The 55902-nt window shown below is 68.8% G+C and carries 54 protein-coding genes (1 of these 54 only partly in view); 24 read left to right on the top strand and 30 right to left on the bottom strand.

Features of this window, described 5'->3' with window-relative positions:
• From IMW82_RS17430 to IMW82_RS17420, 3 genes are all read right to left on the bottom strand, one after another.
• Window positions 1-368 carry the beginning of a sugar porter family MFS transporter gene (locus tag IMW82_RS17430; RefSeq protein WP_211005487.1) on the bottom strand. 1057 nt of this gene lie to the left of the window's left edge, so 368 of the gene's 1425 nt are visible here — the first part of the coding sequence; it begins with the start codon at window positions 366-368; its stop codon lies off the left edge, out of view.
• 114 nt (window positions 369-482) lie between these two features.
• A complete protein-coding gene (recQ, locus tag IMW82_RS17425; protein ID WP_211005486.1) occupies window positions 483-2303 on the bottom strand; it encodes a DNA helicase RecQ in 1821 nt (606 codons plus the stop codon).
• 340 nt (window positions 2304-2643) lie between these two features.
• On the bottom strand, window positions 2644-2985 hold the full coding sequence (locus tag IMW82_RS17420; RefSeq protein WP_211005485.1) for an MGMT family protein: 342 nt from the start codon (window positions 2983-2985) through the stop codon (window positions 2644-2646).
• A 68-nt stretch (window positions 2986-3053) separates the two neighbouring features.
• Between IMW82_RS17420 and IMW82_RS17415 the strand changes: the two genes are divergently transcribed.
• A complete protein-coding gene (locus IMW82_RS17415) occupies window positions 3054-3458 on the top strand; it encodes a hypothetical protein (protein WP_108470991.1) in 405 nt (134 codons plus the stop codon).
• A 15-nt stretch (window positions 3459-3473) separates the two neighbouring features.
• Here IMW82_RS17415 and IMW82_RS17410 read toward each other — a convergent pair whose 3' ends face one another.
• The gene (locus IMW82_RS17410; protein ID WP_108470990.1) at window positions 3474-4586 is read right to left on the bottom strand and encodes an inorganic phosphate transporter; all 1113 of its coding nucleotides are present in this window, start codon (window positions 4584-4586) and stop codon (window positions 3474-3476) included.
• Window positions 4587-4670: 84 nt separating this feature from the next.
• Window positions 4671-5300 (bottom strand): pit accessory protein, encoded by a 630-nt coding sequence (locus IMW82_RS17405; protein ID WP_108471173.1) that lies wholly within the window; start codon window positions 5298-5300, stop codon window positions 4671-4673.
• A 146-nt stretch (window positions 5301-5446) separates the two neighbouring features.
• Between IMW82_RS17405 and IMW82_RS17400 the strand changes: the two genes are divergently transcribed.
• Entirely contained in the window at window positions 5447-6769 is a 1323-nt protein-coding gene (locus IMW82_RS17400; protein ID WP_211005484.1) for a hemolysin family protein, read from the top strand.
• A 139-nt stretch (window positions 6770-6908) separates the two neighbouring features.
• Here the strand turns inward: IMW82_RS17400 and IMW82_RS17395 are convergent, their stop codons facing one another.
• On the bottom strand, window positions 6909-7667 hold the full coding sequence (locus IMW82_RS17395; protein ID WP_211005483.1) for an RNA methyltransferase: 759 nt from the start codon (window positions 7665-7667) through the stop codon (window positions 6909-6911).
• Between the two features lie 113 nt (window positions 7668-7780).
• Between IMW82_RS17395 and IMW82_RS17390 the strand changes: the two genes are divergently transcribed.
• Window positions 7781-8584: an inositol monophosphatase family protein gene (locus IMW82_RS17390; RefSeq protein WP_211005482.1), complete on the top strand. Its 804-nt coding sequence runs from the start codon at window positions 7781-7783 to the stop codon at window positions 8582-8584.
• 51 nt (window positions 8585-8635) lie between these two features.
• Here the strand turns inward: IMW82_RS17390 and hda are convergent, their stop codons facing one another.
• The 3 genes from hda to IMW82_RS17375 are packed head-to-tail and all read right to left on the bottom strand — an operon-like array spanning window position 8636 to window position 11491.
• Window positions 8636-9334 (bottom strand): DnaA regulatory inactivator Hda, encoded by a 699-nt coding sequence (gene hda / locus IMW82_RS17385; protein WP_108470985.1) that lies wholly within the window; start codon window positions 9332-9334, stop codon window positions 8636-8638.
• Window positions 9331-10506 carry an AI-2E family transporter gene (locus IMW82_RS17380; protein WP_211005481.1) on the bottom strand — a complete coding sequence of 392 codons (1176 nt, stop codon included), beginning with the start codon at window positions 10504-10506 and terminating at the stop codon, window positions 9331-9333. Before IMW82_RS17380 ends, hda begins: the two co-directional genes overlap by 4 nt.
• A 4-nt stretch (window positions 10507-10510) precedes the next feature.
• Window positions 10511-11491, bottom strand: coding sequence for a DUF2066 domain-containing protein (locus IMW82_RS17375; protein WP_211005480.1), 981 nt, complete (start codon window positions 11489-11491; stop codon window positions 10511-10513).
• Window positions 11492-11643: 152 nt separating this feature from the next.
• On the opposite strand from IMW82_RS17375, the gene purM reads away from it, so the two are divergent.
• Genes purM through IMW82_RS17360 form a run of 3 tightly spaced genes read left to right on the top strand, consistent with a single transcriptional unit; the run spans window position 11644 to window position 14091 of the window.
• Window positions 11644-12678 (top strand): phosphoribosylformylglycinamidine cyclo-ligase, encoded by a 1035-nt coding sequence (purM, locus tag IMW82_RS17370; protein ID WP_211005479.1) that lies wholly within the window; start codon window positions 11644-11646, stop codon window positions 12676-12678.
• Between the two features lie 8 nt (window positions 12679-12686).
• Complete coding sequence (gene purN / locus IMW82_RS17365) at window positions 12687-13349, top strand: phosphoribosylglycinamide formyltransferase (RefSeq protein ID WP_211005478.1); 663 nt, start codon at window positions 12687-12689, stop codon at window positions 13347-13349.
• A gap of 34 nt (window positions 13350-13383) precedes the next feature.
• A complete protein-coding gene (locus tag IMW82_RS17360; RefSeq protein WP_211005477.1) occupies window positions 13384-14091 on the top strand; it encodes a DUF3108 domain-containing protein in 708 nt (235 codons plus the stop codon).
• Between the two features lie 72 nt (window positions 14092-14163).
• On the opposite strand, the gene murA is transcribed toward IMW82_RS17360, so the two are convergent.
• Together murA and IMW82_RS17350 are read right to left on the bottom strand one after the other, a co-directional pair.
• Entirely contained in the window at window positions 14164-15423 is a 1260-nt protein-coding gene (murA, locus tag IMW82_RS17355) for a UDP-N-acetylglucosamine 1-carboxyvinyltransferase (protein ID WP_108472804.1), read from the bottom strand.
• 94 nt (window positions 15424-15517) lie between these two features.
• Window positions 15518-15757 (bottom strand): BolA/IbaG family iron-sulfur metabolism protein, encoded by a 240-nt coding sequence (locus tag IMW82_RS17350; protein WP_108472803.1) that lies wholly within the window; start codon window positions 15755-15757, stop codon window positions 15518-15520.
• A gap of 207 nt (window positions 15758-15964) precedes the next feature.
• Between IMW82_RS17350 and IMW82_RS17345 the strand changes: the two genes are divergently transcribed.
• From IMW82_RS17345 to ptsP, 12 genes are all read left to right on the top strand, one after another.
• Window positions 15965-16975 (top strand): KpsF/GutQ family sugar-phosphate isomerase, encoded by a 1011-nt coding sequence (locus IMW82_RS17345; protein ID WP_211005476.1) that lies wholly within the window; start codon window positions 15965-15967, stop codon window positions 16973-16975.
• A gap of 66 nt (window positions 16976-17041) precedes the next feature.
• The gene (locus IMW82_RS17340; protein WP_211005475.1) at window positions 17042-17590 is read left to right on the top strand and encodes an HAD-IIIA family hydrolase; all 549 of its coding nucleotides are present in this window, start codon (window positions 17042-17044) and stop codon (window positions 17588-17590) included.
• Entirely contained in the window at window positions 17587-18183 is a 597-nt protein-coding gene (gene lptC / locus IMW82_RS17335; RefSeq protein ID WP_211005474.1) for an LPS export ABC transporter periplasmic protein LptC, read from the top strand. Before IMW82_RS17340 ends, lptC begins: the two co-directional genes overlap by 4 nt.
• On the top strand, window positions 18146-18706 hold the full coding sequence (lptA, locus tag IMW82_RS17330; RefSeq protein ID WP_211005473.1) for a lipopolysaccharide transport periplasmic protein LptA: 561 nt from the start codon (window positions 18146-18148) through the stop codon (window positions 18704-18706). The genes lptC and lptA overlap by 38 nt, the downstream gene beginning before the upstream one ends.
• 3 nt (window positions 18707-18709) lie before the next feature.
• Window positions 18710-19429: an LPS export ABC transporter ATP-binding protein gene (gene lptB, locus IMW82_RS17325; protein WP_108472798.1), complete on the top strand. Its 720-nt coding sequence runs from the start codon at window positions 18710-18712 to the stop codon at window positions 19427-19429.
• A 97-nt stretch (window positions 19430-19526) separates the two neighbouring features.
• Window positions 19527-20984 carry an RNA polymerase factor sigma-54 gene (locus IMW82_RS17320; protein WP_211005513.1) on the top strand — a complete coding sequence of 486 codons (1458 nt, stop codon included), beginning with the start codon at window positions 19527-19529 and terminating at the stop codon, window positions 20982-20984.
• Between the two features lie 150 nt (window positions 20985-21134).
• Window positions 21135-21458: a ribosome-associated translation inhibitor RaiA gene (gene raiA / locus IMW82_RS17315; RefSeq protein ID WP_108472796.1), complete on the top strand. Its 324-nt coding sequence runs from the start codon at window positions 21135-21137 to the stop codon at window positions 21456-21458.
• A gap of 148 nt (window positions 21459-21606) precedes the next feature.
• Window positions 21607-22572 (top strand): HPr(Ser) kinase/phosphatase, encoded by a 966-nt coding sequence (gene hprK, locus IMW82_RS17310; protein WP_108472795.1) that lies wholly within the window; start codon window positions 21607-21609, stop codon window positions 22570-22572.
• 4 nt (window positions 22573-22576) lie between these two features.
• Window positions 22577-23482 carry an RNase adapter RapZ gene (rapZ, locus tag IMW82_RS17305; protein ID WP_211005472.1) on the top strand — a complete coding sequence of 302 codons (906 nt, stop codon included), beginning with the start codon at window positions 22577-22579 and terminating at the stop codon, window positions 23480-23482.
• A 43-nt stretch (window positions 23483-23525) separates the two neighbouring features.
• The gene (locus tag IMW82_RS17300; RefSeq protein WP_108472793.1) at window positions 23526-23918 is read left to right on the top strand and encodes a PTS fructose IIA subunit family protein; all 393 of its coding nucleotides are present in this window, start codon (window positions 23526-23528) and stop codon (window positions 23916-23918) included.
• Window positions 23911-24180: an HPr family phosphocarrier protein gene (locus tag IMW82_RS17295; RefSeq protein ID WP_211005471.1), complete on the top strand. Its 270-nt coding sequence runs from the start codon at window positions 23911-23913 to the stop codon at window positions 24178-24180. The genes IMW82_RS17300 and IMW82_RS17295 overlap by 8 nt, the downstream gene beginning before the upstream one ends.
• A 132-nt stretch (window positions 24181-24312) precedes the next feature.
• Window positions 24313-26058 (top strand): phosphoenolpyruvate--protein phosphotransferase, encoded by a 1746-nt coding sequence (gene ptsP / locus IMW82_RS17290; RefSeq protein ID WP_211005470.1) that lies wholly within the window; start codon window positions 24313-24315, stop codon window positions 26056-26058.
• Window positions 26059-26106: 48 nt separating this feature from the next.
• On the opposite strand, the gene IMW82_RS17285 is transcribed toward ptsP, so the two are convergent.
• Window positions 26107-27003: a LysR family transcriptional regulator gene (locus IMW82_RS17285; protein ID WP_211005469.1), complete on the bottom strand. Its 897-nt coding sequence runs from the start codon at window positions 27001-27003 to the stop codon at window positions 26107-26109.
• Between the two features lie 100 nt (window positions 27004-27103).
• On the opposite strand from IMW82_RS17285, the gene IMW82_RS17280 reads away from it, so the two are divergent.
• Complete coding sequence (locus tag IMW82_RS17280) at window positions 27104-28144, top strand: YeiH family protein (RefSeq protein ID WP_211005468.1); 1041 nt, start codon at window positions 27104-27106, stop codon at window positions 28142-28144.
• 106 nt (window positions 28145-28250) lie between these two features.
• Here the strand turns inward: IMW82_RS17280 and tsaB are convergent, their stop codons facing one another.
• The 6 genes from tsaB to IMW82_RS17250 form a co-directional block, all read right to left on the bottom strand.
• The gene (gene tsaB, locus IMW82_RS17275) at window positions 28251-28943 is read right to left on the bottom strand and encodes a tRNA (adenosine(37)-N6)-threonylcarbamoyltransferase complex dimerization subunit type 1 TsaB (RefSeq protein WP_211005467.1); all 693 of its coding nucleotides are present in this window, start codon (window positions 28941-28943) and stop codon (window positions 28251-28253) included.
• Window positions 28940-30289, bottom strand: a complete 1350-nt coding sequence (creD, locus tag IMW82_RS17270; protein WP_211005466.1) for a cell envelope integrity protein CreD — start codon at window positions 30287-30289, stop codon at window positions 28940-28942. The genes tsaB and creD overlap by 4 nt, the downstream gene beginning before the upstream one ends.
• A 175-nt stretch (window positions 30290-30464) precedes the next feature.
• Complete coding sequence (locus IMW82_RS17265) at window positions 30465-31145, bottom strand: alpha/beta fold hydrolase (protein ID WP_211005465.1); 681 nt, start codon at window positions 31143-31145, stop codon at window positions 30465-30467.
• Complete coding sequence (locus IMW82_RS17260) at window positions 31142-31966, bottom strand: class III extradiol ring-cleavage dioxygenase (RefSeq protein WP_211005464.1); 825 nt, start codon at window positions 31964-31966, stop codon at window positions 31142-31144. The genes IMW82_RS17265 and IMW82_RS17260 overlap by 4 nt, the downstream gene beginning before the upstream one ends.
• A 63-nt stretch (window positions 31967-32029) precedes the next feature.
• Window positions 32030-32419, bottom strand: a complete 390-nt coding sequence (locus IMW82_RS17255) for a DoxX family protein (protein WP_211005463.1) — start codon at window positions 32417-32419, stop codon at window positions 32030-32032.
• Window positions 32420-32461: 42 nt separating this feature from the next.
• Complete coding sequence (locus IMW82_RS17250) at window positions 32462-33094, bottom strand: NAD(P)-binding domain-containing protein (RefSeq protein ID WP_211005462.1); 633 nt, start codon at window positions 33092-33094, stop codon at window positions 32462-32464.
• 126 nt (window positions 33095-33220) lie between these two features.
• Here IMW82_RS17250 and IMW82_RS17245 point away from each other — a divergent pair, with 126 nt between their 5' ends.
• Window positions 33221-34129, top strand: a complete 909-nt coding sequence (locus tag IMW82_RS17245; protein ID WP_211005461.1) for a LysR family transcriptional regulator — start codon at window positions 33221-33223, stop codon at window positions 34127-34129.
• 102 nt (window positions 34130-34231) lie between these two features.
• On the opposite strand, the gene IMW82_RS17240 is transcribed toward IMW82_RS17245, so the two are convergent.
• The 3 genes from IMW82_RS17240 to IMW82_RS17230 all read right to left on the bottom strand — a co-directional run bounded on the left by IMW82_RS17240 (window position 34232) and on the right by IMW82_RS17230 (window position 37392).
• Window positions 34232-35461 carry an FtsX-like permease family protein gene (locus tag IMW82_RS17240; RefSeq protein WP_211005460.1) on the bottom strand — a complete coding sequence of 410 codons (1230 nt, stop codon included), beginning with the start codon at window positions 35459-35461 and terminating at the stop codon, window positions 34232-34234.
• A 31-nt stretch (window positions 35462-35492) separates the two neighbouring features.
• Window positions 35493-36764: an ABC transporter permease gene (locus IMW82_RS17235; RefSeq protein WP_345777145.1), complete on the bottom strand. Its 1272-nt coding sequence runs from the start codon at window positions 36762-36764 to the stop codon at window positions 35493-35495.
• Window positions 36765-37122: 358 nt separating this feature from the next.
• Entirely contained in the window at window positions 37123-37392 is a 270-nt protein-coding gene (locus IMW82_RS17230) for a metal/formaldehyde-sensitive transcriptional repressor (RefSeq protein WP_211005458.1), read from the bottom strand.
• Between the two features lie 55 nt (window positions 37393-37447).
• Between IMW82_RS17230 and dmeF the strand changes: the two genes are divergently transcribed.
• On the top strand, window positions 37448-38395 hold the full coding sequence (gene dmeF / locus IMW82_RS17225; protein ID WP_211005457.1) for a CDF family Co(II)/Ni(II) efflux transporter DmeF: 948 nt from the start codon (window positions 37448-37450) through the stop codon (window positions 38393-38395).
• A gap of 244 nt (window positions 38396-38639) precedes the next feature.
• Here the strand turns inward: dmeF and IMW82_RS17220 are convergent, their stop codons facing one another.
• The 3 genes from IMW82_RS17220 to IMW82_RS17210 form a co-directional block, all read right to left on the bottom strand.
• Window positions 38640-39758, bottom strand: a complete 1119-nt coding sequence (locus tag IMW82_RS17220; RefSeq protein ID WP_211005456.1) for a hypothetical protein — start codon at window positions 39756-39758, stop codon at window positions 38640-38642.
• Between the two features lie 354 nt (window positions 39759-40112).
• Window positions 40113-40274, bottom strand: coding sequence for a hypothetical protein (locus IMW82_RS17215; RefSeq protein WP_244754413.1), 162 nt, complete (start codon window positions 40272-40274; stop codon window positions 40113-40115).
• A 114-nt stretch (window positions 40275-40388) separates the two neighbouring features.
• Window positions 40389-42326, bottom strand: coding sequence for an ATP-dependent DNA helicase (locus tag IMW82_RS17210; protein ID WP_211005455.1), 1938 nt, complete (start codon window positions 42324-42326; stop codon window positions 40389-40391).
• 111 nt (window positions 42327-42437) lie between these two features.
• Between IMW82_RS17210 and IMW82_RS17205 the strand changes: the two genes are divergently transcribed.
• Together IMW82_RS17205 and IMW82_RS17200 are read left to right on the top strand one after the other, a co-directional pair.
• Window positions 42438-42986, top strand: a complete 549-nt coding sequence (locus tag IMW82_RS17205; protein WP_211005454.1) for a redoxin domain-containing protein — start codon at window positions 42438-42440, stop codon at window positions 42984-42986.
• Window positions 42987-43059: 73 nt separating this feature from the next.
• Window positions 43060-43449, top strand: a complete 390-nt coding sequence (locus IMW82_RS17200) for an MAPEG family protein (protein ID WP_108472775.1) — start codon at window positions 43060-43062, stop codon at window positions 43447-43449.
• Window positions 43450-43509: 60 nt separating this feature from the next.
• On the opposite strand, the gene IMW82_RS17195 is transcribed toward IMW82_RS17200, so the two are convergent.
• The 5 genes from IMW82_RS17195 to IMW82_RS17175 all read right to left on the bottom strand — a co-directional run bounded on the left by IMW82_RS17195 (window position 43510) and on the right by IMW82_RS17175 (window position 51252).
• Window positions 43510-44046: a tetratricopeptide repeat protein gene (locus IMW82_RS17195; protein ID WP_211005453.1), complete on the bottom strand. Its 537-nt coding sequence runs from the start codon at window positions 44044-44046 to the stop codon at window positions 43510-43512.
• 2 nt (window positions 44047-44048) lie between these two features.
• Entirely contained in the window at window positions 44049-46385 is a 2337-nt protein-coding gene (gene mrcB, locus IMW82_RS17190) for a penicillin-binding protein 1B (RefSeq protein WP_211005452.1), read from the bottom strand.
• 109 nt (window positions 46386-46494) lie between these two features.
• Window positions 46495-47334: an NAD-dependent epimerase/dehydratase family protein gene (locus IMW82_RS17185; protein WP_211005451.1), complete on the bottom strand. Its 840-nt coding sequence runs from the start codon at window positions 47332-47334 to the stop codon at window positions 46495-46497.
• Between the two features lie 7 nt (window positions 47335-47341).
• On the bottom strand, window positions 47342-49033 hold the full coding sequence (locus tag IMW82_RS17180; protein ID WP_211005450.1) for a tetratricopeptide repeat protein: 1692 nt from the start codon (window positions 49031-49033) through the stop codon (window positions 47342-47344).
• An 86-nt stretch (window positions 49034-49119) separates the two neighbouring features.
• On the bottom strand, window positions 49120-51252 hold the full coding sequence (locus IMW82_RS17175) for a bifunctional (p)ppGpp synthetase/guanosine-3',5'-bis(diphosphate) 3'-pyrophosphohydrolase (protein WP_211005449.1): 2133 nt from the start codon (window positions 51250-51252) through the stop codon (window positions 49120-49122).
• Between the two features lie 150 nt (window positions 51253-51402).
• On the opposite strand from IMW82_RS17175, the gene IMW82_RS17170 reads away from it, so the two are divergent.
• Complete coding sequence (locus tag IMW82_RS17170) at window positions 51403-51882, top strand: hypothetical protein (protein WP_211005448.1); 480 nt, start codon at window positions 51403-51405, stop codon at window positions 51880-51882.
• A 9-nt stretch (window positions 51883-51891) separates the two neighbouring features.
• On the opposite strand, the gene hrpA is transcribed toward IMW82_RS17170, so the two are convergent.
• Window positions 51892-55902, bottom strand: a 4011-nt coding sequence (hrpA, locus tag IMW82_RS17165; RefSeq protein ID WP_211200296.1) for an ATP-dependent RNA helicase HrpA, incomplete at its 5' end; no start/stop codon positions are given.

Genomic DNA, 55902 nt, shown 5'->3' with positions numbered 1-55902 from the left:
ACACCGATGCCGCCGACCAGCCGCCACAGGATCAGGTCCCACACGGCACTGGCCAGGCCCGAGCCGAGCGCTGCAGCGACCAGCAATACCGCGGCGACCTGCATGGTGCGCACGCGGCCGAAGCGGTTCGCCAGCATGCCGGCATACCAGGCACCCAGCGCCGAACCGAGCAAGGCGCAGGACACCGCGAAGCCGGTCTGTGCCGCGTCCAGCGTGAAGCCGCCGCGGATCGCGTCGACCGCGCCGTTGATCACCGCCGTGTCGAAACCGAACAGGAAGCCGCCCAGCGCCGCCGCCGCCGAGATCAGCACCACCCGCGCGGTGGCGCGCTGGCCCAGCCCGTCACCCGTCATGTCCATCGTGCTCATCGCGTCTCCCCAACGTCATGGCATCAAGATGCGCCCGAGTCTGCACTGCGGATCCCGGCCGTGTCCGGTTGAATACGTATGCAGTCGCCCGCGGGCAAGCCGATGGCGCCGAGCCTATGCCGGCGCGTTGATCACCGCCAGGAAATCGCGGCCGTAGCGCTTGAGCTTGGCTTCGCCGACGCCGCTGATGGTGGCCAGCTCGTCCTCGTTGGCCGGCATGGCGCGCAGCATCGCCAGCAAGGTGGCGTCGTGGAATACCACGTACGGCGGCACGCCCTGCTGCTTCGCCAGTTGTGTGCGCAGGGCGCGCAGCGCGTCCCAGGTGGATTGCTCGTAGGCCTCGATGCCGAGGCTGCCACCGCCAGTGACCAGCTTGCTGTCGCGGCGGCGTCGGCTGGCACGTTCGGGGCGCGCGTCCTCGCGCAGCTTCACCTGGCGGCCGCCGTTGAGCACGCTGCGGCTGGCAGCGGTGAGACGCAGGGTGCCGTAGCCTTCGGCGTCGGCCTCCAGCAGGCCGGCGGCGAGCAGCTGGCGGAACACCGAGCGCCACTGCTTCTCGTCCATTTCCGCGCCGATGCCGAAGGTACTGAGCCGGTGGTGGTCGAGGGCGAGCACGCGCTCGGTCTCCTCGCCGCGCAGCACGTCGATCACGTGGCCGGAGCCGAAGCGCTGGCCGGTGCGATACACCGCCGACAACGCCTTCTGCGCCGGTACCGTGGCGTCCCAGGTCTTCGGCGGCGCGAGGCAGTTGTCGCAATGGCCGCAGGGGCCGGGATAGACCTCGCCGAACGCGCCCAGCAGCAGCTGGCGGCGACAGTCGGTGGCCTCGGCGTAGGCCAGCAGCGACTCCAGCTTCTGCCGTTCCACCCGCTTGCGCTCGTCGGCCGATTCGGACTGCGCGATCATCTGGCTCATGGTGACCACGTCGGACAGGCCGTAGATCATCCACGCCTCGGCCGGCAGCCCGTCGCGGCCGGCGCGGCCGGTCTCCTGGTAATAGCCCTCGATGCTGCGCGGCAGGTCCAGGTGCGCCACGAAGCGCACGTCCGGCTTGTCGATGCCCATGCCGAACGCAACGGTGGCGACCATCACCACGCCGTCCTCGCGCAGGAAGCGCTGCTGGTTCTTCGCGCGCGTCGCCGCATCCAGTCCGGCGTGGTACGGCAGCGCCTCGACGCCGAGCTCGGCCAGCCATGCGGCGGTGTCGTCCACCTTGCGCCGGCTGAGGCAGTACACGATGCCTGATTCACCCTGGTGGCCCTGCAGGAATTCGGTGAGCTGACGCTTCGCGTTGTGGCGCAGGCCGACCCGGTAGCCGATGTTGGGGCGATCGAAACTGGACACGAACTGCCGCGCGTTCTGCAGCGACAGCCGCTCGACGATCTCCTCGCGCGTGCGCGGGTCGGCGGTGGCGGTGAGCGCGATGCGCGGCACCTGCGGAAAACGCTGGTGCAGGATTGCCAGCTCGCGGTACTCCGGGCGGAAGTCGTGGCCCCACTGCGACACGCAGTGCGCCTCGTCGATCGCGAACAGCGCCACCTCGGTGCGTTCGAGCTGGCCGAGGAAACGCTGGGTCAGCAGGCGCTCCGGCGCCACGTAGAGCAGGTTCAGCTCACCGGCCAGCAGCTGGCGTTCGACCTCGCGCTGCGCTTCCGCGCCGAGGCTGGAGTTGAGATAGGCGGCGGCCACGCCGGCTTCGCGCAGCGCGTCGACCTGGTCCTGCATCAGCGCGATCAGCGGCGACACCACGATGCCGGTGCCCTGGCGCAGCAGCGCGGGGATCTGGTAGCACAGCGACTTGCCGCCGCCGGTCGGCATCAGCACCAGCGCGTCGCCGCCTTCGCCCAGGTGTTCGACCACAGCCTGTTGCTGGCCGCGGAAACTGGGGTAACCGAAAACGCTTTGCAGCAGGTCGAGGGCTGAGAGCCTGCTCATGATCTCCAAGTGCCCCGCGTTGCCATCGAGTGGTCGCCAGGTGGTAGTGCGTGGCGCCGCGCCTGACTGGCCGTCAGGTCAAGCCGCGCGCTGCCGCATGGCGGCCACTCGATGGCAACCCGAAGGGCCGGGTCTGTTTGCGCGCAGGCCGGCGTCATCACTCGGTCGTGGACGGACGTCCACTCCCTCGCTCTTCCTTGGCCCGCGCGCAAACAGCCCCCGGCGCGGGGTACTTGGAGATCATGAGCAGGCTCTAAGGCTTTCATCGGCTGCATGGTAACAAACCGGCCTGGTCCGGCCGCCGGAGATGGCTGCGGCGACGCGTCGGCAGCACCGCCGCTCAGGCGTCCGACATGCCCCACAGCGCGTGGTCGAGATCGCCATCCAGGCCGAACCGCGACAACGGCACGCGGCCGTTCTTCACCTCGACGCCTTCGCCACGCAGGCGCCGGGACTGCTCGCGGAAACCGCGGCTGCCAACCGGCATCGCGATGTGTCCGCTGGAGCGCAGCACGCGGTACCAAGGCAATTCCATGCCGTCGGGCACCTCGCCGAGCAACCGGCCGACCAGCCGCGCCCGTCCCGGCAACCCCGCACGCGCGGCGATCGCGCCGTAGCTGGCGACGCGGCCGCGCGGAATCGCGGCGATGGCGGCATAGATGCGGGCAGCGGCCTCATTCATGGTTCACGCAACGCTAGCAGGTACACGTGGCAGAGTAGCTTCCGACCCTCGCCGACGGAAGCCGCCGCATGCGCCATTTCGAAGCCGTGCGTTCCCACATCGGCAGCCTGCACGAGCTGCGCCAGAACGATCCCTACCTGATCAGCTTCGACCTGAAACTGGCGCCGGATCGCTATCAGGGGATCTACCTGGCCGAGCTGGAGGACGAGGCGGGACTGCGCTACCTGCGCGTTTCCACCCCGATCGGCCCGCTCGCCGGCACCAATCCCGTCCGTTGCCTGCGCTTCAACTGGCAGCAGCGCACCGGCTTCCTCGCGGTGGCCGACCTGGATGGCTCGCCGTACCTGCACCTGTGCGAAAACCGCCCCTACGAATTCCTCGATCGCGCCGAGCTGCAGCGCGTGGTGCGCGAACTGGGCGTGCTCGGCGACCAGCTGGAGCAGCTCATCGCCACCGGCCACGATTCGCTGTAGCCGCGTCCCGCCCCGTCAGAACAGCAGACGGAACGCCACCACCAGGCCATAAGCCAGCAGCGCGGTGACCGGCAGGGTCAGGATCCAAGCCCACACCATGCGCTCGACCACCGACCAGCGGATCGCGTTGAAGCGCTTGGCCGCGCCCACGCCCATGATCGAGGCGGACACGTTGTGGGTGGTCGACACGGGAATGCCGAACACCGATGCCACCAGGATCACGGCGGCGGAGCTGGTTTCGGCGGCGAAGCCATTGATCGGATGCAGCTTGACCATCTTGTGGCCGAGCGTCTTGATGATGCGCCAGCCGCCACCGGCGGTACCGGCAGCCATGGTCAGCGCGGAAACCACCTTCACCCACACCGGAATCTCGAAACCGCCGGCGGGATTGCCTTCGACGCGCAGGAAACCCAGCCATACCGGCAGGTGGTCGAACTGGTGCGCCGCAGTGGCGCCGGCCAGCGCCAGCGCGATGATGCCCATGCTCTTCTGCGCGTCGTTCATGCCGTGCGCCACGCCCATCGCGCTGGCCGAGACGATCTGCGCCTTGCCGAAGAACGCGTTGACGAACGGGGTGCGCCCGAACCGCCGCGACCAACCCCGCCGGTTGGCGAACCATGCCAGCAGCGCGTACAGCGCCCCCATCAGCGCAAAGCCGATGATGAAGCCGGCCAGCGGCGACAGCACCATCGGGATGATCACTTTCGGGATCACGCCGTGGCCCTTCAGCCAGCTGCCCTCGACCCAGATCACCGAGGCGAAGTTGTTGTCCGCGGCGGCCAGCGCCGCGCCCACTAGCGAACCGACCAGTGCGTGGCTGGAGCTGGACGGCAGGCCCAGCCACCAGGTGATCAGGTTCCACACGATCGCCGCCAGCAGTGCGCAGATCAGCAGCTGCGAGCTCATCTCGATCACCCCGGCGTTGATCAGCCCGGAAGCGATGGTGGCCGCCACCGCGGTGCCCATGAACGCACCGGCCAGGTTGGTGCCCGCCGCCAGCAGCACCGCCTGGCCCGGGGTGAGCACCTTGGTTGCCACCACCGTGGCGATCGAGTTGGCGGTGTCGTGGAAACCGTTGATGTAGGTGAAGACCAGCGCGATCACCACCACCGCGATGACGATGCTCATGCGCGGCCCCCGGCCGGGGACGGGCGGACACTCGGTGCCGGCGCCGCCGGGCAGTGCGGAATGCGCATGGTCACGGGCGTGGCCTCAGGAGTTCTTCAGCACGATCGAATAGACGATGTTGCCGACGTCGCGGCACTTGTCGATGGCCTTTTCGATCAGCTCGAACAGGTCCTTCGCCAGCATCGCCCGCATCGCATCGCCGCCCTCCATGTACAGCGTGCGGTACGGCGCCAGCAGCATGCGGTCGCCTTCCGATTCCAGCGCCTGCAGGCGGTCCTGCAGCTTCTTCACCGGGTCGATGCGCAGGCCGCGGCGCAGCTCGCCGATCATTTCGGCGACCACCTCGCTGGAACGCTGCAGCACCAGCGTGCGCTGGGCGAATTCCACCCCGGCCAGGCGATCGGCCACGATCTCGTAACGCTCGGCGAACTTCTCAATGGTCTTGGGAATCTTGTACAGCGCCGAATTCAGCGCCTCGATGTCCTCGCGGTCGAGCGCGGTGACGAAGGTGTTCACCAGCCCCTCGCTGATCTGCGCGGCCAGCGCCTTCTCGCGCGCGCGCGTGGCGGTGAATGCCGCCATCACCGGGCCGCGGTCGGGCTGGGTCAGCAGTTCGTGCAAGGCCCTGGCGCTTTCGCTGACGGTGGCGGCGCTCTGTTCGAGCAGGCCGTAGAACTTGTCGCCTTTGCCGAAAATCGTCTGCAGTGAAAACATGCGGGCCATGCCTGAGGGGATCGGGATGACCGGAATGTTACAGGACTGCCGTGCTGCCCTGCATCAATGCCCGGCCCTGCCGGGGTGATGTGAAAGCCCCGCAGCCCTTACACTGTGCCCATGCGCCCTCCCCCATCATCGCCGCGATGCTGACCGAAATCGCGCTCGTGCTCGTGCTGGCCCTGTGCAACGGCTTCTTCGCGCTGTCGGAGATGGCGCTGGTGGCCTCGCGCAAGAGCCGCCTCAAGCAGATGGCGCGGAACAGCCGCAAGGCCGCCACGGCCCTGCGGCACGCCGAGGCGCCGGAGCACTTCCTGTCCACCGTGCAGGTCGGCATCACCCTGGTGATGCTGATCACCGGCGCGGTGGCCGGCGATGCGCTGGGCGCCCATATTGCCCATGCCCTGCAAGGCGGGCACCTGGCGTGGCTGCTGCCGTATGCGCGGATCATCGGCATCGTGCTCGGCTTCGCGCTGATCTCGTTCATCCAGATCGTGGTCGGCGAACTGGTGCCCAAGCGGCTGGCGCTGGCGGCGCCGGAAAAAGTGTCGTCGTACGTGGCGATTCCGATGCTGCTGCTGTCGCGGCTGACCGCGCCGTTCGTGTGGCTGCTGAACGCGTCGAGCAACCAGCTGCTGCGCCTGCTGCGGGTGGATGGGCAAGGCAGCGGCGTGGTCACCGAGGAGGAGATCCGCCTGCTGGTCGCCGAGAGCGCCGAACAGGGCGTGCTCGACCCGGACGAGCACAACATGGTCAACCGCGTGCTGCGCCTGGGCGACCGCACGGTGGACAGCGTGATGACCCCACGCATGCGCATCGCCTGGCTGGACATCGCGGCAACCCGCGAGGAGAACTTCGAGGTGCTGCGCGAGACCCCGTATTCGTGCTACCCGGTGTATCGCGGCAACGAGAGCGACGTGGTCGGCGTGGTCGAGGTCAAGCGCCTGCTGCGCAGCTTCGCCGAAGGCACGCCGGAGCTGTTCGGCCACCTGGCCAAGCCGCTGTTCGTGCCGGCCACCGCGCGCGCGCTGGACCTGCTGGAAGAATTCCGCGACGCCGAGACGCCGCTGGCGCTGGTGGTCGACGAGTACGGCGACATCGAAGGCGTGGTCACCGTCAACGACCTGCTGGCAGCGGTGGTCGGCGCCAGCCAGATCGGCCACGCCGGCAGCAACGAGGACAGCCCGATCATGCAGCGCGCCGACGGCAGCTGGCTGATCGACGGCAGCCTGTCCACCGACGACCTGCGCGAACTGCTGCAGATCGGCGAACTGCCCGGCGAGGAGGAGCACGACTACCGCACCGCCGCCGGCATGGTGATGACCGCCCTGGGCCACATCCCGCAAACCGGCGAAGTGTTCGCCTGGCACGGCATCCGCTTCGAGGTGGTCGACCTGGACGGCGCGCGCATCGACAAGCTGCTGGTCACGCCGGCGCCGTCGCTGGAGCTGTCGGACGACGAGCAGTGACACCCCCTGACCGCACGACCGGTCCCTCCCCCTGCTTGCAGGGGGAGGTCAGGGGGGGGGTAAAGCTCTTCGCGCCGTCCTGACAAAAAGCATCCCATCCCAACCCTCCCCTGCTGCGCAGGGGAGGGAGCAAAGTCGGCTATTTGCCGTTGGCCAGCCCTGCCATGCGCTGCGCATCGGCGAGGATGCCGTGCAACACGCGCAGCTCGCGCTCGTCCGGCTGCGCGCGCTGGAACAGCTTGCGCAGGCGCAGCATGATCGTGGTCGGCTCGCGGCCCTTGTGGAAGTCGATGTCGTCCAGCGTCTGCGCCAGGTGGCGATAGAACTGCTCCATCTGCGCCGCGTCGGCGGGTGGCTCGTCGTGTTCCGGCGGCGGCGCCGGCGGCGCGTCGCCGAGCATCGCCACGCGCAGCTCGTAGGCCATCACCTGTACCGCCTGCGACAGGTTGAGCGAGCTGAAATCGTCCACGCTGGGAATGCGCACCATCGCGTGGCAGCGCGCCAACTCTTCGTTCTCCAGCCCGGTGCGCTCGTTGCCGAACACCAGCGCCACCTGCTCGCCGCGGGCGGCGGCGGCCAGCACCTGCTGCGCCGCCTCGCGCGGGGACAGCTCCGGCAGGTTCACGCCGCGCCGGCGCGCCGACAGGCCCAGCGCCAGGCTGCTGCCGGCCAGGCCGTCGACCAGCTCGGCATGGATGCCCGCGTCGGCCAGCACGGCGTCTGCGCCGGCGGCCAGCGCATTCGCCTCCGGGTCGGGAAAGCGGTGCGGCGCGACCAGCTCCAGCCGCGCGAAACCCATCGTGCGGATCGCCCGCGCCGCGCTGCCGATATTGCCCGGATGCGAAGTGCGCACCAGCACGTAGCGGATGCGGGTGGCGAGGTCGTGGAGATCGGTCATGCGCTGGACGGATTGGCGACGGAGACCGCCTAGGATAGTGGACGCGGGGCGGCCAGGGCGCGCCTCTGCTAGAATCGCCGGCCGCAACCCCGCTCTCTTCCAAAGTCGAAACCATGGCCAGACCACACGTCACGATCGCGGCGCGCGCCGCGCGTTCTGCAGGCAATGTGATCCTGCGCTACATGAACCGCATCGACGGCCTCAACATCGTCGAGAAGCAGCAGATGGATTTCGTCTCCGAAGTCGACAAGCTGGCCGAGGCGGAAATCATCAAGGAACTGCGCCGCGCCTACCCCAACCACGCCATCCTCGCCGAGGAAAGCGGCGCGACCGGCAAGGGCCCGCTGACCTGGGTGATCGACCCGCTGGACGGCACCCACAATTACCTGCGCGGCATCCCGCACTTCAGCGTGTCCATCGCGCTGCTGGAAAAGGGCGTGCCGATCCACGCCGTGGTGTTCGACCCGCTGCGCGACGAGCTGTACACCGCCAGCAAGGGCGACGGCGCCTACCTCAACGACCGCCGCATGCGCGTCAGCAAGCGCGAGAACCTGGGCGGCGCGATGATCGCCACCGGTTTCCCGTTCCGCCAGCGCGAGCATCTGGTGCCGCAGCTCGACATGACCCGCGCCATCCTCGGCCAGGCCGAGGACATCCGCCGCTCCGGCTCCGCCGCGCTGGACCTGGCCTATGTCGCCGCCGGCCGCTACGACGGCTACTTCGAGATCGGCCTGAAGCCATGGGACATGGCCGCCGGCGTGCTGCTGGTGCACGAAGCCGGCGGCCGCTACTGCGACTTCGCCGGCCGCGATGGTATCCCGGCCAGCGGCAACATCGTCGCGGGCAACCTCAACGTGGCCAAGGCGATGGTCGACGCGATCGGGCAACAGGCAACGCCGGGGTTGCTCAAGGCTTGAGTGGTTCGCCCGCTTGAAACGACGAAGGCACCCGTGGGTGCCTTCGTCGTTTCAGGGTGCCGCTTCACGCAGGAACCCGCGCAGGAACGGGATGGTGATCCGTCGTTGCGCCGCCAGCGAGGCCACGTCCAGCTTGTCGAGCAGGTCGAGCAGTGCGCCGAGATCACGCGCGTAGCGGGTGAACAGCCAGTCCAGCACGCTGTCGTCCAGCTCGATGCCGCGCGACGCGGCCTGCGCCTTCAGCACGGCGCGGCGCTCGTCGTCGTCGAGCGGCTTCAGTGCGAAATGGGCGCAGGCGCCGAGGCGCGAGCGCAGGTCGGGCAGTCCGATGCCGAGCTGGGTGGGCGTGGCATCCGCCGCGAACAGCAGGGCGCTGCCTTCGGCGCGGGCGCGGTTGTAGAGGTCGAACAGCGCGTGTTCGGCGTCGCGGTTGCCGGCGATGGCGCCCAGATCGTCCAGCGCCAGCAGTTCGCTGCCGGCGACACCGCGCAAGGCTGCGGCGTGGTCGGCGATCGTCGCCAGCGGCAGATACTGCACACGCCGTTCGGCCGCGCTGGCCGCCTGGCATGCGGCCATCAGAAGATGGCTGCGGCCGCTGCCGCTGGCGCCATGCAGGTAAACCCACGGCACACCGGGCTGCAGTGCCAGCGCCTGCACCGCAGCCAGCGCCGGTGCATTCGCGCCGGCGTGGAAATGTTCGAAGCGCTGCCGGCGGGGCCAGCGCAGCGCGAGCGGCAACTGCGGAATCATGCTGCGGAAGAATCACCCGGCGGTGGCGTGCCGACGGCCGTGGCCTCGACCGCGCCATCGCGATGCACGGCGACACCCATCTCGGCGATCACCGGATCCTCCGGCCCCGCCTCGTTGTACAGTTCGCTCATGCGGTAGCGCTCGATCAGGTAGCGCAGCAGCACCATGATCACCGAGGCCGCCGGCAGCGCCAGCAGCACGCCTAGGAAGCCGAACAGGTAGCCGCCGGCCAGTACCGCGAACATCACCGCCACCGGGTGCAGGCCGATCTTGTCGCCGACCAGCTTGGGTACCAGCACATAGCCTTCCAGCAACTGGCCGACCGCGAACACGCCGCACACCAGCAGCACGTGCGCCCAGTCGCCGTATTGCACCAGCACCGCCACGATCGCCGCGACGAAGCCGACGATGAAGCCCAGGTACGGCACGAAGCTGAGCAGGCCGGCGACCATGCCGATCAGCGGGCCCACGGTCAGCCCGACCACGCCCAGGCCCGCACCGTAGAACACGCCCAGCGCCAGCATCACCAGCAGTTGGCCACGCACGAACGCGCCCAGAATCTTGTCCGCTTCGCTGGCCAGGTAGGCAATGGTGGGCTGGATCGAGCGCGGCAGCATGCCATCGACCTTCGCCACCATCCGGTCCCAGTCGCGCAGCAGGTAGAACGCCACCACCGGGATCAGCACCAGGTTGGCCAGCCACGCCACGATGCCCAGCCCGGAGCGCGAAACCTTGCCCAACACCTCCGTGGCGACGCCGCCGATCGAGCCGATGTGTGCCTTGATCGCGGCCAGCAGGCGGTCGCTGTCGAAGGTGTGCGGGTCCAGGTGCAGGCGCGCCTGCAGCCACGGCCACAAGGTGTTCTGCGCCCAGTCGCCGTAGCGCGGCAGGTTGCTGACCAGGTTCTCGATCTGACGCGCGATCAGGGGAATCAGCAACAGCAGCACGCCGACCACCACGACCATGATCACCACGAACACGATGGTGGCCGCCCACATCCGGTTCAGCCCCAGCCGCTCCAGCCGGTCAGCCAGCGGATCGCCCAGGTAGGCCAGCATCGCCGCCACCGCGAACGGCATCAGCACCGGCGCCAGCAGCCAGAGCAGGTAAACGATGACCGCGGTGATGGCGAACAGCTGCCAGCGGCGCGAGATGTCCTTGTCCTGATTCATCCAGTTACCTCAGCCAGCGCAGGTTCGCGTCCGCGCCCGGGTGCGGCTCGCCCTGCAGCAGCAGGTGGCCGCCGGCGGCAAGGTTCGCGGCCAGCGCGCTGATCGGCACGGAAGCCTTGATGTACAGCAGCACGCCGTCGTTCTGCGCACCCAGGGTCTGCACCTGTTTGACCGAAGGATCGTCCTGCAGGGTCGCCACCAGGCTCGCGTAATCCATCGCCGAAGCCAGCCCGCTGACCCACAGCTTGCCCTCACTGGGGCCCGCGCCGATCACGTTGAGCTGCTTGCCGAGGCGCTCGACCAGGCCGTTGCCGGCATCGCCAAGCAGCGCATCGACGCTCGCGCCCTGGCTGCTCCAGCGCTGCGCCTGGCCGCCGGAGATCAGCGTCCAGTCCGCGCCGCCGTCGCGCAACTTGCCGAGCAGCACCAGGCCGGTGTGGTATTGCCGGTTGACCGCCGCCAGCGCGGCCGGGTCGGCGGCAGCGACCCTGGCTGGATCAGGTGGATTGCCGTCGGGGTAGACCACGCCGGTGCCGCGCGCGCTGGCGGTTGCGGCCAGGCTGGCCAGCGCCGACTGGCCGAGCAGATGGCCGTCGCCACCCTGCACCAGCAGCAGCACCGGCGGCTTGATGCCGGCGCTCTGCACGCCCAGCTTCGTCACCAGCCGGCGCACCGAGCCCGGCTCGAACTCCACGTTCAACACCAGCCCGGTCGCGGCACGCTGGTACTGGAACTTCTGCACCATCGAGGCCGCGTTGCCCAGCGCGTCGGCATAACCGGCGTTGCTGCGCAGGTCCTGCCCGCCGGCGACCCGCGTCAGCACCTGGCCGAGTGCGGTGGCGAACGCCTGGTCGCGCTGGGCGTCGCTGGTGTCGGCCACCGGCACGACCACCGAATACGGCGAGCCGGCAACCTGCGCGTGCGACGCAGGCAACGCGGCAAAGACCAGCAGCAGGGCAACGATCAATAGACGGAACAGGCGCATGGGTGTGGGTATCTTCTGGGGGAAGCTCGCTGGAAGTCTGCCCAATCGCGCCCCCAGCGTCCATCGCAGCCGTCACCCTATCCGCCATGCCCGACCGGCAACAGCGCCACAAGCTGGTAAACTTGCGCGTTTCACCCACGCCGGTTTCTGCCATGTCTGACGCCCTCACCTACCGCGCCGCCGGCGTCGACATCGACGCCGGCAATGCGCTGGTCGAACGCATCAAGCCGCTGGTCAAGCGCACGCTCCGCCCCGAAGTGATGGGCGGGCTGGGCGGCTTCGGTGGCCTGTTCGACCTCTCCGGCCGCTACAAGGAGCCGGTACTGGTCTCCGGCACCGACGGCGTGGGCACCAAGCTGAAGCTGGCGCAGATCCTGAACCGCCACGACACGATCGGCATCGACCTGGTCGGCATGTGCGTCAACGACGTGCTGGTGCAGGGCGCCGAGCCGCTGTTTTTCCTCGACTACTTTGCCACCGGCAAGCTGGACGTGGACACCGCCGCGGCCGTGGTCGGCGGCATCGCCACCGGCTGCGAACTGGCCGGCTGCGCGCTGATCGGCGGCGAGACCGCCGAGATGCCGGACATGTACCCGCCGGGCGAATACGACCTGGCCGGCTTCACCGTGGGCGCGGTGGAGAAATCGCGGATGCTGACCGGCGCGGCGATCGTGGCCGGCGACGTGGTGCTGGGCGTGGCGTCGTCCGGCCCGCACTCGAACGGCTACTCGCTGGTGCGCAAGATCCTCGAGCGCGCCGGCAACCCATTCGACCTCGACCTCGGCGGCGTGAAGCTGGTCGACGCGCTGATGGCACCGACCACGATCTACGTGAAGCCGATGCTGGATCTGCTCCGCGCGCAGCCGGAGCAGATCCACGGCATGGCCCACATCACCGGCGGCGGCCTCAAGGAAAACATCATCCGTGTGGTGCCGGACGGCCTCGGCATCGCGCTGGATGCGTCCGCCATCGTGCTGCCGCCGGTATTCGACTGGCTGATGCGCGAAGGCAACGTGGCACGCGAGGAAATGTGGCGCACGTTCAACTGCGGCGTCGGCTTCACCGTGATCCTGCCGCGCGATGCGGTGGCCGGCGCCTCCGCGCTGCTGGCGAAGCATGGCCTGGCCAGCTCGGTGATCGGCGAGATCGTGCCTGCGCAGGGCGACGAACGCGTGCATATCGGCTGAACCGCTCCGTGACAGCCGCACCTGCCAAAGTCGCCGTGCTCGCCTCCGGGCGCGGCAGCAACCTCGCCGCGTTGCTCGATGCACGCGAGCGCGACGATTTGCCGGTCGAGTTCGTGCTGGTCGGCAGCGACAAGGCCGGCGCCGGCGCGCTGCGCCTGGCCGAGGCGGCGAACATCCCCACCCTGGCGCTGGATCCGCGCAGCTATCCGGACCGCCGCGCGTTCGACCTCGACCTGTTCCAGCGCATCGCCGCCAGCGGCGCCGACTGGCTGGTGCTGGCCGGCTTCATGCGCATCCTCGACGGCGAGGCGCTCAGGCCGTGGGTGGGTCGCATCATCAACATCCACCCCTCGCTGCTGCCGAAATACCGCGGCCTGCACACGCATCGCCGCGCGCTGGAAGCGGGCGACCGCGAGCATGGCGCCAGCGTGCATTTCGTCACCGCCGAACTGGATGGCGGCCCGGTGATCGCGCAGGCGTACCTGCCGATCGAGGCCGGTGACGACGAGCAGTCGCTGGCGCAACGGCTGCTGCCGCTGGAACACCGGCTGCTGCCCGCCGTGCTTGGCCTGCTGGCCAGCGGGCGCCTGCGGTGGGACGGTTCGCCACGCTTCGACGACCAGCCGCTGGCGGCACCATTGCGGCTGGGCGAGCACGGCCTGCAGCCTTAAAGCCGGTTCAGCCCGGCCTCGGCAGACTCGGGGCATGACTATCCGATCCCTGCTCGCTCCCCTGCTCGGCCTCGGCCTGCTGCTCGGCGCCCGGACCGCTCCCGCCACCACGCTCGGCGCACTTACCGCCACCTACAACGTGTCGCAGGGCGGCCAGCCGATGGGTGTCGCCACGGTGACCCTGCGCGCGGCCGGCAACGGCGAGTGGATCTACGGCAAGGACACCAAGGGCACCGGCGGACTGGCCGCCCTGCTCGGCGCCAGCGTCACGGAAAGCTCGCGCTTCCGCTGGAAGGGCGATGTGCCCGAGGCGATCAGCTACGACTACCGTATGCAGACGGCGGTCAAGCAGAAACAGCGCCACCTGGTGGTCGACTGGCCGAAAAACCGGGTGACCGTGGATGAGGGCAAGGGTCCGCAGAGCTACCCGGCCAGCCCCGGCATGGTCGAGCGCAACACGCTGGCGCTGGCGCTGGGTCTGGCCCTGCGCGATGGCAAGCAGCAGGTCGCGCTGCCGGTCGCGGTGCGCCAGGAAGTACAGTTGCAGCACTTCAAGGTGACCGGCAGGGAAACCGTCAAGGTACCGGCCGGCAGCTTCGACGCCGAACGGATCGACCGCACCGACGCCGACCGCGGCTTCAGCGCGTGGTACGCGCCCGACCGCTACCCGTTGCCGGTGAAACTGTCGCAGCACGACGGTGGCGACCTGACGATGGAGCTGGTGAGCTACCGCACCGACTGAGCTTCTCATATGCAACCAGCACAAAAAGGCCCGGCAATGCCGGGCCTTTTGCTGTGCGCGATACGGAGCCGCTCAGTTCGGCAGGCGGCGAATCTTCGCGCCGAGCACGCCGAGCTTTTCCTCGATGTTCTCGTAGCCGCGGTCGATGTGGTAGACGCGATCGACGGTGGTGTCGCCCTTGGCCACCAGGCCGGCCAGCACCAGGCAGGCCGAGGCACGCAGGTCGGTGGCCATGATCGGCGCGCCGCTCATCTGCGCCACGCCCTGCACCACCGCGGTATTGCCTTCGAGGCGAATGTCCGCGCCGAGCCGCTGCAGTTCGTGCGCATGCATGAAACGGTTCTCGAACACCGTCTCGGTGACCACGCCGGTGCCTTCGGCGACGCAGTTCAGCGCGGTGAACTGCGCCTGCATGTCGGTCGGGAACGCCGGGTACGGCGCGGTGCTGATGTTGACCGCCTTCGGCCGGCGCCCGCCCATGTCCAGCTCGATCCAGTCGTCGCCGGTGGAAATCTGCGCGCCGGCCTCCTCCAGCTTGGCCAGCACTGCGTCCAGCGTGTTGGCACGGGCATGCCGTGCACGCACCTTGCCGCCGGTCATCGCCGCGCCGACCAGATAGGTGCCGGTCTCGATGCGGTCGGGCAGCACGTCATGCTCGGCACCGTGCAGGCGCTCGACACCGTGGATCACCATGGTCGAGGTGCCGACGCCCTCGATCTGCGCGCCCATCGCGATCAGGCAGTGCGCCAGGTCGACCACTTCCGGCTCCTGCGCCGCGTTCTCGATCACCGTGGTGCCCTGGGCCAGGGTAGCCGCCATCATGATGTTCTCGGTACCGGTGACGGTGACCATGTCCATCACGATGCGCGCGCCCTTCAGCCGGCCCGCCTTCGCCTTGATGTAGCCGTTCTCGACCGTGATCTCGGCGCCCAGCGCCTGCAGGCCGCGAATGTGCTGGTCGACCGGGCGCGAGCCGATCGCGCAACCGCCCGGCAGCGACACCTCGGCCTGGCCGAAGCGGGCCACCAGCGGGCCGAGCACCAGGATCGAGGCGCGCATGGTGCGCACCAGGTCGTACGGCGCCACGCAGGTGCTGGTGGTGCGCGGGTCGACGTGCATCTTCATGCGGTCGTCCAGCACCAGCTGCACGCCCATCTGGCCGAGCAGCTCGATGAAGGTGGTGACGTCGTGCAGGTGCGGCACGTTGCCGATGCTGACCGGCCCGTCGGCCAGCAGGCAGCCGGCGAGTATCGGCAGCACGGCGTTCTTGGCGCCGGAAATGGCGACCTCGCCATGGAGCGGCGTGCCGCCACTGATCAGAATTTTGGCCATAAGTCAGGAAATCGAAAATCGGAAATCGGGAATCGGGAATCGGGAATCGGAAGAGCAGAGGCAGGTGAGGGATGGAACGGCTTTTGACCATTCCCTAGGCCCTGTTCCCGGCTTCCTCCGGAGTCAGTGTCTTCAGCGCCAGCGCGTGGATCGCGCCGCCCATCAGCTCGCCCAGCGTGGCGTACACCAGCCGGTGCCGCGCCAGCGGCAGCTTGCCGGCGAACTGGCTGGCAACCACGGTGGCCTCGAAATGCACGCCGTCGGCGCCGCTCACCTCCACCTGGGCGCCGGGCAGGCCATTTTCGATCATCGCCTGGATGCGGGCTGGGTCCATCGGGAGGGGTTCCATGCAGGAGTCTGGGCAGCTGGCGGCGGCTTCCACGGCGAGCGGAACCCATTGCGCAGGCTTATGACGTTAAAATGCGAACATGCCATGGTAATGGAAATCCGCTGGCGCAGAAATGACAGCGGCTCCAGGCCGGCCCGGACAGGCCGCGCGCCATGGCCACCCTGGCACCCTCCGCCCCTTCATCGAGCCCCCATGAACGCACGCATTGCCCCCTCCGCCCCGATCGACCTGAACCCGGACGTGATCACCCGCAGCGCACGCACGGTGATTGCCACCGAAGCGGCTGCCGCGCTGGCACTGGAGCCGCGGATCGGGGCGGAGTTCGTCGAGGCCTGCCGGCTGATCCTGGGTTGTCGGGGCCGCGTGGTGGTCAGCGGCATGGGCAAGTCCGGCCATATCGGGCGCAAGATCGCCGCTACCCTGGCCTCCACCGGCACGCCGGCGTTCTTCGTGCACCCGGGCGAGGCCAGCCACGGCGACCTCGGCATGATCCTGCCGCAGGACGTGGTGCTGGCGATCTCCTACTCCGGCGAGACCGACGAACTGCTGTTCATCCTGCCGGTGATCAAGCGCCAGGGCATCCCGCTGATCGCGATCACCGGCCGCCCCACCTCCTCGCTGGCGACCCAGGCTGACGTGCACCTGGACGGCAGCATCTCCAGCGAGGCCTGCCCGCTCGGCCTGGCGCCGACCACCAGCACCACGGTGGCGCTGGTGCTGGGCGACGCGCTGGCGATCGCGTTGCTGGAGGCGCGTGGCTTCACTTCCGACGACTTCGCCCGCTCGCACCCGGCAGGCGCGCTGGGCCGGCGCCTGCTGCTGCACATCAGCGACGTGATGCATGTCGGCGACGAGGTGCCGCGGGTCTCGCCCGACGCCAGCCTCACCACTGCCCTGGTCGAGATGACCCGCAAGCACCTGGGCATGACCGCCGTGGTCGACGCCGAACAACGCCTGCTGGGGGTTTTCACCGACGGCGACCTGCGCCGCGCGCTGGACGACGACGGCGTGGACCTGCGCGGCGCCACCGTGGCCGAACTGATGACGCGCGGCCCGAAGACGATCGGCGCCGACAAGCTGGCGGCGGAAGCGGCGCAGCTGATGGAGAAGTACCAGATCCATGCGCTGCTGGTGGTCGACGGCGAGCAGCGCGTGGTCGGCGCACTGAACATTCATGATCTGCTCCGGGCGCGTGTGGTCTGATTCGTCTCGACGAATCAGACCAATCAAACACGCCGCTCTTGATCCTGCTCTCCCAGAATCCCGCCCGTGCCCACTGACTACCTCGCCAACCTCCCCGCCGATCTCCTGACCCGCGCCGCGAAGATTCGCCTGGCGGTGTTCGACGTGGACGGCACGCTGACCGACGGGCGCCTGTGGTACGGCGAGGACGGCCGCGAGACCAAGGTGTTCCACGTGCATGACGGGCTCGGCCTGAAACGGTTGCAGGCGAACGGCGTGCAGGTGGCGATCATTACCGCGCGGATCAGCCATCCGGTCGCGCTGCGCGCCGAGGAACTGGACATCGCCCACGTCTACCAGGGCCAGGGCGACAAGCGCGCCTGCCTGCGGGAATTGCTCGATGCACTGCAGCTGGCGCCCGAACAGGCCGCCTTCGTCGGCGACGACCTGCCCGACCTGCCGCCGATGCGCATCGCCGGTCTGGCGGTGGCGGTGGCGAACGCCCACCCCTGGGTCGCCGAGGCGGCGCACTGGCAGACCACCCGCAGCGGCGGCATGGGCGCCGCGCGCGAGGTGTGCGACCTGATCCTGCACGCCCATGGCAAGAGCGCCGCCGAGCGGGAGCGCTGGCAGTGAAGCTTCGTCGCTGGCTGCGCGACCGGCGCCTGCCCGCCGCGACCCTCGCCATCGCGCTCGCTGCGGGCGTGGCCCAGTTGCTGCTGTGGTGGTTCGGGCCGGCGCCGAAGACCAGCGACTTCGTCGGCCCGCCGCGTTCCAGCTACACCCTCACCGACGCGCGGATGACCGAGTTCAACGCCGCGGGCCAACCCAGCTTCCACCTGCAGTCGCCGCACCTGGAGCGCCGCGAGGGCGACGATTCGCTCTACCTCAACGCGCCCACCTTCCAGTTGCCGGCCCACCAGGCCGGCATACCGGACTGGAAGGGCCAGTCGCTGTACGGCTGGGTCAACAAGGATGGCAGCCAGCTCAAGCTGCAGGGCCCGGTGGAGATGCACCGGGAGGCGTTCGGCGATGCGCCGGCAGCCAGCATCCAGACCGCCGACGTCACCGCGTGGCCGAAGCAGAACCGCCTGGAAACCGCGGCGCCGGCGCAGATGGTGCAAGGCGGCACTAGAATCAGCGGTATCGGCATGCGTGCCGACCTCAACGACAAACACCTGGAGCTGCTCGATGACGTTCATGCCACCTTCCCGCCGCGCCAGCGCTAGGTTCGCGCTCGCCGTCGCAGCCCTCGGCCTGTTCGCGGCCCAGCCGGCACTGGCCAGGAAAAGCGATCGCCAGCAGGAAATGCAGGTCGCCGCGAAGAACTTCGACGGCTTCCAGAAGCCGAACAGCGTCAGCACGCTGACCGGCAACGTGGTGATCACCCAGGGCACGCTGAAGGCCACCGGCGCGCAGGCCAAGGTGTACTTCGACGCCAACACCCAGATCAGCCGGGTCGTCATCACCGGCAGTCCGGCCCATCTCGAGCAGCTGGACGACAGCGGCAACCTGATGCTGGGCGACGCCACCACGCTCGACTACGACAACCTCAAGGGCATCGCGGTGCTCAGCGGCAACGCCTCGGTCACCCAGAAGGGCCGCGGCGACGCGCACGGCGACCGGCTCACCTACAACACCGAGACCAGCCAGATGACCGGCGAGAGCGCCGGCGACGGCCTGGTCCACATGACCTTCAAGCCCAAGCCGCAGCCGGCCGCGAGCAGCCAGGCCCCGCAGGGACAGCCATAACCGATGCTCTCCGCCGAAGGTCTGCAGAAGAGTTTCAAGTCGCGCCAGGTCGTCAAGGATTTCGGCTTCTCGATCCGTGAAGGCGAAGTGGTCGGCCTGCTCGGCCCCAACGGTGCCGGCAAGACCACCTGCTTCTACATGGTGGTCGGCCTGATCGAGGCCGACGGCGGCACGATCAAGCTGGACAAGCTGGACATCACCGGCCTGCCGATGCATGCGCGCGCAAAGCTGGGCATCGGCTACCTGCCGCAGGAGGCGTCGGTGTTCCGCCGGCTCAGCGTGTCCGACAACATCCTGGCCGTGCTGGAACTGCGCGACGGGCTGACCGCGTCGCAGCGCGACGCCGAGCTGGAAAACCTGCTGGACGAGCTGAAGATCGCGCACATCGCCGCCCAGAAGGGCATCAGCCTGTCCGGCGGCGAGCGGCGCCGGGTAGAGATCGCCCGCGCACTGGCCGCCAACCCCCGCTACATGCTGCTGGACGAACCGTTCGCCGGGGTCGACCCGATTTCCGTGGGCGAGATCCAGCGCATCGTGCGCCACCTGAAGGAACGCGGCATCGGCGTGCTGATCACCGACCACAATGTGCGCGAAACCCTGGGCATCTGCGACCGCGCGTACATCCTGAACGAGGGCGAGGTGCTGTCGCGCGGCACCCCGGCACACATCCTCGCCGACGAAAAGGTGCGCGAGGTCTACCTGGGCCGCGAATTTCGGCTCTGAAATACCTGTCACGGTTCGCTATTGCCGCGGCCCGCGGCTATGGCCGCACCTGCGGGCACGCGTTACGATGGCCGCGACTTCCTTCGATCCGGCTGGCATGAAACCCGCGCTGCAGTTTCGCCTCCACCAGCAGCTGACCCTGACGCCGCAACTGCAGCAGGCGATCCGCCTGTTGCAGCTGTCGCAGCTGGAGCTGGAAGCCGAGCTGCGGCAGATCGCCGAGAGCAACCCGCTGCTGGAATTCGCCGAGGAGATCGAGGACGACGAGGCGACCGAGGGCGTCGAGGCCGAGGGCGAATACCCCAGCGCCGAGGCGGTCGCTGGCAGCAGCAACGATGACGGCGAGGCCACTGACTGGTCGGACGGTGGCGGCGCAGCCGAAACGCCGATCGACTTTTCCAGCAGCAGCGTCGGCAACAGCGGCAGCGGATCGCGCGGCGACGAGGATTTCGAGCCGCAAAACGCCGCGCCGGAAACCCTGCAGCAACACCTGCTGTGGCAGCTCAACCTGGCCTCGTTCAACCCGCGCCAGCACCTGATCGCCACCGTGCTGATCGACGCGCTGAATCCCGCCGGCTACCTGGCCGAAGGGCTGGAGGCCATCCTCGCCGCGCTGCCTGCCAACTTCGACGCCAGCATCGCGGAAATCGAGGAAGTGCGCCGCCGGCTGCAGGGCTTCGACCCCGCCGGCGTGGGCAGCCTGGACCTGCGCGACTGCCTGCGCGTGCAACTGGAACAATTCCCCGCGGACACGCCGCAGCGCGAGCTGGCGCTGCGCATCGTCGACGACGAACTCGACCTGCTCGCACGCAACGACATCGTGCGGCTGGCGCGGCGGCTGCGCGCCGACGCGGAGGATGTGACCGCGGCCGCGGTGCTGATCCGCAGCCTCGACCCGCGCCCCGGCGCGGCGCTGGACGCCACCCCGGTGGAATACGTGGCGCCGGACGTCTATGCGCTGCGCGACGGCAGTCGCTGGCGGGTCAGCCTGAACCCGGACGCCCAGCCGCGGCTGGGCCTCAACCAGCACTACTGCGGCCTGATCGCCCAGGCCCGCGGCGAGGACGCCAGCTGGATGCGCGGCCAGCTGCAGGAGGCACGCTGGCTGATCAAGAGCCTGGAATCGCGCGCCGAGACCCTGCTCAAGGTCGCCGAGGCGATCGTGCGGCGGCAGAGCGCGTTCCTCGACTATGGCCCCGAGGCGATGCACCCGCTGGTGCTGCGCGAGGTGGCCGAGGAAGTGGGCATGCACGAATCCACCATTTCGCGCGTCACCACCCGCAAATACCTGCACACCCCGCGCGGCACGTTCGAGCTGAAGTACTTCTTTTCCAGCGGGGTATCCACCGAGGACGGCGGCAGCGCCTCGGCCACCGCGATCCAGGCCATGCTGCGCAAGCTGATCGAGGCCGAGGACGTGCGCAAGCCGTTGTCCGACCTGGCCATCGCCGAGGAACTGCAGCGCAAGGGCATCCAGGTCGCCCGTCGCACCGTGGCCAAATACCGCGAGGGATTGCGCATCCCCACCTCCAGCGAGCGCCAGCGCGCGGGCTGATCGTCGCAGGAGCTATCCAGGGGAACTTGGTTAACGAAAAATCGCTCCCATACCTGCTACAGGATGATTGACGATGCGCCGTGGCCACCCCGGCCCGGCGCGTCCACCCCGCCGCGAAACGCGGCACGGTACCACCAGAGGAGGCGCACCATGCAATTCCAACTCAGCGGCCAGCAGATCGAAGTCACCCCGGCCCTGCGCGACCACGCCACCGCCAAGCTCGACCGCCTCACCCGCCTCGACGACAAATTGAAGAGCCTCGCCATCGTGCTGTCGGTCGACAAGCTGCAGCAGCGCGCCGACGGCACCTTGAACGTGGTCGGCGCCACCCTGCATGCCGAGGCCACCGAGGCCGACATGTATGCCTCGATCGACGTGCTGTTCGACAAACTGGTCGCCCAGTTGCGCAAGTACCGCGAAAAGGTCGCCGACAAGCACCAGCGCGAGGCGCGCGACGAGCGCCAGTACGGCTGAACCGGCCGACTCCACCACGACCCGACACGGCCCGCCACGCGCGGGCCGTTCCTTTTCCTGAACACGCCTGCCCGCCCAAGCTGGCACAATGGCGATGCCGTCGCAAAAGCCCGCCGGGCTCCGGCATGCGGCGCAAAGGACCCAAGGCTTGGACCGGATCAGCGCACGACAACTCTACGATGGCGTCCACGAACGCATGGCCCTGCGCTGGGTGTCCGGCATGCGCGGGGAATCGCGCGCGCTCGAGCCGGGCGTGGCGCAGGCGCGGCGGCCGTCGCTGATCGGCTACCTCAACGTCATCTACCCGAACAAGATCCAGATCATCGGCTCGGAAGAGCTGAACTACCTCGACGGACTGGACTCGCGCCAGCGCTGGGAAGTGATGCACAAGATCGCCGCCTACCAGCCGGTGGCGCTGATCGTGACCAAGGACCAGACCGTGCCGGCCGACCTGCGCGAGGTCGCCGAGGAAACCAGCACGCCGCTGTGGATCAGCCCCAAGCGCGGCCACGAGCTGCTGACTTACCTGCAGTACCACCTGGCGCGCATGCTGGCGGCGAAGATCACCCTGCACGGCGTGTTCCTGGAGGTGTTCTCGATCGGCGTGCTGATCACCGGCGAGGCCGGCTCCGGCAAGAGCGAGCTGGCGCTGGAACTGATCAGCCGCGGCCACCGGCTGGTCGCCGACGATGCCACCGAATTCACCCTGATCGCGCCGGACGTGATCGACGGCACCTGTCCCGAGCTGCTGCAGGACCTGCTGGAAGTGCGCGGACTGGGCGTGCTCAACGTGCGCGAGATGTTCGGTCACATGTCGGTCAAGCCGTCCAAGTACCTGCGCCTGGTGGTGCACCTCAAGCCGCTGCGCGACGGCGAGGTCAATCTCGGCGACAGCGGCGACACGCTGACCCGGCTCACCGGTGACATCGGCCACCGCGAGGTGTTCGACGTGCAGGTGCCGATGATCACCATCCCGGTGGCCTCCGGCCGCAACCTGTCGGTGTTGGTCGAGGCCGCCGTGCGCAGCCACGCCCTGAAGAGCAAGGGCATCGACCCGGCGCAGACCTTCATCGACCGCCAGGCGCATCAGCTGCGCCGACTGCCTCCATGGTGAAAGCATGAGCGACGACACCTACCCACCCAGCACGCTGGTCGACCCGCACGAGATCCACCTGATCGTGCTGACCGGCATGTCCGGCGGCGGCAAGACGGTGGCGCTGCGCGCGCTGGAGGACCTGGAGTTCTACTGCGTCGACAACCTGCCGTCGGTGCTGCTGCCGCAACTGGTCAACGCCGCCACCAGCGGCGACCGCCGCGGCCGGCCGCGGCGCATCGCGGTGGGCGTGGACGTGCGCAACCGCGGCACCGACTTCGCGCACATGCCGACCGTGCTGTCGGAGCTGGCCGGCGCCGGCGTGCAGGTGCACCTGATCTTCCTGGACTGCCGCGACGACGTGCTGATCAAGCGCTATTCGGAAACCCGCCGCCGCCATCCGCTGGCCACCCGCGGCGTGTCGCTGGCCGACGCGATCGTCGAGGAGCGCCGGCTGCTGCGCCCGCTGATGGCGATCGCCGAAAAGGTGATCGACTCCAGCGAACTCAACGTGCACCAGCTGCGCCGGCTGGTCGCCACCGGCTACGCGCAGGCCACCGAGGGGCTGACCCTGATGTTCCAGTCGTTCGCGTTCAAGCGCGGGCTGCCACTGGACGCAGACTTCGTGTTCGATGCGCGCTGCCTGCCGAACCCGCACTGGCACCCGCGCCTGCGCCCGTTGTCGGGCAAGGACGCAGCGGTGCGCGAATTCCTCGATGCGGAACCGCTGGTCGGCGAATACTTCGCCGACACCGCGCGCTGGCTGGACGCCTGGCTGCCGCGCTTCGAGCAGGACGACCGCAGCTACGTGACCATCTCGATCGGCTGCACCGGCGGCCGCCACCGCTCGGTCTACCTGGTCGAGAAGCTCGCCGCCCACTATCGCGGCCATCGCGAAGGCGTGCTCACCTTCCACCGCGAGCTCGAGTGATGGCCATGTCGTCCACGACTACGATCCACACGGGCCGCCGGGCATGAGCGTCGGCGTGCTGCTGATGACCCACGAGGCGGTCGGCCACGCGCTGATCTCCGCCGCGCACCACGTGATGCCGCGGCTGCCGTTGCAGGTGGCAGCAGTGGAAATCCCGCCCGAGTCGGATCCGGACGTGATGCGCCAGCTCACCGCGCGCCACGCGCGCGAACTCGACACCGGTGCCGGCGTCCTGGTGCTGGCCGACCTGTACGGCGCCACGCCGTGCAACATCGGCCTGTCACTTGGCGCGCTCGGCGTGCATCTTCGCTGCGTCTCCGGCCTCAACCTGCCGATGCTGCTGCGCGTACTCAACTATGCGGAAAAACCACTGGACGAGCTGGCCGAGATCGCGGCCAGCGGTGGCCGCGGGGGGATCTTCATCGACCATGCTTGAAAAGGAGATCGTCATCACCAACCGGCTGGGCCTGCACGCCCGCGCCTCGGCCAAGCTGGTACAACTGGTGCAGGGTTTCAAATCCACCGTGCACCTGGTCAGCAAGGGCCGCGAAGTGAATGCACAAAGCATCATGGGCGTGATGATGCTGGCCGCCGGCCTCGGCAGCCCGCTGACCGTCCGCGCCGACGGCTCCGACGAGGAAGCCGCACTGGCCGCGGTGGTCGAGCTGTTCGAGCGCAAGTTCGACGAGGGAGCTTGAGATGCAGGGAATCGGAAATCGGGCATCGGGAGTCGGGAGAAGCGGAGCGCGCACAAGCGCCGTGCTGTCCGCCTTGCCCATTCCCCATGCCCTATTTCCGATTCCCGCGCTTGGCCCCCGCGGGAGCCAGGCGTGAGGCACCTGCTCGCCGGCACCATCGCCGCGCACGGCATGGCGCTTGGCCGTGCGCGGCTGGTGCAGCCCAGCCGCTACGCGGTCGATACCCGGCCGCTGGCCGAGGAAGAGATCGAAGGCGAACTGGCGAAGCTGCACCAGGCACTGGACACCGCGCGGCAGGAACTGCGCGAGTTGCGCGGCAAGCTGCACGGCGCGCTGGCGCGCGAGGTCAACGAGTTCATCGACGCGCACAGCCTGCTGCTGGACGACGCCGAGCTGCTGCGCGGGCTGGACGACCTGGTGCGGATCGGCCACTACCGCCCCGGCGCCGCGCTGAAGAAACAGCGCGACCGGCTGTCCGCCGTGTTCGAGGCGATGGACGACCCTTACCTGCGCAGCCGCAAGGAAGACGTCGAGCAGGTGATCAACCGGGTAATCTCCGCGCTGCAGCGGCAGACCAGCCCGGAGGAGCGCAAGCTGGCCGCGCGCGTGGGTGAGATCCTGATCGCCGACTCCATCGCACCGGCCGACATGGCGCAGCTGGCCGGCAACGGCCTGCTCGGCGTGGTCGCCAGTTCCGGCAGCGCGTACTCGCACAGCGCGATCCTGGCGCGCAGCCTCGGCCTGCCGATGCTGGTGGGCACCCGCGACGCGCTGTCCAACATCCACGACGACGACCTGATCCTGCTCGACGCCGAGCACGGCGAGGCGATCGTGCATCCGGCCGCGCAGGACCTGTCGCGCTACCGTGCCTGGCAGCGCGAGGCGGCGATCGAGGGGCGCCGGCTGGCCAAGCTGGCGAACGCGCCCACGCGCACCCGCGACGGCGTCGAGATCGCCCTGCTGGCGAACGCCGAGACGCCGGCCGACGTGGCGATGGCGCGCGCCCGCGGCGCCGACGGCGTGGGCCTGTACCGCACCGAGTTCCTGTTCCTCAAGCACAAGGGGCTGCCGTCGGAAGACGAACAGTTCATCGCCTACCGCGACCTGGTGATGGGCATGGGCGGCCTGCCGGTGACCATCCGCACGCTGGACCTTGGCGCCGACAAGGCCGACGCCGCCGGGCTCGCCCTGCGCGGCGAGGACAACCCCGCGCTCGGCGTGCGCGGCGTGCGCCTGTCGCTGCGCTACCCGGCGGTGTTCACCACGCAGATTCGCGCGATCCTGCGCGCCGCCTGCTACGGCCCGGTGCGTGTGCTGGTGCCGATGGTGACCCAGCCCGACGAACTGATCGCGGTGCGCACGCTGTTCAAGCTGGCGCGGCAGGACCTGAAGCGCGAGAACATCGACCTGCCGGAGAAACTGCCGCTGGGCGCGATGATCGAGGTGCCGGCAGCGGCGATCAACGTGCGCGCCCTGCTGGAACACGCCGACTTCCTGGCCATCGGCACCAACGACCTCGCCCAGTATGTGCTGGCCGCCGACCGCGGCAACGACGCGCTGGAGAACATCTACAACCCGCTGCAGCCGGCGCTGCTGCGGCTGATCTCGCACGTGCTCGGCGCCGGCCGCCGCGCGAAGAAGCCGGTCAGCCTGTGCGGCGAGATCGCCGGCGACGTGAACTTCACCGCGCTGCTGCTGCTGCTCGGCCTCCACGAGTTCAGCATGCACCCGGCGCAGATCCTGCAGGTGCGCGACCGCCTTGCCACGCTCGACCAGGCCAACCTGCGCCGCCACCTCCCCCAACTGCTGCGTGCGCATACCCACGAGCAGGCCGAGGCGATGTTGAACGAGATCGTGGGCGCAAGCACCCCGGACTGAGCACCCACTTCCGGCGGCTCATCCCTGTTCGACATGCCCGGGGCATGGTCAGCGATTCGGGCGATCGAGCTCGATCCCCTCGATGAATGCATCCAGCAGCGCGCCGCGATACTTCTGCCGGTGCAGCAGCAGCGACAGCTTGCGGCGCAGGTCCAGGAACGGCGTCTTCAATGCCTTCAGCCGCCCGGTCGCCAGTGCATCGGTAACCGCCACCGCGGGCAGGCAGGCAATGCCCAGGCCGGCCACCACGGCCTGCTTGATCGCCTCGATCTGGTCCAGTTCCAGCACGGTTTCGCCGGGCGGCAGTTGCGCCAGCACGCGCTCGCTGGTGGCGCGGGTGGCCGATCCGGGTTCGCGCAGCACCCAGCGCGCGCCGGCGAAATCCGCCGGCTTCAGGCCGCGCTTGCGCGCCAGCGGATGCTCGGGCGGCGCGCACACCACCAGCCGGTCGTCGCGCCACGGCCGTACTTCCAGCAGCGGGTGCGCCACCGGGCCTTCGACGCAGCCGATGTCCAGGCTGTGTTCGAGCATCGCCGCGGCGATCGTCTCGGTGTTCGCCACGCGCAGGCGGATCGCCACCTGCGGATGCGCGCGCACGAACCCACCGAGCAGCTCGCCGACCAGGTAGTTGCCTACCGTGTTGCTGGCGCCGATGCGCAGTTCGCCACCCAGCGCCGCACCATCCTCGCGCCCGCGGCGGCCGAACTCGGCGTGCCGCTCCAGCAGTTCCTGCGCCAGCGGCAGCAGTTCGCGCCCGCGCGCGTTCAGGCGCAGGCGACCGCGTTCGCGGTCGAACAGCGGCGCATCCAGCTGCCGCTCCATCTCCGCCAGCGCCATGCTGGCCGCCGGCTGGGTCAGGTGCAGGCGTTCGGCGGCGGCACGCACGCTGCCGTGCAGCGCGATCTGCACGAACACGTCCAGCTGGCGCGGGCTGATGTTGATCATCAGCCAATCCTATCAGCTTGCCTGATACATCCGATCATATTTTCAAAATTTTCCTGATTGATGAGCAAGCGGACAATGACGCCATCACTGGAGCTCAGGCATGAACGCATCATCCATCCCCGCCACCTTCCCCAACCTGCTGCGGCAACGCGCGCCCGGCCTGCTGCTGGCGGTGGCGATCGGCCTGCTGGCGCTGCTGCTGGGGCGCTGGCTGCCGCTGATCGGCGGCCCGGTGATCGGCATCGTGCTGGGCATCCTGGTGCGCAACCTGCTGTCGCCGGGCGAGCGCTACACCCCCGGCATCGCGTTCACCGGCAAGAAGGTGCTGCAGTGGTCGATCATCGCGCTGGGCTTCGGGCTCAGCCTGGACCAGGTGGCGAAGACCGGCCTCGAATCGCTGTCGGTGACCCTGGTGACGATGAGCGTGGCCTTCCTCGCCGCCTGGCTGCTCGGCCGCTGGCTCGGCGTGCACGACAAGCTGAAGATCCTGATCGGCGTCGGCACCGCGATCTGCGGCGGCTCGGCGATCGCCGCGGTCACCCCGATCATCCGTCCGGACGACCACGACACCGCCTTCGCGATCTCCACCATCTTCCTTTTCAACGTGATCGCCGTGCTGTTGTTCCCGCTGCTCGGCCACCTGATGCACATGAGCGACCTCGGCTTCGGCCTGTGGGCCGGCACCGCGATCAACGACACCTCCTCGGTGGTCGCCGCCGGCTACAGCTACAGCCACGCCGCCGGCGACTACGCCACCATCGTCAAGCTGACCCGCGCCACGCTGATCATCCCGGTGTGCCTGGTGCTGGCCTTCGCGGTCGCCGCGCGCGAGAAGCGCAAGCACGCCGAAGCCGGCAGCGTCGGCCAGTTCAGCCTCGCCAGCATCTTCCCGTGGTTCATCCTGTGGTTCCTGGTCGCCTCGGCGGTGCGCACCGCCGGCCTGGTCCCGCTGGCCGTCCAGCCGCCAATTCATCTGCTGGCCGAATTCCTGATCATCGTCGCGCTCACCGCGATCGGCCTGTCGGCGAACCTGCGCAAGATGGTTTCCAGCGGCGCGCGACCGATCCTGCTGGGGCTGGGCGTGTGGATCGCGGTGGCGGTGAGCAGTTTGCTGGTGCAGCTGGTGATCGGGCGGCTGTAAGTGCTGGAATCGGGGGAAGCAGCGCCAGCAAAAGCACCCCATCCGCCTTCGGCACCTTCCCCTGCAGGCAGGGGAAGGCATCATCCTGGTCTCTGCACTACCGCCTTCAGGCCTTGCCCTGCTCCACCAGCGTCAACGCCACCTTGTCGCGCAGGTACACCGGCAGCGCCAGTTCCGGCGCCTGCGCGTGGCCGGCCTTGAACTCGCGCAACGCCAGCTCGGCAACGTGTGCGGCCTGCGGATAGCGCAAGCCATCGGCGGAATGCAGGACGCCGGTGAGGCGTTGCGACAACACGGCGGCGTAGGTGGCCCAGCCGCTACCGACGATCTGCCAGGCGCCGGCTTCGGGCAACACCAGGGTCTCTGCCGTGCAGATGCGCTCGTCGTCCAGCGCGAGCAGGCCGCCATGGTCGTCGCGGCGATAGCAGGCGGCGTAGATCTCGCCCATGCGCGCGTCGATCACGGCGAGGATCGCGGTGCCTTCTTCCTCCGGCGCTTCCAGCGCCAGTGCAGCCAGCGAGGAGACGGTGATCACCGGCAAGTCCAGCGCCAGCGCCATGCCCTGCGCCAGCGACACGCCCAGGCGCACGCCGGTGAACGCACCGGGGCCGCGGCCTACCGCGATCGCGTCCAGCGCGTGGCGGCCGATGCCGGCTTCGGCCAGCAGTTCATCAGCCATCGGCAGCACCAGTTCGGTGTGCCGGCGCGGGGCGATCTCGCTGCGCGCGATCAGTTCGTCGCCGTGGATCAGGGCGACGGAGCAGGCTTCGGTGGCGGTTTCGATCGCGAGCAGGTTCATGGTTTGTCCATGATAGCGGCTGGCGGCTCGGTCGACGTGGGTACGTAGGCATACCAGTCGATGCGGCGGGTCAGGTACATCATCAGGCCGACCATCGCCAGCAGCACCAGCGCGCCGATCAGCAGCGCGTACTGCTCGGCCGCGATCAGCCCGTACAACACCGCGTAGATCAGCCCCAGCACACCGCCCAGCAACAGGCCGGCGCGTCGCGCGCGCAGCACCGCCATCGCGTAGCCGCCCACCAGCACGACGACCGCGATCGCCGCCAGCGCATACGCCGGGCCGAAGCCGATCTGCTCGGACAACGCCAGCAGCACCACGTAGAACGTGGCCAGCGCCGCGCCGACCAGCAGGTACTGCACCGGATGCACGCGCAGCCGCTTGAGTACCTCGAACAGGAAGAACGCCACGAAGGTCATCGCGATGAACAGCAGCCCGTACTTTCCCGCCCGCACGTTGCGCTGGTACACGTCGACCGGCTGGTACAGCTGCACGCCGAAGGTGGAGGCCTCCAGCGCCGGGATCATCGCGGCATCGCTGTCGACCCAGTGCTGGCCATAGCTGCGGTTGAGATCGAGCAGGTGCCAGCGCGCGTTGAAGCCGCGGGTGTCGATGGCGTGTTCCAGCGGCAGCGCCGCACCGACAAAGCTGGGGTCGCGCCACGGCGCGCGCATGGTCACCTCGGTGCTGCGCGCCAGCGGCAACAGCTGCAGCGCCTCGGTACCGGCCAGCTTCAGGCCGATCTGCACGTCGATCGGTTGCCCGCCCAGCGCATCCAGGTCGATCGGCACCACCACGGTCGGCCACAGGCCGAGCCGCTCGGCCGATGATTCGAAGCGCGCCGGCTGGCCGTTGACGCGCAGCCCGGTGACCTCCTGCAGGCCGCGCAAGTCGCCGACCGGCAGCCGCAGCTCGGCCTTGCCGCCCTGCCACCGGGCACTGCTGCCCTGGCGATATTGGGCCAGGTCCTGCGCACGGAACTGCGCATCGAGCTTCACTGTGGCGACGAATACCGGCGCGGTATAGATGCCGTAGCCACGCATCTGCACATCCATCGCCACATCGAGCCGCAGCGCATCCGCCAGCACGCTCTCGCTGCCGGCCTGCCACGGCACTGTCGTCATGCCTTCCGCTGGCATCGGGCGCACGGTCGGCACCACCAGCACCGGGCCGCCCAGCACTTGCCGGCCGCCCCACCCTTGTGCGATCTGCACAACCGCCGTCTCGCGCAACTGCTGGCGCTCACTGACCAGTCCGTTCACCTGCAGCAACGGTATCGTCATCAGCAGCGCCAGCACGCCGATGCCCAGCACCTTCGCCATCACCGTCTGTGTCCACTTGCCCATAGCCCCAACACTCCCTTGATCCGGAGTGTCGATCACAACAGCGCCAGCGGCGCGGCAGCGGGCAGACGCGGGCGAAACGCGGGCAGTCGGGCGACCATGATCTGTCCGCCTGCCGCACATGCGGCCGACGACGCGGGATGGCGGGCGTTTCTGCCACGCCCGCATCGGGACGGTTTCAGCGCCGGTCGTGCCGGGCCAGCCAGGCGAGGAAATCGGCGCGCATCGCCGTACCCAGTTCGTGCCCGGTCGGATAGAGCTTCGTCTCGTGCGCGACGCCGAGGCGAGTGAGCCAGTCATCCGCCCGCTGCGCCCAGCTCGGCGGGAGCTTGTCGTCGTACATGCCATGCGCGATGTAGCCGCGCAGCGTGGACAGACGCTGCGCGTCGGCCAGCTGCGGTTCGAGTTCCGGCAGGATGCGGCCGGCCAGCACGGCGAACGCGGCGACGCGTTCGGGCGCGGTCAACGCCACGCTGGCGCTGAGGATGCCACCCTGGCTGAAGCCGGCGACGACGGTATGCGCCGCGTCGATGCCGTGCGCCCGCTGCAGTTGTCCGATGAAGTCGATCAGCATGCGGCGGCTGGCGTCGGCTTCGCTCGCCACGATCTGCGGACCGTTGCCGCTGAAGGCGACGCGGAACCAGCCGAACGCCTGCGGCCCCAGTGCGATCGGGCCGCGCGGCAGCACCACCAGCGTGTCGCTGCCTGCTTCGGCGCCGAGCGCGGCGAGGTTGCCCTCGTTGCCGCCCACGCCGTGCAGCAGCACCAGCAGCAACGTCGGCTTTTCCGGCGGCGGTTGCAGCGTACGGAACGCCAGCGCGAAGGCCGGGTCGACGAACAACGATGACAAGGTTTTCATGCGACCTGCTCCTGCATGGTGTGATCCAGTGAAACATGGGCCGCGTCCGGCAAGCCGAACGCGAACGAATCCATCGACAGCACGCCGTAGGTCATGCCGCCTTCGACCACGCGCGCCGCGTCGGTGCCGGCGCTTGCGCCCATAGCCACCAGCAGTGGCAGGTAATGTTCCTCGGTCGGATGCGCGCGCTCGGCATGCGGTGCACGGCGGCGGTAATCGGCCAGCGCCTCGACGTCGCGCGCGGCCACCGCAGCGCGAACCCAGTCGACGAACTCCTGCGCGTACTCCGGGTTGCGGATGGCCTGGCGGAATTCGTACAGGTTGTGGGTGAGGCTGCCCGAACCGACCACCAGCACGCCGCGCTCACGCAGCGGCGCCAGGGTCTGGCCCAGTCGCAACGCACCGGCGGCATCGATGCTCTGCGGCAGCGACACCTGGAACACCGGCACATCGGCGTCCGGGAACAGGTAGCGCAACGGCACCCACGCGCCGTGGTCGAGGCCGCGGCGTTCGTCGAGCGTTACTTCGAAGCCCGCCTGCGCGAGCAGGTGCGCAACGTCCTGCGCCAGCTCCGGCGCGCCCGGCGCGAGATACTGCAACTGATACAGCGGCGACGGGAAGCCGCCGAAGTCGTGGATCGTCTCCGGCGCGGCGCTGCTGCCGACGCGCACGCCCCGCGTCTGCCAGTGCGGCGATACCACCAGCACCGCGGCGATGCCGCGCAGCGACTGGCCGATGGCGCGCAGGTTCGGGCCGAGCACGCCCGGTTCCAGCGCGAACATCGGCGAGCCGTGGGAGATGAAAATCGAGGGAGCGGTCATGGCGATTCCTGAAAAGGGCAGCGGGCGCTGCTGCGCCCGCTGCGTTGAACGGCATGTTGGAAGTCAGGCGGTGCGACGCTTGTTCCACAGATGGTCGAGGCTGAGCGTGCCGGCGCCGTTGGCGGCGAGCATCAGGAAGCCGCCGGCCATCGCCACGTTCTTCCAGAAGTTGATCGCCTGCGCCGCGTCGCCGAGGTGGGCATGAAACAGCGCGGCGGTGGCGAGCGAGAACACCGCCAGCGCCAGCGCGATCCAGCGGGTGAACGCCCCGGTGAGGATGGCCAGGCCACCGCCGAGTTCCAGCGCGATCACCAGCGGTAGCAGGCTGCCCGGCAAACCGGCGGATGCCATGTACTGCTGGGTGCCGGCGTAAGCGGCGATCTTGCCCCAGCCGGAAATGATGAAGATGAGCGAGAGGCCGACCCGGCCGAACAATGTCAGTGAAGCGTTCATGCGGATTCCTTGGAAGTGATGAGTGGTTGCACGCGGGATGCGTCAGGCCTTGTGGATCCAGGTCGGCGCAATCGAGGTGCCGAGGCCGGCGCCGTAGCCGAGATAGATGTTCAGCGCGGCCAGCGGTTCGAGATAGCGCGCGTTCTTCAGCGGGCCGGCGTCGACCGCCGTGAAGCCGAGGCTTTCGATCAGCGCCTTCGCGGTCTGCTTCGCCCGTTCGCTGTCGCCGGCGAAGAACGCCGGGGCCACCTGGCCATCGGCAAACTGCGGGCCGTCGGCCAGCACCTGGGCGAACAGCGTGTTGAACGCCTTGACCACCTCGGCTTCGGGCAAGGCCTTGGCGATCTCCTCGGCGGCCGAGGTGTCGTAACCAAGCGTCAGGCCCATGTAGTCGGCGGTCAGCGGATTGGTGATGTCGATGACCACCTTGCCCGCCAGCGAACCCAGCGAGCGCAGCGCCGGCACTGCGTCGGCATAACCGGTGGCGACGATCACGACGTCCGAACCGGCCAGCGCCTCGGCGGGAGCAGCGGCCACCGCGCCGGGGTTGGCGGCAGCCAGCGCCTGCGCCTTGGCCAGGTCGCGTGCGGTGATGCGCACGGCGTGGCCGGCGCGGGTGAGTTGCGTGGCGAGCGCCGAGCCCATGTTGCCGGTGCCGATCAGGGTGATGTTCATCAGTAGTCTCCGTCCGTTGCCCGGGGTATCCGGGGCATGAGGAGTACTCTATTGACCAATGAAATGCAGATAAACTCCTTTTTAGTTGACCAACTGTCTCTTATTTAGGAACAAAAGGAGGGCGCCATGGACAAATTCCAGGAAATGGCCAGCTTTGTCGCCGTGGTCGAGGCCGGCAGCTTCGTCGGCGCCGCGGACGCGAGCGGCCTGTCCAAGGCGGCGGTGTCGCGCCACGTCGCCGAGCTCGAACAACGCCTGGGTACGCGCCTGCTGCACCGGACCACGCGGCGGCTGTCGCTGACCGACGACGGCCAGCTGTTCTTCGCCCGCGCGAAGGAGATGCTGGCCGCGGTCGACGAGGCGGAATCGGAAATCAGCTCGCGCAGCGGCGAACCCGGCGGACGGCTGCGCATCAATGCGCCGCTTACTTTCGGCGTGCTGCACCTGGCCCCGTTGTGGGGACGCTTCGCACAGCTGTACCCGAAAGTGTCGCTGGACATCGAACTGAGCGACCGCGTCGTCGACCTGGTCGAAGAGGGTTACGACCTGGCCGTGCGCATCACCAACCTGCCCAACTCGCAACTGGTCAGCCGACAGCTGGCGACGACCCGCATGGTGGCGTGCGCGTCACCGGCCTACCTGGCGCAGCAAGGCACGCCCGCGCACCCGGGCGAACTGGCGCAGCACGAGGTCATTTCCTACAGCTACTTCGCCGCCGGGGACGAGTGGACCTTCACCGCCCCTGACGACAGCCTGGTCGTCGTGCGCACCCATGCCCGCATCCACGCCAACAACGGCGACACCTGCCGCGCGGCGGCGCTGGAGCACCAGGGGATCATCCTGCAACCGGACTTCCTGGTCGCCGACGACCTGCGCCGCGGCGACCTGGTCGAACTGCTGCCGACCTACCGCGCGATGACGCTCGGCATCCATGCGGTATACCCGTCGCGCAAGCATCTGCCGATCAAGACGCGGCGGCTGGTGGATTTTCTGGTGGAGGCGTTGGCGGTGCCAGAGTGGAATGTGCCGCACTGAGTGATGGCGACTGCGAGGCAGGTTGAGGCTGGATGCCACCGGGCGAGTGTCTGTTGGTGGCCGACCGGCTCGATGCAGCCGACCATCCGCATCGGCGGTTGTTCACTCCGAGCGAATCGCCACCACGGGCGGCACCCTGGCCGCATATCGCGCCGGTCCCCATACGGCTACCTGACCGAGCAGCCACAACAGCAGCGCACCAAGCAGTGGCAGGTACAGCGGCATGCGTGGCAATTCATAGACATTCATCAGGCCGAGATTCGCCAGGAACGCAAGCAACGCTCCAAGTACGACGCCGCCACTGACGATCAGGAAATTCTCGGCATGGAAGTAGCGCAGGATGTCACCCGCCGTCGCGCCGAGCGAACGGCGGATACCGATCTGCCTGCGTCGCTGGCTGACCCAGAAACTGCTCAGCCCGACAATGCCGCCCACTGTGGCCAACAGCAGCAATCCGCAGACGATGCTCATCAGCATCGCCACGCTGTGGTCGTCCGCATACGCACGCTCACGTACCTCAGCCATGGTCACGACGCCTCCTTTCGGGGCGATGATGCGGATGCCGCCGCGCGCCTGGAGTGCCTTCAGCGAAGCCGCGATCACCGGCTTCATGTCCGTGGATTCAGTGCGCACCATGTAGATGACGCCCGCGGGATCGACAAAGTGCATCGGGACCAGCACCGTAAATCCATCCATGGTTCTCGAATTCTTGAGCGGTCCCTGCAGGCTGGCAACGATACCGATGATGGCGGCAGGCCCATCCGGCAGGTAGACCGTCTTGCCCAGGGCGGAACCATCGGGAAACAGCTTGTCGGCAAGACTGCGGGTGACGACGATGCCGGCCGGATCCATCTTGTCGTTGGGACCGGTGTCGGCGATTTCATCGGGACGGAAGTTGCGCCCGGCAACCAGCGATATTCCCAGCGTGTCGATGGTGTGCTCGTCCGAAGCAAAGAACGTGACCAACTGCGCGTCGGTCGTCTGCTCCGGGTCGAGCTTGAGATGCGTGACGATATTGACGTTGTATCCCGCCAGCGGAAACCCCTGGCTGGAAAACGCGTCACGCACGCCTGCCACATGACGCAAGGCATCCAGGTCGGCACGAATATTCGCATCGAGCTGGGTCGCATTCTGGCCCATCGTCCAGCCGTTGCGGATAACGAAGAGGTGGGCTTCGTCCGTGCTGGTCGGGCGGGACAGGTGGACGATGCGCGATGCCACAATAAACATGGCGTTGGACACCACCGCCAGCGTAAGCGCCACCTGCAGGACGATAAGCAGGGTGGCAACCTTGTGTCGACCCAATGCGGCAACGATGGGACCTAGCTGCATGAATGTCCTCGCTGGTGCCATGACGTGAACCTCAATTGATCTTGATTTGCCAGGCGGGCTGGGTTTGCGCCGCGCGCCAGGTCGGGTACAGCGCCGAAATCACCGTGGCAGCCATGGCGAGCAGTACGGTCAGCGCTACCAGTGAGCTATCCGCATGTACGAGGCGAGCAATGTTCGGCTCGAAAAGGCCTCCGGCGCCCCATACGCCCAGCAGGGTCAGTGCCGCGCCGAGCAGGCCGCCGAACAGTCCCACCGTCACCGCCTCGGTCAGGAACTGCCGGTAGATGGCGGCCCGCGAAGCGCCGAGGGCACGACGCACGCCAATTTCCGGCGCCCTCCGCATGAACCTGGCCAGCATCAGCCCGACCACGTTGACCAGCACGATCAGCAGGAAGCTGCCGGAAACCAGTATCGACAGGCTCGATACCCTGGGCGTGCCCAACTGGTCCGCCAGCCAGTCCGTCAGGTTGTGCAGGCGGACGTTGGGCGCCCACGCGAAGCGCCCGAGGCGTTGCTGCTCGGCGGCGTAGTTGTGCAGGAACTCGCGGTAGTGGGCGACCTCGGCAGGGGTATCGAGCTGCACCCAGGCGTCGATCCGGTCGCATTCGCTGCGCAGGTAGGCGTCCCAGTGCGCGGTGTCCGATCGCCATGATGCCGTCGGACAGAACACGAACTTGCTGTCCTTCTTCATCTCGGTGGCGCGAGTGAACGGGATATAGATATCCCCTGCGTCATCGAAGTTGTAGACGGTTCCGTGACTGCCGATGTCAAAGAACCGCGGCCGCGGGTTCCAGTCCTGCAGCACACCCGTGATGCGGAAGAGCTGGCCATCCAGCCGCATCTCTTGCCCCACACTGTTCTGTCCGCCAAACAGCGTTTCGTTCAGGTCCTGGCTGATCACGGCAACGGTGGCGTCCCGCGCATCGTCATCCGCCGTCCAGCCGCTGCCATAGCGAAAAGGCACATCGAACATCGGGAAGAAATCGGCGGTCACCGCGTCGCCGTCCAGCGACATGGCCTGCGTGGAGCGATCAGCCGGGTTCATCTGCCAGGTCGAGGCAAAGAGGATCGTCTGGCGCTTCGCTTCATGTGCCTTCCACAACGCCATCGCATCGATGTAGCTGAGTCCCACACGCGGATCGCCTCCCCAGTTGTAGGACGGGCCCACATTGTCGATCTGAGGCACGAAAAGCCGGGAAGATTTGGCGGGAATGGGGTCGCTCGTGGTCGCCCGGAACACGGCGTAGGACACCATGCAGGCCGACACGCCAAAAGCCAGCAGCACGACCACCAGTGCCGTCAAAGCCTTGCTTCGCGCACTGCTTCGCACCGCCAACGCAACGTAATACCCCCACATAACGTTCCCCTGTGACGCCATCCGGCTGTTGGCGGATGCCCGGCTTGTCGATCTGCAGAATACCGGATGGACAAGATCGTTACGTCGTTATTGGCGACCTCAATCGCTCGATCCAACCCCACTGGAACGCGCTGCCGATGACCCTTCGTCAACTCCGGAGCCGAAGCAGACATCGAACGGCTAGTCAGGTGCAGCCTCGCGACTCCCCCACAGCGTCACCCGATGGAACACGATCACTCAAGACAGGAGACTGTGTGAACTTTTCCAGGATGGCGTCAAAACTCCCCCAGGAGCCCGTTCTTCGCTACTTGAGGTAGCTGCGCAGCACCACCAGCACCGGCAACAATTCGTCCTGCTGCTTGGCGTTTCCGCTACCGGCCACATGGGAGCGCAGGTGTCCCTCCATCACCTGCAGGATCAGCCCGTTCACTGCGCCGCGCACGGCGGCCAGCTGCTGCAGTACCGCACCGCACTCCCCGTCGCCGGCGATGGCGCGTTCGAGCGAAGCCACCTGGCCGCCGATGCGGCGGACCCGGGCGACCAGTTTCTTGCGGTCTTCCTGGATGTGGGACATGGCGATCGTCCTCCGCTCGTATACTATGGGGGAGTATATAGTCAGAGAACGCACCATGCCCGCCCCCGACGTCTCCGCATTCACCCACAGCCACCAGTTCAACCACGTCGACGCGAAGGCGGAGCGCAACACCCGGCACGTGGTATTCATCACGGCGGCGATGATGGTGGTGGAGATCACCGGCGGTTACTGGCTGAACTCGATGGCCCTGCTGGCCGACGGCTGGCACATGAGTTCGCACGCGCTGGCGATGGGGCTGTCCGTGATGGCCTACGTGCTGGCCCGGCGCTACGCGAAGGATGGCCGGTTCGCCTTCGGCACGTGGAAGATCGAGATACTCGGCGGCTACAGCAGCGCCCTGCTGCTGGCGGTGGTCGCCGCACTGATGATGGTGCAATCGCTGGAACGGCTGTTCGTGCCCGCCGCGATCCATTACGACGATGCGATCCTGATCGCGGTGCTCGGCCTGGGCGTCAACCTGCTGTGCGCATGGCTGCTGAAGGGAGAACACCATCACGGGCACGCGCATGGACTCGACCATGGGCATGACCACCACGCGCATGGCGGCCACCACCATCACCACGACGTGAATCTGCGCGCGGCCTATCTGCACGTCATCGCGGACGCGGCCACCTCGGTGCTTGCCATCGTCGCGCTGGTCGGCGGCAAGCTTTACGGCGCCGCCTGGCTCGATCCGGTGATGGGCATCGTGGGTTCGATCCTGGTGGCGCGCTGGGCCATCGGCCTGTTGCGCGAGTCCGGCAAGATACTGTTGGACGCCGAGATGGACCAGCCGGTGGTCGAGGAAATCCGCGACGTGGTGAAAGAGCATTTTGCGGCAGCGGCGGTCAGCGACCTGCATGTCTGGCGCGTCGGCCGCGACAGCTACGCCTGCATCCTCGGGCTGGTGGCCACGACCGCCATCAGCGCCGAGGAAGTCCGCCAGCAACTGGCCATCCACGAAGAGCTGGTGCACGTGACGGTCGAGATCGTGATGGCTTGAGCCCCGCAAGAACGGGGCCCGGAGGTAGGAGCAAGCCACCGCGAGGTCATCAACGCGGAAGTTGACCATGCACGATTGCGGACCAGGGCCGGAGCAGCCGGTGTCGGCCGCGAACGGTGACCACAGCGTGTGGCCGGGGCGCTGCAGGGCCAGCGTTCCCGCCCCGGCCGCAACCCGTGGCGGACCACCCGTTTCCAACCTGCCGACTCCGCCCACTCGTGCGGGGTCGTCTTCATCCAGTGGGTCAATGTCCGCCATTGACCTCACGGGTCAGGGCCTGGAATGCCTGCATGATCTGCTCCGGCGCAAATCCGCAATGGCCTTCGCCGACCGACGGCAGCACGGTCGGCGCGCGGCCGTGCGCGGACTGCACCATGGCCGGATACACCGACTGGTAGCGCACGGGGATGAGAAAGTCATCATGGTTGTACTGCAGCACCAGTGGCTTGTGGATCCTGCCGCTGAGCGAGGTGGCCGTTGCCAGGTAGCGCATGGCCTGCGGGTCGCCGGCGTAGCGGTGCACGCCGCGATTGAATGCCGCATCGTCACCGAAGCCGGCATACACCGTCGTGCGATTATCGACCGGCATGCCCTTGGCGCGTTGCTGCATCTGGTGCAGCACCAGGTAATGCACGCCGATGGCACCGGCCAGGCGTGCGCGCGATACGTGCAGGTGCGCGGCCAGGAGCTGCGCGGCGTGTTCGTTGGTCTTCAGCGCAGCATCCACCGCGTGCATCACCTCCACCTGGCCCAGCGCGGGTGCGGCAGGATCGGCGAGGCCACCCGGCGGCAATCCGGTCGCGTGGGGAAAGAAGTAGTCGAACGCGACGACGGAGGTCAGCACGTCGTCGAACACGCGCGTGCCGGGCATGTTGGCACCACACAGCGATAGCCCGCCGTCGTAGTGCTGGCCGTGATGCTCCAGGCTGGTCAGCACGACATAGCCGCCCATCGAGAAACCCACGACGTAGGTATGCCGGGGCTGGCCGTGCCTCTGTACGAACCATGCACGCAGGCGTTCGTTGTCGCGCAGCGCGTCATCCACCGCCCAGCCCTGCGTGGCATAGCTGCTCTGCGCCAGCGCGTAGCCGGCCGCGAGAAACGGTGACGCCTCGTCGCCCAGCGGCTTGGGCGTGGGGCGCGGCGTGCCGATCGGCTCGAAGCCGTGCAACTGCATGACCAGTTCGCCATTCCAGTGCGCAGGGATGTCCACCCGGTACGGCGCACCGTCCAGCACGCCGGTGTCCACCGTGGCGGTGGAGGTCGTCTTGTTCTCGGGGCCGGCATCGTGCGCGGACGCCATCCCCGGACCCAGGGCGAGGACCGTCAGGAACAGCCATGCAACGTGAGGCTTGCAGATCATCGACAGCAACTCCTTCGCTTGGACAGGAAACGTGGGCGACCGAAGACTGGCTTCGCGTTCGCGGACAGGTACGGGTTGCCAGCTCAGGATACGGCCACCAGCGTTCCCTGGTGAAACAGGATCACCCAATCATCCGCCCGACGCCGCCAGATCGTGCTGCGGCGGCTCACGCGTTCGCCCTGCTCCAGGGTGCAGGTGAGCAGGCAGGTATCGGTGCCGAGCTCGCGGCCATGGAATTCGCGGGTTATCCAGCCGTGTTCGGCGGGATCGCGGATACGGTGTTCGAGGACGTCGAGAACATGGGCGCCGCTGTAAGGCTCATGGCATGGCTCCGCTGCGACAGGAAACGAATGGTTACCGGGGCGATTGCCACGGCTCGACGCGCGTGTCTTCGGGGTCCGTGATCCAGCCGAGGCGGCCGAACTCGATTTGCTCGATGCGCTCGTCCACCGCGACGCCGGCATCGTGCAGTTGCGCCAGCAGCGCGTCGAGGTCGTCGACGCGGAAGTTGATCATGCATGCTTGCGGACCGGTCCCGAAGTAGTCGGTGTCGGCCGCGAACGGCGACCACAGCGTTTCGACTTCACTGCGCCACGCTCAGGGCGAACGGTTAGTGGTGAAGGGTGCGGCCTATGGGTCAACGCTGAAGAACACCTGCACCTCTGCCAGTTCGCGGGTGCGCGGCATCGGCGGCAGGCTGGCGAGGAACAGTTTGCCGTAACCCTTGCTGGTGAGGCGCGGGTCGCACAGCACCAGTACGCCGCGGTCGTGCACGCTGCGGATCAGGCGGCCGGCGCCCTGCTTCAGCGCGATCACCGCGCTGGGCACCTGCCAGCCCATGAACGGATTGATGCCGGATTGTTCCAGCGCGGCGAGGCGCGCCATCAGCACCGGATCGTCGGGCGCGGCGAACGGCAGCTTGTCGATCACCACCACGCTGAGCGCCTCGCCGACCACGTCAACGCCTTCCCAGAAACTGGCTGCGCCAAGCAGCACGCCGTGGCCGCTGGCGCGGAACTCTTCCAGCAGTCTTGGACGCGGCGCCGTGCCCTGCACGAACAGCGGCCACGGCACCTTGTCCTGCAGCAGCTCGGCGGCGCGACGCAGGGCGCGATGCGAGGTGAACAGCAGGAAGGCGCGGCCGCTGGAGGCCTGCAGCACCGGCAGCACGGCGTCGATCACCTGCTCGGTGTAGTCGCGTGCATTCGGTTCGGGCAGGCCCGACGGCAGGTAGCACAGCGCCTGGTGCGCGTAATCGAACGGACTGTCCAGACTCAGCGTCTGCGGCTCGTCCAGGCCGAGCTGGCGCGCGAAGTGGTCGAAGTTGCCGGCCACCGACAGCGTGGCCGAGGTGTGGATCCACGCCGCCTGGGTGCGCTCGCGCAAGCCACGCATCGGTGCGGCCAGATCCAGCGGCGTGGCGTACAGCGCGAAGCCGCGCGGGAAGGTTTCGTACCAGCGCACGTCCTGGTCGCCGTGCGTTTCGACGATGCGCTGCAGCCGTTCGGCGAACAGTCCGGCGCGCTCGTGCAGGTTGGCGAAGCCACGCGAGCGCTCGGCCTGCGAGGCGAGCAGTTCGGCCAGCGTGGCCAGCAGTTCGCCCAGGTCGTGCAGCGCCACGCGCACCTCGGCGCGATCTTCCAGCAGCGCGAAGGCGCCGCGCGAGGGCAGCGGCTCCAGCGCCAGGCGCAGCTTGCGCAGCGCGTCCTGCAGCGCTTCGATCGGCTCCAGCAGCAGGCCGATCGCGCCGGTGACGCCGCTGCATTCGGCCAAGGCGTCCTGCGCCAGGTCGGTCAGCTGGCGCGCGCTGAGGCTCTGCGAAAAGAACTGACCGGCCAGCTCGGGGATCTGGTGCGCCTCGTCAAGGATGAAGGCGGCGGCGCCGGGCAGGATTTCGCCGAAGCCTTCCTGCTTCAAGGCGAGATCGGCGAACAGCAGGTGATGATTGACCACCACCACGTCGGCCTCCATCGCTTCGCGGCGCGCCTTGAATACGTGGCAGTCCTCGTAGAACGGACACTCCACGCCGAGGCAGTTCTCCGCGGTTGAGGTGACCCGTGGCCACAGCGGCGATTCCTCCGGCACCTCGGCCAGCTCCATGCGGTCGCCGCGGCGAGTGCGCGCGGACCACGCGCGGATCGTGGCCAGTTGCGCCGCCTGCGCCGGGGCGAGACTGCCGCCGTCACGCACGGTCTGCTCGAGCCGGTACAGGCACAGGTAATTCGCGCGGCCTTTCAGCAAGGCGGTTTTCAGCCGCGCGCCGAGCACCGAACGCACCTTCGGCAGGTCGCGGAAATACAGCTGGTCCTGCAGCGCCTTGGTGCCGGTGGAGATGATCACCCGCTCGCCCGAGAGCAGCGCCGGCACCAGGTAGGCGTAGGTCTTGCCGGTGCCGGTGCCGGCCTCGGCGACCAGCGTGTCGCGTCCGGCGATGGCCTGCTGCACGGCCCGCGCCATCACCTGCTGGGCGAGCCGCGGCGCGAAATTCGGCAGCTCGCGGGCGAACGGGCCGTCGGCACCGAGCAAGGCGCCGATGTCGTCGGACTCGGCGTCATCGAGGTTGTTCATCCGCCAAGTATGGCGGAGCGGCAGCGCGCGACAAAGCAGCAGCGGGAACCCCGACCGACGCCGGCGCATCCACTTGGCAGCCATGTGTCCGCCTACCGAAGGAGCACCGACGTGAGACTGTTCGCACCCGAGCTGGCACCCGATCTCGACCTGGTCGACATCCACGGCCAGCCGATCATGACCAGCAGCCGCGGCCGCCTCACCCTGCTGTCGTTCTTCCGCGACGCCGCCTGCCCGTTCTGCAATTTCCGCATCTACGAGCTGACCGGCCGGCACGCGGAACTGGCCGAGCGCGGACTGGACATCGTCGCCGTGTTCAGCGCCTCGCGGGCGGACGTGCTGCGCTTCGCCGGACACCGGCCGCGCCCGTTCCAGATCGCCGCCGACCCCACGTCGAGCGCGCACGAGCTCTACGGCATCGAGCGCTCGCTGTGGCGCAAGCTGAAGGCGATCGCGACGCGCGTGCCGACCCTGCTCAAGGGCATGCGCCTGGTCGGCCTGGCCGGTCTCAACACCGGCAACCTGATGCCGGCCGACTTCCTGATCGACGAGCACGGCCACATCGTGGAGGCGTACTACGGCCGCGATGCCGGCGACCGCATCCCGCTGGAGCGGGTCGAACAGTTCCTCGCCCACCCCCGGGCCAGACGCGCGGCGTAGCGTCCATCACCGCTACTGGCAGCAGCGCCGACAATGGTTCACCATGCCGGCACCGCCACGGGGGAAACGCATCATGACGACCGAATTGTGCATGCTGGTGTGGAGCGTCGTGCTGGGACTGGTGCAGGTTGCGCTTGCCGCGACCTGCACGGTCGGCCAGCGTGGACTGGGCTGGACCGCCAGCCCGCGCGACGAGATCAAGCCGCCGCTCGGCGGCATCGGCGGCCGGCTGGACCGCGCCCGCGCGAATTTCCTGGAAACCTTCCCGCTGTTCGTCGCCGTGGTGCTGGCCGCACACCTGCTGCAGCGCCACGACCACATGACCGTGCTCGGCGCCCAGCTCTACTTCTGGGCCCGGCTGGCCTACGTGCCGGCGTACGCCGCCGGTATTCCCTACCTGCGCACGCTGATCTGGGCGGTGAGCATCGTCGGCATCGTGCTGGTGCTGACGGCGTTGTTCTGAACCAGCGCGTCGGCCCGGAGCCGACAGAACGGCGGGGACCGCCAACGCCAGACGGTCCGCTCAGTAGCGCGGAATCCCCGCCTTGTGGCACTGCGCCAACCACTTGCGTGCGGTCGCGGCGCCGGCCACATCGCGCGCCTGCAGGCGCATCTCCACCACGGTCTGCCAGTTGCGCGCGCACAGCGGGCCCAGCCGGGGGCCGAGCGACCACGACTTGTGGGCCAGTGTTTCGGCCTCGGAGAAATCCTTCAGGCGCACCGCCACCTCGGCACGCTCCTGCAGCAGGTCGGGCGAATCCGGGTTGAGCTTGAGCGCCTGGTCGAGCTTGGCCGCGGCGTCCGCGTACTTGCCGGTCTGCTCGTCACGCCTGGCCACATCCTGCAACGCGGTGACGCCGGGATCGCGCAGCGGGTTCACGTCGATGATGGATTTCTCGCGATCGCCAGCGGCGCGGATCGCCGCCACCTGGTCATAGGTCGGCACGGGCGGACGCGAGTCTACCGGTGCTGGCGTGGTGGCGAACATGCTGCAGCCGGCCAGCAGGCCGGTGGCCAGCAGCAGCGACGGCAGGGAAGAACGTTTGCTCAGGTACGACATGCTCAGTGGTTTCCGCTTGGTACGACGGGCGCGAGGGAGGTCGTGCCCGTGGAAGGTGGATTGTTGGCGCCGCCGAACAGGCTTTGCCAGAAACAGCCTTCGGTATCGGCCGACAAGGTGCCGGCGATCACCGGCACCTGCTGCGCGCCTGCGCATTGCGGCTCGGTGCGCTTGCCGCTGGAGGGGTTGATCCAGGCCATCTCCAGCCCTTCGCCGGGCGCAGCCGACAACGGCCGGCTCGGCAGCTTGGCGAACAGGTCGCGCCAGGCGCGCAGGCCGCCGCTGGCGCCGAACAGGGTGGTCGGCTTGTTGTCGTCGCGGCCCATCCAGAACACCGCCAGGTGCTCGCCGGTGAAACCGGCGAACCAGCTGTCGCGCATGTCGTTGCTGGTGCCGGTCTTGCCGGCAGCGTGCAGCGAGGCCAGCGCGGAGTTGCCCAGCGCGCTGGCGGTGCCGTACTCGGCCACCTGTTGCATCGCCCAGGTGATCAGGCGCACCGCTTCCTGGTATTCGCCCTTGCCAGCCTGCACCTGGTAACGCTTGATCGTGCGGCCGTTGCCGTCGAGTACGCCACGCACCGCCACCAGCGGCAGCGCATGCCCGTCGGCGGCGAGGTACTGGTACAGCTGGGTCAGCTGCAGCGGCGCCAGGTCGAGCGCGCCGATCAGCAGCGACGGGCTGGGGTTGATGTCACCGATGCCGAACGATTTCAGGAACGCCTGGATCCGCGGCAGGCCCACCTGCAGCCCGAGGTGGATCGTCGCCAGGTTCCACGAATGCGCCAGCGCATCGACCATGATCAGCGGATCGTGGCTGCGGTGGTCGTCGTTCTGCGGCGTCCAGTAGCTGCCGTCGGGCTGGCGCAAGCTGACCGGACCGTCGTCCATCATGCTGGCCAGGTTCCAGCGCTCGGGCTGGGTCAGCGCCACCAGGTAGACGAACGGCTTGATCGTCGAGCCGATCGGCCGGCGCGCATCGAGCGCACGGTTGAAGCCCTGTTCGCCCGGTGTCTTGCTGCCGACCACGGCCAGCACGCTACCGGTCTGCGCGCTGGTCACCACTGCCGCCGCCTGCACGCCGTCGCCGCGCTTGCCAAGGCCTTTCAGCGTGCTGCTGATCGCCTGCTCGGTGTACAGCTGCGCGGCCGGATCGAGCGTGGTGAAGATCGACAGGTTGCCCTCGCGCAGCGCCTCTTCGTCGAAGTCGGCGGTGATCTGCTTGCGCACCAGGTCCATGAAGGCGGGGAAGCGATTGTGCGGCAGCTGGCCGTTCTCGACGATGTCCAGTGGCGCCGCCTGCGCGGCATTAAGCTGCCCCGCGCTGATCAGGTTGGTCGCGAAGAATTCCTGCAGCACCAGGTTGCGCCGGGCCAGCGCGCGCTGCGGCGAGCGGCGCGGGTCGTAATAGCTCGGCCCCTTCACCATGCCCACCAGCAGTGCGATCTCCTGCGGCCGCAGGTCTTCCAGCCGGCGCCCGAAGTAGAACTCCGACGCCGCCGCGAAACCGTGCACCGCCTGGCCGCCCTGCTGGCCGAGGAACACGTCGTTGACGTAGGCCTCCAGGATGCGCCCCTTGCTGTAATGCGCCTCCAGCAGCAGCGACATCAGCGCCTCGTTGATCTTGCGCGTGAGGTTCTGGTCGCGGCTGAGGAACAGGTTGCGCACCAGTTGCTGGGTCAGCGTGGAGCCGCCCTGCACGGTATGCCCGGCGCGCAGGTTGGCGAACGCGGCGCGCGCGATCGCGCTCAGGTCGATGCCGATGTGGTGGTTGAAGTCGCGATCCTCGACCGCCTGCAGGCCGCTGACCAGCAGCGGCGGCACGTCGGCCAGGTGCACGAAGCGGCGCTCTTCCTGGCTGGCGCCGTACAACGTGGCGATGCGCGCCGGGTCCAGGTGGGCCAGCTCGATCGGCTTGCCGCTGGCCGCGTCCTGCACCGACTGCACCACGCCCCGGCCCAGCGTGACGCGGATGCGCTTGGGCAGCTCGCCGCCGTCCGGGCCGGCATAGCCGCGCGAGGAAATCGTGTAGCGCGCGCCCTGCCTCACCCAGCTGCCGGCAATCTGGCCCTTGCCATCGTTGCTGTAGCCGGCGAAGGTCAGCTCCAGCTCCAGCGCCGCGCTCGTCATCGGCGTGTCGGCCGCCAGCGGCAGCGGCCGCGCGTAGACCCTGGTGGGCACGGCGAATACCAGGTCGTTGAAGCGGTCCTGCACCCGCTTGTTCAGCACCAGCGTGTACGGCAGCACGAAGCCGACCAGCAGGCCCATGCCGATCCAGAACGGGATGCGCAACCAGGGCCAGCAGCGGCGCGCAAGCTCGCGAATACGGGTCAAGAAGGCCAACGTGGGGAAATCCGGTTGTCGAGTGGTTCGATCATAGGGCCTGCTACCCGGCGGGCATATGAACGCAGCGGGCGGTTTCGTGACCGAACGCGGGCAATGTGGCGCGCGATCAGTGCGGCGGTTGCCACATCGCGGGGTCGGGGTGGAACGGGCGCGGGCGAATGCCGAGCAGGTGCTGCAGTTCGCCGTTGTCGGCAACCAGGTCGCTGTCCAGCCGGCTCAGCGGGCCGCGCAACGGCGGCAGCGTGCGCTGAGCCAGCCGCAGCAGCCAGGCCGGCAGCGGCAACGGCACGGTGCTGCACGAGAGACTGCGGCGCACCCGCGCGAACATCTCGCCGGAACGCAGCCGCTCGCCACCGCCGATCGGCAGGATCCGCCCGGCCGCGGCCGGGCATTCCAGCGCGGCCAGCACCGCCTGCGCGATGTCGTCCGCGTGCACCGGCTGGCGCAGGCCGCGACCGGATGGCAGCGGGAACAGCCGCAGCCGCATCGCACGCCGGGCGATCGGGGTGAGGCTCTTGTCCAGACCGGCACCATAGACCAGGGTCGGCCGCAGCACGGTCCAGGCGCAACCGTGGCGCTCGCAGGCGGCGGCCAGCGCCGCTTCGCCGTCGCGCAGTTGGCGCGCCAGGGTGCGCTCGGCCGGCACGCCGGAATCGCGTTTGGTTTCGGCGCTCATCGAGCTGGTGGCGATCACCCGCGGCGCGTCGGCCAAGCTGGCCTGCGCCAGCCAGTCGGCCAGCCCCTGCAGCGGACCAAAGCTGATGATTGCCGACAGCGGCGGCAGCGCCGGCACGCGGTCGGGCAAGGTTCCCTGCAGCCATGCCACGCCAGCTTGCGCGGGCCGCGGTTGCCGGCTCAGGGCGAGCACCGCCTCACCGCTGGTGAGCAGGCGCGGCAACAGGAAGTGGCCGATCTGGCTGCTGCCGCCGAACACCAGCACCGTCATGCCGCGCTCACCCACCGCCCTGCAGGCGGGCGCCCAGGTCGAGCACGCGCGGGTTGGCAGGGGCCAGCTTGCGCGCACGCTCCAGCGACTGGCTGGCGCCGATGCGGTCGCCACGGCCCAGTTGCTGCTCGGCCTGGTCCAGCCACGCGCCGGCCAGCCGGTTGCCCAGTGCGCCTTGCGCAGCATCGCCCGGCGCCAGCTCGGCCAGGTTCGCCAGCATGTCGCCGGCCTTGCCCAGGTTGCCGGCGGCAAGCGCCTGGTTGAATTGCTGCTCGACCTGGCCGGGCAAGGCCTGCAGGCCGTGCAGCGCCGCCTCGCTGTTGCCGTCGATCGCCAGCGCGCTGCGGTACAGGTCGTACGCACTGTCGCCGGGCGGCATCATGATGTCGCCGTTGTTGGTGGCCACCTGTGCACGCTGCACCAGCCGCGCCACCGCCGCGCTCTGCTGCGGCGACACCGCGGTCGGGGCGACCGGCATCGGTGCGTTGCCCACGGCTGCTGGTGCGGCCGGCGACGACGACGTCCGCTCCAGCCGTGCGCGCGCCGCGGCCAGGTCGGCCGATTTCGGCGCCAGTTCCGCCGCCTGGTCGAGCAGCTTCCGCGCCTGCGTCGTGTCGCCATCGTCGAGCGCGGCGTTCGCCTGCACGGTCAACGCCTGCGCTACCTGGCCGAGGCCGACGTGCGCCTGGGCGTTGTCCGGATCGAGCTTCAGCGCGGCCTGGAAGTGGGCCAGCGCGGTGTCGTCGCCACTGCCGACGATGCGGCCGGCGCGCAGTGCTTCCTGACCGGCCTTGAGCGCCGCGTCCAGCGTGCCGTTGTCCTGCTTGCGCGTCTGCGCCTGCAGCGCGCGCAGCGCCGGCAGCGCGCCGTTGTTCGGCTGCAGTGCGGCCAGTTGCTCGATGCGCGCGTCGGCGGTCGCGCTGTCCTTCGCGTCCAGCGCCGCGCGGGCCTGCACCGCCAGCGCGTAGCCGACCTGGTCGAGCCCATGCGCGGCCACCGCATTGTCGGGGGTGGCGCGCAGCACGCGCTGGTACAGCGCACCGGCGCCCTCGGGGCCGTCCAGCTTGCCGGCGGCCAGCGCCTGCTGCGCCTGGTCGACCAGGTCCACCGTGTGCACCTGCGCGGCACGGGCAGCGGCGATCGCGCGGTCGAGGCGATCGATGTCGCTGCCGCCACCGAGCAGCTCGCGAGCCACCGTCGCCTGTTGCGCGGCCTGGGCCAGCTGGCCCGCCTGCAGCGCGGCATCGGCCTGCACCAGCATGGCCTGGCCGACCCGGCGCAGGCCGTCGCGGGCGCGGTCGTTGTCCGGCTCCAGCGCCGCCGCGGCCTGGAACAGCTCGCGCGCACTGGTGCCGTCCTGGCCGTCCAGACGGCCATCCTGCAAGGCCTGCTGTGCCTGGGTCAGTACCGTGTTGAAGTCGGTGCGCGGCAGCATCCCGCGCAGGCGGTTCTGGTTGAGCCAGAGCGCGCCGACAGCCACCAGCGCCACCAGCAGCAACAGCAACGCGCCCCGGCCACGACGCTGCCTGTGCCGCCGCGGCGCGGTCGCCCTGCCGTAGGGTCGGCGCGGTTCGACCGGAACCTGCGGCAGGCCGTCCGCGGCCGGCGCGGGCGGGGCATCCAGCCGATCGAGATCACCCAGGGTGGGCTCGGTGCGTATCGGTGGATGTTCGTCGTGCTGGTCGCGGCGTCCGCTCATGGTTCATGGCTGTGAAGGCTGTCGATGCAGCTTAGCATCGGGCCGCCAGCCGCCGTTCCGCCCGCGCGCCGGCATTGCGTGGTCATTCAGCCGGTGCCGACCCGGCGCACGTCGAGCACGTTCGGCAGCGCCTGCAGCTTGCCCAGCAGGGTCGACAGCTGCTCGAAGTCGCGCACGCGCAGGGTGAAGCGCATCTCCACCTCGCCGGTATGCACGAACAGCCGGCTGGACGAGGCGATGATGTGGGTACCGGCGTTGCTGACCACGCCGGTGACGTCCTTCTGCAGGCCCTTGCGGTCGTAGCCGCGCAGCTCGATGTCGACCTCATAGGCCTGCGCCGCGGCGCTGCCCCAGCTCACTTCGATCACCCGGTCCGGATCGCGCGCGGTGAGCCGCGCCAGGCTGCCGCAATCGGCGCGATGCACCGAGACGCCGCGGCCCTTGGTGATGAAACCGCGCACCGGGTCGCCGGGCAGCGGCTGGCAGCAGCGCGCCAGTGTGGTCAGCAGGTTGCCGATGCCTTCGATGCGCAAGGCGCTGTGGTCGAGCGTGGCGTGGCGCGAAGACACCGGCGCGCTCGACTGGGTGACCTCGGGCTCCGGTGGTTGCGCCGCCTCCTGCAGCACGCGGGCGATCTGCCCGGGAGTGATCTCGCCCAGCGCCAGCGCGATCAGCAGCTCGTCCTGGCTTTTCAGGTGGAAGTGCGCCGGCAGCTTGCCCACGTCCGCATTCGACAGCGCCAGCCGCTTCAGTTCGCGCTCGAACATGCCGCGACCGGCCGCGAGGTTGGCGTCGTGGGCGATCCGGCGGAACCACGCGCGCAGCTTGTCCTTCGCCCGCGAGGTATTGAGGTAGCCATGATGCGGCGACAGCCAGTCGCGGCTGGGATCGGCCACCTTGCCGGTGAGGATCTCCACCCGGTCGCCGCTTTGCGGCTGGAAGGTCAGCGGCACGATGCGGCCGTTGACCTTGGCGCCGCGGCAGCGATGGCCCACCTCGGTATGCACCAGGTAGGCGAAGTCCAGCACGGTGGCGCCGCGCGCCAGGTCGAACACCTCGCCCTTCGGGGTCAGCAGGTAGACGCGGTCCTCCAGCAGCTCGGTCTGCAGCTCGGCGGCCAGCGTGCTGTCGTCCTCGCCGCGCGGCTCCAGCAGCTTGCGCATCCAGGCGATCTTCGCCTCGAACTCGGCGTCGGCGCTGCCGCCTTCCTTGTAGCGCCAGTGCGCGGCCACGCCCAGTTCGTTGGCGCGGTGCATGTCGTGGGTGCGGATCTGCACTTCCAGCGTCTTGCCCTGCGGCCCGATCACCGCGGTATGCAGCGACTGGTAGCCGTTCGCCTTGGGCCGCGCGATGTAGTCGTCGAACTCGCCCGGCAGGTGCGGCCACAACGAGTGCACCACGCCCAGCGCGGCGTAGCAGTCGGTGATGTTGCCGACCAGCACGCGCACCGCGCGAATGTCGTACAGGTCGGAGAAGTCCAGCGCCTTGCGCTGCATCTTCTTCCAGATCGAGTAGATGTGCTTCGGCCGCCCGGCCAGCTCGGCCTGGATGCCGGCCGCGGCCAGCGCGCGCTGCAGCTCGGCCAGCGAGTCGCGGATGAACGCCTCGCGATCGGCGCGGCGCTCGTCGAGCAGGTTGGCGATGCGGCGGTAGGTGTCCGGCTGCAGGTAGCGGAACGCCAGGTCCTCCAGCTCCCACTTCAGCTGCCAGATGCCGAGCCGGTTCGCCAGCGGCGCGTGGATGTCACGGGTCAGCCGTGCCAGCGCCTGCCGCTCGCCCTCCGGCAGCGCCGGTGCCGCGCGCATCCGCGCCAGCTGCCGCGCCAGCAGCACGAACACCACGCGCAGGTCGCGCACGATCGCCAGCAGCAGCCGGCGCAGGCCCTCGGCTGCGCCCTGCGGCGGTCGCTGCGCATGCAGCGCCCATACCTGCTCGGCCGCCTGCTGGCCGTCGACCAGCCGCTGCAGCTCGCCCGGCAACGCCGCACGACGCTGCACCCATAACGCGGGATCGACCCGTGCCAGCTCGAACCACAGCGCCGCCGCCTGGGTCTGCGCATCGCAGCCGAGCATGCCGAGCAGGTCCAGCACGTCGGTGCACTCGGTCTGGTCCACCGCTCGCGTGGCGCAAGCCTCCAGCGCGTCGGCCAGCAGCGGCGGCAGCGTGCCGGCGCGTTCGCGCCAGCGGGACAGGGCAGATGGTTCGGTGATCGGGGCCATGGACAGTCAGCTCGGGTCTTGCCCGGCCATGGTAGCCGCTGCCGGGTCGTACCGGCCGCGCTGCGCACGAATCGCCGCGTGCCCCTTGGCGACAGGCCCGCCGGCCGCGCAGAATCGGCGCTTACGTTCCGTTGCCCCGAGGATGCACCCATGCCGAACCGCCCCCGCCACCTGACCTTGCCGCTGCTGCTGGCACTGTCGCTGGGCTGCCTGTCCGTGCAGGCGCAGCAGGCCAACGGCCTGCAACAACGCATGGGCGATGCCGAATTCAAGGCTGCTGGACTGGACAAGCTGTCGGCGCAGGAGTTGCAGAATCTCGACGACTGGCTGAGCAAGCACGGCAAGACCACCACCAAGATGGTCGACACCAGCGGCCAGCCGGTGTTCTACGAACCGAAGCAGAAGCGCAGCAAGTTCAACGCCCGCCTGGTCGGGCACTTCAGCGGCTGGCACGGCCACGACGAATTCACCCTGGACAATGGCCAGTCGTGGAAGCAGATCGGCTCGGACGCGCCCGACTGCATGAGCGCCGACAACCCGGCGGTCAAGGTCAAGCCGTCGCTGTTCGACAGCTGGCTGATGTACGTGGACGGCTGCAACGGCAGCGTGCACGTGCGGCGGACGCGCTGAGCGACCGGCTCAATCCAGCAGCGCCAGCGCCTTCGCCAGCCGCTTGGCCGAGACCGGTTCGGCGGTCTTCAGCTCCTGCGCGAACAGCGACACGCGCCACTCCTCGATCAGCCAGCGCAGCTCGGCCAGCGCGACGGGATCGGCGCCGGCGGCGCGCTGCTGCAGGTACGCGCGCCAGTACGGCAGCACCTGCAGCAGGCGCTGCTGGTCCTTCGCCGGGTCCTGGCGCAGCCGTTCGCCGCGCAGACGCATCGCCTTGAGGTAGCGCGGATAGTGCGCCAGCCGTGATGGCGGCAGCTCGCGCAGGAAACCGGGCACCAGCAGCGCGTCGAACTGCTCGCGCAGGTCGTCGTAGCTGGCGCGGGCGAAACCCAGTAGCAGCGGCTCCAGCCACGGCTTCAGCTCGGCCTGCGCGTCGATCACCGGTTCCGCCAGCTTCAGCCGCTCGACGCCAGCGCCGAACAGTTCGCGCGCGCACTGCGTGCGCAGCGCCTCGAACGTGCCGGCGCTGCGCACGTCCAGCTCGTGGCGCGCCAGCAGGTCGGCGAAGCCGCCTTCGAGCAGGTCCTCGCGCAGACTGTCCACGCTGCCGAGCGGTGCGTACTTCAGCGCCAGCGCGTTGCCGATCGGCAATCGCCGGCGCGCCTGCTTCGCCTCGCTGGCCAGCGCGTTGCGCAGCAGGCGCACCACGCCGCCGGCATGCGCCGCGCGCGCCTCGTCGCTGCGCTCGAACACGCGCAGCGCCACCGTCTCGCCGAGGTCGACCAGCGCCGGGAACGCGGCGAGGCCGCCGTCCGAACGCACCTGTGCAGGGATCGCCTCGAAATCCCAGTGAGCCACGTCTTCGCGGGTCAGTTCGATGTCGGTCTTGCGCGAGAACGCCTCGCGCGCCTGGCCTTCCCACTGGCCGCGCAAGGTGGCCAGGTCGCGGCCGCCGGCCAGCGTCTTGCCACGCTCGTCGTGCAGGCGATAACGCATCAGGAAGTGTGGCGACAGTTCGACGCCGGCGAATTCGCCGGCAGTGATATCGACGCCGGTGGTGCGCTTCAGGAACGCTGCCAGCGCCTTCGCCAGTGGCTCGTCACGCGGCGACTCGGCTTCGACGAAGGCGCGCGCGAAATCCGGTGCGGGCACGAAGTTGCGGCGCAAGGCTTTCGGCAGGCCGCGGATCAACTCGGCCACCTTGTCGGCCAGCAGGCCGGGCACCAGCCATTCGCAGCGGGCGGGCGGCAGTGCGTTCAACATCGCCAGCGGCAGCTGCAGGGTGACACCGTCGGCCTCGTCGCCGGGGACGAAGCGGTATTCGAGCTTGTACCTCTGCGGTGGGATCTCCAGCACCGCGGGGAACGCTTTCGCATCCAGCCCCGCACCACCGGCCATCACCTCGTCCAGCGACCAGCGCAGCGCCGCCTGCTCGGCCGGACGGGCCTTGCGATACCACGCGTCCAGCGCACGACTGCTGGCGATGTCTTGCGGCAGCTTGCCCTCGAAGAACGCGACCAGCTCGTCCTCGTGGCGGATCAGCCCTTCGCGACGCTGCTTCGCCTCGATGCCCAGCGCCTCCTCCAGCACGCGCTGGTTGGCGCGCACGAAATCCGCGGCTGCTCCTGCGCGTCCTGCGCCCGCAGCACCTGGCCTTCCATGGCCGGCGCTGTCGATGTCGCCGCGCACCAGCGCCTCACGCAGGAAGATCGCGTGGGCCAGCGCCGGATCCTGCTGCTGGAAGGTGACTGGCCGCTTCTCCACCAGCACCAGGCCGAACAGGCTGACCTGTTCGTAAGCCACCACGCAGCCACGCTTCTTCGACCAGTGCGCATCGCGGCAATGCATGCGCAACAGGTGCGCCGCCTGCTGCTCGATCCACAGCGGCTCGACCCGCGCGTTGGCCATGCCCCACACGCGCCCACCGACGTCGAGGATCTGTGCGGAGAAGATCCAGTTGGGTGGCGCCTTGGCCAGTGCGGAGCCGGGGAAGACCTGGAACTTGCGCTCGCGCGTGCTCTGGTAGATGCCCTTCTCATCCTTGCTACCGACCTGAGTGGGCAGGCCAGCGAGCAGGGAGCGATGGACGGATTCGTACAACCGCTCGGCGACGTCGACGCTCTCGCTCCCTCCCCTGCTCGCAGGGGAGGGCTGGGGTGGGGTTCGCTTTTGACTTTGTGCAACAAGATCAAGAGCGCCACCCCCTCCCAACCTCCCCCTGCGCGCAGGGGGAGGAGCAGAGCGTGCAGCTTGCGGCTGTCCATCCATCACCCACCCCAACTCCCCCACCACCAGCAACAGCTGCCGATGCAGCTCGCGCCATTCGCGCATGCGCATGAAGCTGAGGAAGTGCCGCGAACACCAGTCGCGCAGTTTCGACTGGGTCAGTTCCTCGTGCGCGTCGTGGTAGGCGCGCCACAGGTTCAGCACACCGGCGAAGTCGGATTTCGGATCGGCGAACACGGCGTGCGCCGTATCGGCCTGTTGCCTTGCATCGCCCGGGCGCTCGCGCGGGTCCTGGATGCTGAGGAAGCTGACAATGACGAGCAGCTCGCGCAGCGCGTGCAGCTGCTCGCCCTCGACCAGCATGCGCGCCAGCTGCACGTCGATCGGCAGGCGCGCCAGGGTGCGGCCGATCGCGGTGAGCCTGCGCGCCTCGTCGATCGCGGAAATCTCGGTGAGCCGGCGGAAGCCGTCGGCGACCACGCGCGGGTCGGGTGCTTCCAGGAACGGGAAGTCGTCCACCTCGCCCAGCTTCAGCGCCAGCATGCGCAGGATCACGTTGGCCAGCGACGAACGCAGCAGTTCCGGATCGGTGAACGCGGCGCGGCCGGCGAAATCCGCCTCGTCGTACAGGCGATAGCAGATGCCCGGCCCGACGCGGCCGCAGCGACCCTTGCGCTGGTCCGCAGCCGCCTGCGAGATCGGCTCGACATGCAGCCGTTCGAGCTGGCTGCGCTGGCTGTAGCGCTTCACCCGCGCGGTGCCGGTGTCGATCACGTAGCGGATGCGCGGCACGGTGAGCGAGGTCTCGGCCACGTTGGTGGCCAGCACCACGCGGCGCTTCACGCCGGGCTTGAACACGCGGTCCTGGTCGCCGGCGGACAGCCGTGCGTACAGCGGCATGATCTCGGTCTCGCGGTACTGCCGGCGCGACAGCAGCTGGTGCGCGTCGCGGATCTCGCGCTCGCCGGGCAGGAACACCAGCACGTCGCCGCGTGGGTCGTCGTGGCTGATCTCGTCGAGCACCGCGGCGATGTGTTCGGCGCTGCCCTGCTGCATGTCCTTGTTGCGCCCCTGTCGCGCGACTATTTCATCGAGCGAGCGCCAGCGCGTTTCGACCGGATAAGCGCGCCCCTCCACCTCGACCACCGGCGCGCCGCCGAAATGCTCGGCAAACCTGGCGGTGTCGATCGTGGCCGAGGTGACGATGATCTTCAGCTCCGGCCGCTTCGATGCCAGCCGTTTCAGGTAGCCGAGCAGGAAGTCGATGTTCAGGCTGCGCTCGTGCGCCTCGTCGATGATGATGGTGTCGTAGGCGCTGAGCCACGGATCACCCTGGGTCTCGGCCAGCAGGATGCCGTCAGTCATGAACTTGATCAGGCTGCGCTCGGACACCTGGTCGTTGAAGCGCACCTGGAAACCCACGATCTCGCCCAGCGGCGTGCCCAGTTCCTCCGCCACGCGGCGCGCCACCGAGCGCGCGGCCAGCCGGCGCGGCTGGGTGCAGCCGATCATGCCGGCCTCGCCACGGCCGGCGGCCAGGCACAGCTTGGGCAGCTGGGTGGTCTTGCCCGAGCCGGTCTCGCCGGCGATCACCACCACCTGGTGCTCACGGATCAGCTTGACGATGTCCTCGCCGCGCGCACTGATCGGCAGCGATTCATCGAGCTGGATGGCAGGCTTGGCGGCGGCACGGGCACGGCGCCTGGCCGCGGAGCGCTCGATATCCGCGCGCAGTGCCGCCAGCTTGTTCTCGTCGGGTCGGCGTGACAGGCCGCACCAGCGCCCCAGCAGGCGGCCGAAGTCACGGCTGGA

The sequence above is a fragment of the Rhodanobacter sp. B2A1Ga4 genome, assembly GCF_018101315.1.
GTDB lineage: Bacteria > Pseudomonadota > Gammaproteobacteria > Xanthomonadales > Rhodanobacteraceae > Rhodanobacter > Rhodanobacter thiooxydans_A.
This window is presented reverse-complemented; position numbering and strand designations above follow the sequence as displayed.

Excerpts from the sequence above, each read along its gene's own strand:
- recQ (WP_211005486.1), bottom strand. The coding sequence starts at position 2,303 with ATGAGCAGGCTCTCAGCCCTCGACCTGCTGCAAAGCGTTTTCGGTTAC.
- IMW82_RS17420 (WP_211005485.1), bottom strand. The coding sequence starts at position 2,985 with ATGAATGAGGCCGCTGCCCGCATCTATGCCGCCATCGCCGCGATTCCG.
- IMW82_RS17415 (WP_108470991.1), top strand. The coding sequence starts at position 3,054 with ATGCGCCATTTCGAAGCCGTGCGTTCCCACATCGGCAGCCTGCACGAG.
- IMW82_RS17410 (WP_108470990.1), bottom strand. The coding sequence starts at position 4,586 with ATGAGCATCGTCATCGCGGTGGTGGTGATCGCGCTGGTCTTCACCTAC.
- IMW82_RS17405 (WP_108471173.1), bottom strand. The coding sequence starts at position 5,300 with ATGTTTTCACTGCAGACGATTTTCGGCAAAGGCGACAAGTTCTACGGC.
- IMW82_RS17400 (WP_211005484.1), top strand. The coding sequence starts at position 5,447 with ATGCTGACCGAAATCGCGCTCGTGCTCGTGCTGGCCCTGTGCAACGGC.
- IMW82_RS17395 (WP_211005483.1), bottom strand. The coding sequence starts at position 7,667 with ATGACCGATCTCCACGACCTCGCCACCCGCATCCGCTACGTGCTGGTG.
- IMW82_RS17390 (WP_211005482.1), top strand. The coding sequence starts at position 7,781 with ATGGCCAGACCACACGTCACGATCGCGGCGCGCGCCGCGCGTTCTGCA.
- hda (WP_108470985.1), bottom strand. The coding sequence starts at position 9,334 with ATGATTCCGCAGTTGCCGCTCGCGCTGCGCTGGCCCCGCCGGCAGCGC.
- IMW82_RS17380 (WP_211005481.1), bottom strand. The coding sequence starts at position 10,506 with ATGAATCAGGACAAGGACATCTCGCGCCGCTGGCAGCTGTTCGCCATC.
- IMW82_RS17375 (WP_211005480.1), bottom strand. The coding sequence starts at position 11,491 with ATGCGCCTGTTCCGTCTATTGATCGTTGCCCTGCTGCTGGTCTTTGCC.
- purM (WP_211005479.1), top strand. The coding sequence starts at position 11,644 with ATGTCTGACGCCCTCACCTACCGCGCCGCCGGCGTCGACATCGACGCC.
- IMW82_RS17360 (WP_211005477.1), top strand. The coding sequence starts at position 13,384 with ATGACTATCCGATCCCTGCTCGCTCCCCTGCTCGGCCTCGGCCTGCTG.
- murA (WP_108472804.1), bottom strand. The coding sequence starts at position 15,423 with ATGGCCAAAATTCTGATCAGTGGCGGCACGCCGCTCCATGGCGAGGTC.
- IMW82_RS17350 (WP_108472803.1), bottom strand. The coding sequence starts at position 15,757 with ATGGACCCAGCCCGCATCCAGGCGATGATCGAAAATGGCCTGCCCGGC.
- IMW82_RS17345 (WP_211005476.1), top strand. The coding sequence starts at position 15,965 with ATGAACGCACGCATTGCCCCCTCCGCCCCGATCGACCTGAACCCGGAC.
- lptA (WP_211005473.1), top strand. The coding sequence starts at position 18,146 with ATGACGTTCATGCCACCTTCCCGCCGCGCCAGCGCTAGGTTCGCGCTC.
- lptB (WP_108472798.1), top strand. The coding sequence starts at position 18,710 with ATGCTCTCCGCCGAAGGTCTGCAGAAGAGTTTCAAGTCGCGCCAGGTC.
- IMW82_RS17320 (WP_211005513.1), top strand. The coding sequence starts at position 19,527 with ATGAAACCCGCGCTGCAGTTTCGCCTCCACCAGCAGCTGACCCTGACG.
- raiA (WP_108472796.1), top strand. The coding sequence starts at position 21,135 with ATGCAATTCCAACTCAGCGGCCAGCAGATCGAAGTCACCCCGGCCCTG.
- rapZ (WP_211005472.1), top strand. The coding sequence starts at position 22,577 with ATGAGCGACGACACCTACCCACCCAGCACGCTGGTCGACCCGCACGAG.
- IMW82_RS17300 (WP_108472793.1), top strand. The coding sequence starts at position 23,526 with ATGAGCGTCGGCGTGCTGCTGATGACCCACGAGGCGGTCGGCCACGCG.
- IMW82_RS17295 (WP_211005471.1), top strand. The coding sequence starts at position 23,911 with ATGCTTGAAAAGGAGATCGTCATCACCAACCGGCTGGGCCTGCACGCC.
- IMW82_RS17285 (WP_211005469.1), bottom strand. The coding sequence starts at position 27,003 with ATGATCAACATCAGCCCGCGCCAGCTGGACGTGTTCGTGCAGATCGCG.
- IMW82_RS17280 (WP_211005468.1), top strand. The coding sequence starts at position 27,104 with ATGAACGCATCATCCATCCCCGCCACCTTCCCCAACCTGCTGCGGCAA.
- tsaB (WP_211005467.1), bottom strand. The coding sequence starts at position 28,943 with ATGAACCTGCTCGCGATCGAAACCGCCACCGAAGCCTGCTCCGTCGCC.
- creD (WP_211005466.1), bottom strand. The coding sequence starts at position 30,289 with ATGGGCAAGTGGACACAGACGGTGATGGCGAAGGTGCTGGGCATCGGC.
- IMW82_RS17265 (WP_211005465.1), bottom strand. The coding sequence starts at position 31,145 with ATGAAAACCTTGTCATCGTTGTTCGTCGACCCGGCCTTCGCGCTGGCG.
- IMW82_RS17260 (WP_211005464.1), bottom strand. The coding sequence starts at position 31,966 with ATGACCGCTCCCTCGATTTTCATCTCCCACGGCTCGCCGATGTTCGCG.
- IMW82_RS17255 (WP_211005463.1), bottom strand. The coding sequence starts at position 32,419 with ATGAACGCTTCACTGACATTGTTCGGCCGGGTCGGCCTCTCGCTCATC.
- IMW82_RS17250 (WP_211005462.1), bottom strand. The coding sequence starts at position 33,094 with ATGAACATCACCCTGATCGGCACCGGCAACATGGGCTCGGCGCTCGCC.
- IMW82_RS17245 (WP_211005461.1), top strand. The coding sequence starts at position 33,221 with ATGGACAAATTCCAGGAAATGGCCAGCTTTGTCGCCGTGGTCGAGGCC.
- IMW82_RS17240 (WP_211005460.1), bottom strand. The coding sequence starts at position 35,461 with ATGCAGCTAGGTCCCATCGTTGCCGCATTGGGTCGACACAAGGTTGCC.
- IMW82_RS17230 (WP_211005458.1), bottom strand. The coding sequence starts at position 37,392 with ATGTCCCACATCCAGGAAGACCGCAAGAAACTGGTCGCCCGGGTCCGC.
- dmeF (WP_211005457.1), top strand. The coding sequence starts at position 37,448 with ATGCCCGCCCCCGACGTCTCCGCATTCACCCACAGCCACCAGTTCAAC.
- IMW82_RS17220 (WP_211005456.1), bottom strand. The coding sequence starts at position 39,758 with ATGATCTGCAAGCCTCACGTTGCATGGCTGTTCCTGACGGTCCTCGCC.
- IMW82_RS17215 (WP_244754413.1), bottom strand. The coding sequence starts at position 40,274 with ATGATCAACTTCCGCGTCGACGACCTCGACGCGCTGCTGGCGCAACTG.
- IMW82_RS17210 (WP_211005455.1), bottom strand. The coding sequence starts at position 42,326 with ATGAACAACCTCGATGACGCCGAGTCCGACGACATCGGCGCCTTGCTC.
- IMW82_RS17200 (WP_108472775.1), top strand. The coding sequence starts at position 43,060 with ATGACGACCGAATTGTGCATGCTGGTGTGGAGCGTCGTGCTGGGACTG.
- IMW82_RS17195 (WP_211005453.1), bottom strand. The coding sequence starts at position 44,046 with ATGTCGTACCTGAGCAAACGTTCTTCCCTGCCGTCGCTGCTGCTGGCC.
- IMW82_RS17185 (WP_211005451.1), bottom strand. The coding sequence starts at position 47,334 with ATGACGGTGCTGGTGTTCGGCGGCAGCAGCCAGATCGGCCACTTCCTG.
- IMW82_RS17180 (WP_211005450.1), bottom strand. The coding sequence starts at position 49,033 with ATGAGCGGACGCCGCGACCAGCACGACGAACATCCACCGATACGCACC.
- IMW82_RS17175 (WP_211005449.1), bottom strand. The coding sequence starts at position 51,252 with ATGGCCCCGATCACCGAACCATCTGCCCTGTCCCGCTGGCGCGAACGC.
- IMW82_RS17170 (WP_211005448.1), top strand. The coding sequence starts at position 51,403 with ATGCCGAACCGCCCCCGCCACCTGACCTTGCCGCTGCTGCTGGCACTG.